This window comes from Streptomyces sp. NPDC102283 (assembly GCF_044766265.1).
Classification (GTDB): domain Bacteria; phylum Actinomycetota; class Actinomycetes; order Streptomycetales; family Streptomycetaceae; genus Streptomyces.
On sequence record NZ_JBIWLQ010000034.1, the window covers coordinates 1 to 50,320 of the forward strand.

Annotated in this window: 44 protein-coding genes, 1 rRNA gene and 1 pseudogene; 28 read left to right on the top strand and 18 right to left on the bottom strand. The window is 70.6% G+C overall.

The features are described from left to right. Both ACIRJT_RS37605 and ACIRJT_RS37610 read left to right on the top strand, forming a co-directional pair. Nucleotides 1-706, top strand: a pseudogene (locus tag ACIRJT_RS37605) (hypothetical protein); the annotation flags it as partial. Nucleotides 707-964: 258 nt separating this feature from the next. Then, the gene (locus tag ACIRJT_RS37610) at nt 965-2,272 is read left to right on the top strand and encodes an LAETG motif-containing sortase-dependent surface protein (protein ID WP_403918787.1); all 1,308 of its coding nucleotides are present in this window, start codon (nt 965-967) and stop codon (nt 2,270-2,272) included. 72 nt (nt 2,273-2,344) lie between these two features. Here ACIRJT_RS37610 and ACIRJT_RS37615 read toward each other — a convergent pair whose 3' ends face one another. After that, nucleotides 2,345-3,340, bottom strand: coding sequence for a GlxA family transcriptional regulator (locus ACIRJT_RS37615; RefSeq protein ID WP_403918892.1), 996 nt, complete (start codon nt 3,338-3,340; stop codon nt 2,345-2,347). A gap of 201 nt (nt 3,341-3,541) precedes the next feature. Here ACIRJT_RS37615 and ACIRJT_RS37620 point away from each other — a divergent pair, with 201 nt between their 5' ends. Both ACIRJT_RS37620 and ACIRJT_RS37625 read left to right on the top strand, forming a co-directional pair. After that, entirely contained in the window at nt 3,542-4,126 is a 585-nt protein-coding gene (locus ACIRJT_RS37620; protein WP_403918790.1) for an isochorismatase family protein, read from the top strand. Between the two features lie 96 nt (nt 4,127-4,222). Further along, nucleotides 4,223-4,726 (top strand): GNAT family N-acetyltransferase, encoded by a 504-nt coding sequence (locus ACIRJT_RS37625; protein WP_403918894.1) that lies wholly within the window; start codon nt 4,223-4,225, stop codon nt 4,724-4,726. A 121-nt stretch (nt 4,727-4,847) separates the two neighbouring features. Here ACIRJT_RS37625 and ACIRJT_RS37630 read toward each other — a convergent pair whose 3' ends face one another. From ACIRJT_RS37630 to ACIRJT_RS37645, 4 genes are all read right to left on the bottom strand, one after another. After that, the gene (locus ACIRJT_RS37630) at nt 4,848-6,266 is read right to left on the bottom strand and encodes a S41 family peptidase (protein WP_403918793.1); all 1,419 of its coding nucleotides are present in this window, start codon (nt 6,264-6,266) and stop codon (nt 4,848-4,850) included. A gap of 217 nt (nt 6,267-6,483) precedes the next feature. Next, the gene (locus ACIRJT_RS37635; RefSeq protein WP_403918796.1) at nt 6,484-7,131 is read right to left on the bottom strand and encodes a TetR/AcrR family transcriptional regulator; all 648 of its coding nucleotides are present in this window, start codon (nt 7,129-7,131) and stop codon (nt 6,484-6,486) included. Between the two features lie 58 nt (nt 7,132-7,189). Then, complete coding sequence (locus ACIRJT_RS37640; RefSeq protein ID WP_403918799.1) at nt 7,190-8,869, bottom strand: ATP-binding cassette domain-containing protein; 1,680 nt, start codon at nt 8,867-8,869, stop codon at nt 7,190-7,192. A 173-nt stretch (nt 8,870-9,042) separates the two neighbouring features. Next, nucleotides 9,043-10,857, bottom strand: a complete 1,815-nt coding sequence (locus ACIRJT_RS37645) for a bifunctional metallophosphatase/5'-nucleotidase (protein ID WP_403918802.1) — start codon at nt 10,855-10,857, stop codon at nt 9,043-9,045. Between the two features lie 264 nt (nt 10,858-11,121). Here ACIRJT_RS37645 and ACIRJT_RS37650 point away from each other — a divergent pair, with 264 nt between their 5' ends. The 12 genes from ACIRJT_RS37650 (at nt 11,122) to pstB (ending at nt 24,426) form a co-directional block, all read left to right on the top strand. Next, nucleotides 11,122-12,219: a YhcG family protein gene (locus ACIRJT_RS37650; RefSeq protein ID WP_403918805.1), complete on the top strand. Its 1,098-nt coding sequence runs from the start codon at nt 11,122-11,124 to the stop codon at nt 12,217-12,219. 110 nt (nt 12,220-12,329) lie between these two features. Beyond that, nucleotides 12,330-13,253, top strand: a complete 924-nt coding sequence (gene mshD, locus ACIRJT_RS37655; protein WP_403918808.1) for a mycothiol synthase — start codon at nt 12,330-12,332, stop codon at nt 13,251-13,253. Between the two features lie 124 nt (nt 13,254-13,377). After that, complete coding sequence (locus ACIRJT_RS37660; protein ID WP_403918810.1) at nt 13,378-13,815, top strand: GntR family transcriptional regulator; 438 nt, start codon at nt 13,378-13,380, stop codon at nt 13,813-13,815. Then, entirely contained in the window at nt 13,812-14,729 is a 918-nt protein-coding gene (locus tag ACIRJT_RS37665) for an ABC transporter ATP-binding protein (protein ID WP_403918813.1), read from the top strand. Before ACIRJT_RS37660 ends, ACIRJT_RS37665 begins: the two co-directional genes overlap by 4 nt. Continuing rightward, nucleotides 14,726-15,736, top strand: a complete 1,011-nt coding sequence (locus ACIRJT_RS37670) for an ABC transporter permease (protein ID WP_403918816.1) — start codon at nt 14,726-14,728, stop codon at nt 15,734-15,736. The genes ACIRJT_RS37665 and ACIRJT_RS37670 overlap by 4 nt, the downstream gene beginning before the upstream one ends. Before the next feature lie 409 nt (nt 15,737-16,145). Then, complete coding sequence (locus ACIRJT_RS37675; protein ID WP_403918819.1) at nt 16,146-18,395, top strand: RNA degradosome polyphosphate kinase; 2,250 nt, start codon at nt 16,146-16,148, stop codon at nt 18,393-18,395. Continuing rightward, the gene (locus ACIRJT_RS37680; RefSeq protein ID WP_403918822.1) at nt 18,382-19,518 is read left to right on the top strand and encodes a CHAD domain-containing protein; all 1,137 of its coding nucleotides are present in this window, start codon (nt 18,382-18,384) and stop codon (nt 19,516-19,518) included. Before ACIRJT_RS37675 ends, ACIRJT_RS37680 begins: the two co-directional genes overlap by 14 nt. Then, entirely contained in the window at nt 19,515-19,970 is a 456-nt protein-coding gene (locus tag ACIRJT_RS37685) for an NUDIX hydrolase (protein ID WP_403918825.1), read from the top strand. The genes ACIRJT_RS37680 and ACIRJT_RS37685 overlap by 4 nt, the downstream gene beginning before the upstream one ends. Nucleotides 19,971-20,203: 233 nt before the next feature. Further along, complete coding sequence (pstS, locus tag ACIRJT_RS37690; protein ID WP_403918828.1) at nt 20,204-21,340, top strand: phosphate ABC transporter substrate-binding protein PstS; 1,137 nt, start codon at nt 20,204-20,206, stop codon at nt 21,338-21,340. A 198-nt stretch (nt 21,341-21,538) separates the two neighbouring features. Next, nucleotides 21,539-22,531 carry a phosphate ABC transporter permease subunit PstC gene (gene pstC / locus ACIRJT_RS37695; RefSeq protein ID WP_403918831.1) on the top strand — a complete coding sequence of 331 codons (993 nt, stop codon included), beginning with the start codon at nt 21,539-21,541 and terminating at the stop codon, nt 22,529-22,531. Continuing rightward, on the top strand, nt 22,528-23,610 hold the full coding sequence (pstA, locus tag ACIRJT_RS37700) for a phosphate ABC transporter permease PstA (protein ID WP_403918834.1): 1,083 nt from the start codon (nt 22,528-22,530) through the stop codon (nt 23,608-23,610). Before pstC ends, pstA begins: the two co-directional genes overlap by 4 nt. A 39-nt stretch (nt 23,611-23,649) precedes the next feature. Then, on the top strand, nt 23,650-24,426 hold the full coding sequence (pstB, locus tag ACIRJT_RS37705) for a phosphate ABC transporter ATP-binding protein PstB (protein ID WP_403918837.1): 777 nt from the start codon (nt 23,650-23,652) through the stop codon (nt 24,424-24,426). 147 nt (nt 24,427-24,573) lie between these two features. Here pstB and ACIRJT_RS37710 read toward each other — a convergent pair whose 3' ends face one another. Beyond that, nucleotides 24,574-25,572 (bottom strand): inorganic phosphate transporter, encoded by a 999-nt coding sequence (locus tag ACIRJT_RS37710; RefSeq protein ID WP_007449360.1) that lies wholly within the window; start codon nt 25,570-25,572, stop codon nt 24,574-24,576. A 5-nt stretch (nt 25,573-25,577) separates the two neighbouring features. Next, nucleotides 25,578-26,198, bottom strand: coding sequence for a DUF47 domain-containing protein (locus ACIRJT_RS37715; RefSeq protein WP_007449359.1), 621 nt, complete (start codon nt 26,196-26,198; stop codon nt 25,578-25,580). Nucleotides 26,199-26,502: 304 nt separating this feature from the next. Here ACIRJT_RS37715 and ACIRJT_RS37720 point away from each other — a divergent pair, with 304 nt between their 5' ends. Next, nucleotides 26,503-26,886 (top strand): metal-sensitive transcriptional regulator, encoded by a 384-nt coding sequence (locus ACIRJT_RS37720; protein WP_403918841.1) that lies wholly within the window; start codon nt 26,503-26,505, stop codon nt 26,884-26,886. Between the two features lie 42 nt (nt 26,887-26,928). Here the strand turns inward: ACIRJT_RS37720 and ACIRJT_RS37725 are convergent, their stop codons facing one another. Both ACIRJT_RS37725 and ACIRJT_RS37730 read right to left on the bottom strand, forming a co-directional pair. Beyond that, complete coding sequence (locus ACIRJT_RS37725) at nt 26,929-27,132, bottom strand: hypothetical protein (RefSeq protein WP_403918843.1); 204 nt, start codon at nt 27,130-27,132, stop codon at nt 26,929-26,931. Nucleotides 27,133-27,348: 216 nt separating this feature from the next. Further along, the gene (locus tag ACIRJT_RS37730) at nt 27,349-28,209 is read right to left on the bottom strand and encodes a hypothetical protein (RefSeq protein ID WP_403918845.1); all 861 of its coding nucleotides are present in this window, start codon (nt 28,207-28,209) and stop codon (nt 27,349-27,351) included. 201 nt (nt 28,210-28,410) lie between these two features. On the opposite strand from ACIRJT_RS37730, the gene ACIRJT_RS37735 reads away from it, so the two are divergent. Further along, on the top strand, nt 28,411-28,713 hold the full coding sequence (locus ACIRJT_RS37735) for a hypothetical protein (RefSeq protein ID WP_403918848.1): 303 nt from the start codon (nt 28,411-28,413) through the stop codon (nt 28,711-28,713). Nucleotides 28,714-28,891: 178 nt separating this feature from the next. Here the strand turns inward: ACIRJT_RS37735 and ACIRJT_RS37740 are convergent, their stop codons facing one another. From ACIRJT_RS37740 to ACIRJT_RS37770, 7 genes are all read right to left on the bottom strand, one after another. Then, on the bottom strand, nt 28,892-29,623 hold the full coding sequence (locus ACIRJT_RS37740; protein WP_403918851.1) for a phosphatase PAP2 family protein: 732 nt from the start codon (nt 29,621-29,623) through the stop codon (nt 28,892-28,894). Between the two features lie 413 nt (nt 29,624-30,036). Next, on the bottom strand, nt 30,037-31,032 hold the full coding sequence (locus ACIRJT_RS37745) for an NlpC/P60 family protein (RefSeq protein ID WP_403918897.1): 996 nt from the start codon (nt 31,030-31,032) through the stop codon (nt 30,037-30,039). A 151-nt stretch (nt 31,033-31,183) separates the two neighbouring features. After that, on the bottom strand, nt 31,184-31,768 hold the full coding sequence (locus tag ACIRJT_RS37750) for a hypothetical protein (protein WP_403918853.1): 585 nt from the start codon (nt 31,766-31,768) through the stop codon (nt 31,184-31,186). Beyond that, nucleotides 31,765-34,206: an alpha/beta hydrolase gene (locus ACIRJT_RS37755; protein WP_403918856.1), complete on the bottom strand. Its 2,442-nt coding sequence runs from the start codon at nt 34,204-34,206 to the stop codon at nt 31,765-31,767. Before ACIRJT_RS37755 ends, ACIRJT_RS37750 begins: the two co-directional genes overlap by 4 nt. Nucleotides 34,207-34,436: 230 nt before the next feature. Continuing rightward, nucleotides 34,437-34,913 carry a hypothetical protein gene (locus ACIRJT_RS37760; RefSeq protein WP_403918858.1) on the bottom strand — a complete coding sequence of 159 codons (477 nt, stop codon included), beginning with the start codon at nt 34,911-34,913 and terminating at the stop codon, nt 34,437-34,439. 80 nt (nt 34,914-34,993) lie between these two features. Then, complete coding sequence (locus tag ACIRJT_RS37765) at nt 34,994-36,814, bottom strand: alpha/beta hydrolase (protein ID WP_403918900.1); 1,821 nt, start codon at nt 36,812-36,814, stop codon at nt 34,994-34,996. Beyond that, a complete protein-coding gene (locus ACIRJT_RS37770; RefSeq protein WP_403918861.1) occupies nt 36,811-37,218 on the bottom strand; it encodes a hypothetical protein in 408 nt (135 codons plus the stop codon). Before ACIRJT_RS37770 ends, ACIRJT_RS37765 begins: the two co-directional genes overlap by 4 nt. A 723-nt stretch (nt 37,219-37,941) precedes the next feature. On the opposite strand from ACIRJT_RS37770, the gene ACIRJT_RS37775 reads away from it, so the two are divergent. The 6 genes from ACIRJT_RS37775 to ACIRJT_RS37800 all read left to right on the top strand — a co-directional run bounded on the left by ACIRJT_RS37775 (nt 37,942) and on the right by ACIRJT_RS37800 (nt 45,443). Further along, on the top strand, nt 37,942-38,250 hold the full coding sequence (locus tag ACIRJT_RS37775) for a hypothetical protein (protein ID WP_003968086.1): 309 nt from the start codon (nt 37,942-37,944) through the stop codon (nt 38,248-38,250). 181 nt (nt 38,251-38,431) lie between these two features. Beyond that, complete coding sequence (locus ACIRJT_RS37780; RefSeq protein ID WP_403918864.1) at nt 38,432-39,301, top strand: hypothetical protein; 870 nt, start codon at nt 38,432-38,434, stop codon at nt 39,299-39,301. Beyond that, entirely contained in the window at nt 39,291-40,637 is a 1,347-nt protein-coding gene (locus ACIRJT_RS37785; protein ID WP_403918867.1) for a hypothetical protein, read from the top strand. The genes ACIRJT_RS37780 and ACIRJT_RS37785 overlap by 11 nt, the downstream gene beginning before the upstream one ends. Next, nucleotides 40,634-42,184: an SCO6880 family protein gene (locus ACIRJT_RS37790; protein ID WP_403918869.1), complete on the top strand. Its 1,551-nt coding sequence runs from the start codon at nt 40,634-40,636 to the stop codon at nt 42,182-42,184. Before ACIRJT_RS37785 ends, ACIRJT_RS37790 begins: the two co-directional genes overlap by 4 nt. 207 nt (nt 42,185-42,391) lie before the next feature. Next, nucleotides 42,392-43,810 (top strand): ATP-binding protein, encoded by a 1,419-nt coding sequence (locus ACIRJT_RS37795; RefSeq protein WP_403918872.1) that lies wholly within the window; start codon nt 42,392-42,394, stop codon nt 43,808-43,810. 1 nt (nt 43,811) lies between these two features. Next, on the top strand, nt 43,812-45,443 hold the full coding sequence (locus ACIRJT_RS37800; RefSeq protein ID WP_403918874.1) for a type IV secretory system conjugative DNA transfer family protein: 1,632 nt from the start codon (nt 43,812-43,814) through the stop codon (nt 45,441-45,443). A 57-nt stretch (nt 45,444-45,500) separates the two neighbouring features. Here ACIRJT_RS37800 and ACIRJT_RS37805 read toward each other — a convergent pair whose 3' ends face one another. Continuing rightward, nucleotides 45,501-46,061, bottom strand: coding sequence for a GNAT family N-acetyltransferase (locus ACIRJT_RS37805; RefSeq protein ID WP_403918877.1), 561 nt, complete (start codon nt 46,059-46,061; stop codon nt 45,501-45,503). 253 nt (nt 46,062-46,314) lie between these two features. Here ACIRJT_RS37805 and ACIRJT_RS37810 point away from each other — a divergent pair, with 253 nt between their 5' ends. From ACIRJT_RS37810 to ACIRJT_RS37825, 4 genes are read left to right on the top strand one after another with little or no spacing between them, the layout of a single operon-like run. Continuing rightward, nucleotides 46,315-47,292 carry an ABC transporter ATP-binding protein gene (locus ACIRJT_RS37810; protein WP_403918879.1) on the top strand — a complete coding sequence of 326 codons (978 nt, stop codon included), beginning with the start codon at nt 46,315-46,317 and terminating at the stop codon, nt 47,290-47,292. Continuing rightward, the gene (locus ACIRJT_RS37815; RefSeq protein ID WP_403918882.1) at nt 47,289-48,152 is read left to right on the top strand and encodes an ABC transporter permease; all 864 of its coding nucleotides are present in this window, start codon (nt 47,289-47,291) and stop codon (nt 48,150-48,152) included. Before ACIRJT_RS37810 ends, ACIRJT_RS37815 begins: the two co-directional genes overlap by 4 nt. An 18-nt stretch (nt 48,153-48,170) precedes the next feature. Next, nucleotides 48,171-49,487 carry a sensor histidine kinase gene (locus tag ACIRJT_RS37820; RefSeq protein WP_403918886.1) on the top strand — a complete coding sequence of 439 codons (1,317 nt, stop codon included), beginning with the start codon at nt 48,171-48,173 and terminating at the stop codon, nt 49,485-49,487. Next, nucleotides 49,484-50,149, top strand: coding sequence for a response regulator (locus ACIRJT_RS37825; RefSeq protein ID WP_403918889.1), 666 nt, complete (start codon nt 49,484-49,486; stop codon nt 50,147-50,149). Before ACIRJT_RS37820 ends, ACIRJT_RS37825 begins: the two co-directional genes overlap by 4 nt. Before the next feature lie 97 nt (nt 50,150-50,246). On the opposite strand, the gene rrf is transcribed toward ACIRJT_RS37825, so the two are convergent. Beyond that, nucleotides 50,247-50,320, bottom strand: a 5S ribosomal RNA gene (gene rrf / locus ACIRJT_RS37830); the annotation flags it as partial.

Consider the following 50,320-nt stretch of genomic DNA (forward strand, 5'->3'; position numbering starts at 1 on the left):
ACCACCCGCCGTAACAGCCACACCCCAGGCAGAGGAACCGACAGCGGCACCGCCAGCGACACCGGCCGAAGTGCCCGCCTCCCCTCCGACCACGGGCCCCGGGCCGCGTATGCCCGAAGCGGAACTGCCCGAGCCGGACATGCCTGAGCCCCCGCCCGTACCGCCGCCGCCCTCCCTCGCAACGCCCCCGCCCCCGTCCCCGCCACCCCCACTCTTCGTACCGCTGGTCCCGCCCCCGACCGCGCCCAAGCCCCCACCCCCGCCTCTCCCCCAGCCCGACGAACTGACCCCGGAACTCGACCGCGCCGCCACCGCGCTCCTCAGCGACCTACGCCGTAACACTCCGGAGTTGACCCTCTCCGAAGCCGACATCCGTCAACTGGCCCCCGGCGTCGCGGCCTGGCTCGAACGCGCCGCCCACCCCGACGCCATCCGCCGCACCCTCACCACCGACCTGCCCCACCCCCTCAGACGCCCCGCCCTGCTCCTCAAACACCGCCTCACCGCCCTCCTGCCCCCACCCCTCCCCAGCGCCCACGACCTCACCACCCCCACCCGCCCCCGCATCGCCATCACGCCCTTCCAGACCTGCGACGCCTGCGAACGCGCCTTCCGCTCCCCCACCCCCGGCCACTGCCGAGACTGCCGCGAGGACCGGGCACACCGCACGCACCGGAGGGAAGGCACCCGAACTGCCGCCGTCTGAACTGGCGAGCGCTGCCGCACGGACAGCACGACCGCATGGCTTTCGTCACAGCGAAGAGAGGGAATCCGAGAGCAACTGCGCGCTTTCGTGACGTCTGTCCGCTCCGGGTGACGCCTCCCCTCCCCCGGGCCCGGAATAATGCCCCGCCCCCCCTCACAGGATCCCCATACGATCGGCACAGGTCGCCCGCGTGATCGTTCCGCCGTGGCAGCCGCCCCACAACGTTTTCCGCCGTTCGGACCCGACCCAAGGGATCATGTGAAGATTCGCCGCGCTCTCGCCACCGCCGTCGCCGCCGCCGTGACCGCTCCCGCCGTGCTGCTCTCCGTCACCCCCGCGTTCGCCGACACCAAGCCGGTGACGCAGACGCAGAACAAGTCGAGCAAGCCGACCATCAAGGAACTGGAGGCGGCCGCCGCCGAGGCGCAGAAGGCGTACGACAAGGCCGTCGAGGCGAAGGCGGACGCCCTGCTGGTGCTGAAGGAGACGCTCGACGCCCTCGACACCACCCACCCCCTGGCGGTCGCCGCCGCGGCGGCCGAGCAGGCCGCCAAGGACGCCGCCACCGCGAAGACCGACGCCGACGAGGCCGTGATCGTCGCGAAGGCCGCCCTCGAAGCCCTGCCCAAGGACGCCACGGAGAAGGAGAAGGCCGACGCGGCGACCGCGGTCTCCGAGGCCGAGGCGATCGCGGCGACGGCTGCCACCGCCAAGACCGCCGCCGACACCAAGGCCGCCGAGACCGATGAGGCACGCGACGACGCCCGGGTCGCGGCGGCCCGCGCCTACGGCGTGTTCGGCAAGGCCGTGGACGACGCGCTCGCCGCGAAGATCGCCGCCGACGCGGCGCTGGCCCAGGCCAAGAAGGAGGCGGAGGAGGAGGGCGAGGACTGCGAGCCCGAGCAGGACCTCACCGCCGAGGTGACCGGCCTGCCGACCAAGCTCGTCGCCGGGACGACCACCGCCTTCTCCATCCGGGTGACCAACGGCTCCGACCGGCACATGGACGAGATCATCGCCTACACCGGAATCCACGCGACCGACAAGACCGGTCTCAAGGACACGGGCAAGTTCTTCAGCCTCCAGTGGTCCTCCGAGTCGTCCCCGAAGTGGAAGAACGTCAAGGACGACTACATCGACGCCGTCGGCGCGCTGAAGCCCGGCGCCCGGACCGACCTGAAGATGCGCCTCACCCTCGACAAGGCCACCCCGGCCGGCAACGGTGTCGCCTTCATCGCGGCCGACTTCTACAACGAGGACGGCTCCTGCGGCGGGACGCCCGGCGCGGACATGTACGAGTTCGACGTGAAGGCCGCCGGCAGCAAGCCCGGCAAGACCGAGGACGCCAAGCCCAAGCCCTCCACGACCACGGGGTCCGGCGGCAACGGCTCCGGCCACCAGCCGCAGGGCTCGACGTCGGGCACCCCGGCGGGCAACGGCAGCCTCGCCGCCACGGGTTCGTCCTCCGCCACCACCTCGATCGCCCTCGCGGGCGGCGCGGCCGTGCTGCTCGGCGCGGCGGCGGTGTTCGTCGTCCGTCGCCGGAAGACCGGTTCCGACGCCTGACGGTAGCTCAAAGAACTAACGCCTAGGGGGCGGTGGGCCGATGTGGCCCGCCGCCCCCTTCGCGCTGCGCTCTCAGCTCGTACGGGAGGTCCGGAACCTGCGCCGGTACTCCGTCGGCGTCGCGTTCAGCCGCCGCCGGAACGCCCGAACCAGGGTGTCCACCGTGCCGAACCCGCAGACGGACGCGATGCGTTCGAGAGTGGCGTCGGAGGACTCCAGTTCGTTGCGCGCCTTCTCCACCCGGACGGACTCGATGTAGGCGTACGGGGTGGTGTTCAGCTCGGTCCTGAAGATCCGGGTGAGGTGGCGGTCGCTGACGTGCGCGTACGCCGCGAGGTCGACGACGGTGAGCCGGCTGCCGAGGTTGCGCAGGATGTGGTGGCGCAGGTCCTCGATGCGCCGCGTCGCCGAGATCTGCTCCAGCGGAACGCTGAACTGGCTCTGGCCGCTCGGCCGCTTCAGATACATCACGAGCTGGCGGGCGACCCGCAGGGCGACGGCCTCGCCGAGGTCGTCGGCGACCAGGGCGAGCGACAGGTCGAGGCAGGCGCTGATCCCGGCCCCGGTCCAGATGTCGCCCTCGCGGATGAAGATCGGATCGGCGTCGACCTCGATCTCCGGGTGTGCGGCGGCGAGTTGTCCTGCGGTCGACCAGTGGGTGGTGGCGCGTATGCCGTCGAGCAGCCCGGCGGCGGCCAGCAGATGCGCCCCGACGCAGACGGAGGCGACCCGCCGGCTCCGCCCGGCGAGTTCCTTGACCCGCTCCACCACCACGGGGTCGACGAGCGCGTGCACCCGCCGCTCGCTGTCGACCTCCACCGAGCCGGGCACGATGAGGGTGTCGATGCCCCGCCCGGCAGCCTCCCGGAAGGTGAGGTCCGGAAGGACGCGGACCCCGGCGCCGGTGGTGACGGGGTCCATGGACTCGGCGGCCAGGACGACCTCGTATCCGTCCGCGTCGTCGGCTTCGCGCCGGGCGAGCGAGAACACCTCCGGCGGTCCGGTGACGTCGAGCAGGTCGACGCCCTCGAAGAGGACGATGACGACGAGGCGTCCGACCGGGCCCATGCCCATGCCCTCCATGCCGTCCATGCCTGACCTCCCTGATCAGCCGTACGTCCGGGGAGGGCGGCCGCCCTCGAAGGCGTATGTCGGTATCTGCATGTTAGACGTCATTGCAGACATCCCTGCCCGGGCCCTAGCGTCGGGAGCGGCTCGCCACCCGAGCGCATCCCTCCCCGACGTACGACACCCCGAGGCGGTACACCCGTGTCCCGAACCACCCTGCGCGAACTCAACGGCTTCGACGCGACCCCGGCCGCGCTCGCCGGCTCCACGCTGATCCTGGTCGACTACCAGAACACCTACACCCGCGGCGTGATGGAACTCGACGGCTGGCAGGACGCGCTGGACGCCGCCGCGCGCCTGCTGGCCCGGGCCCGGGAGGCGGGGACCCGGGTCGTCCACGTCATCAACGACGGCGGCGAGGGCACTCCGTACGACATCCGGGCCGAGATCGGGCGGATACACCCGGCCCTCGCCCCGGCCGACGGCGAGACCGTCGTCGTCAAGAAGGCTCCGGACTCCTTCCACGGCACCGACCTGGGCGAGCACGTCCCGGAGGGCGAGGACGTGATCATCGCGGGGTGGATGACCCATATGTGCGTGGCGTTCACCGCCCAGGGCGCGTTCCTGCGCGGCAACCGCCCCACGGTCGTCGCCGACGCCTGCGCGACCCGGTCGCTGCCGGTCGCCGGGACCGACCTCGACGCCCGCCAGGTGCACCGCGCCGCGCTGGCCACCATCGGCGACCTGTACGGGGTGGTCGTCCCGACGCAGGAGTCCCTGCGGTAGCCCGGGAGAGGTGGCCACGGGCCGGAAAATCCGCGCGCGCGCCCTCCGTACCGCGTGATACACCTCCCTGCCATGACCACCCGACCTGGTGACGCCATGCCCGACCTGGTGACGGAGCGGCTCGTCCTGCACCCGATATCCGTGGCCGAGGCCGAACGGATGGTGGCGGGCGAGCCGGCCGCCGACGCGGACTGGGAGCCGGGATTCCCGACCGAGGACGATGTGTCCGTGGCCCGGCGCTTCCTGGAGCGCTGCTCGACCACGGGCGATCCCCGGCCGTTCGGCCCGTACGCGATCCGCCGCCGCTCGGACCACCGGGTGATCGGCGGCGTGGATTTCCACACCCCTCCCGACGAACACGGCCACGTCACGATCGGCTACGGCGTCATCCCCTCCGCCCAGGGCAGGGGCTACGCCTCCGAAGCCCTCCGCGCGCTGCTGTCGTTCGCCCGGGCGGGCGGCGTCGTCGCGGTGAAGGGCGACGCCGACCACGACAACGTCGCGTCCCAGCACGTGATGACGGCGGCGGGAATGCTTCCGGTCGGGGAGGACGAACGCGTGAAGTACTTCGCCGTCACGTGGACCGATACGGCGAAGTGAACCCGGCCCGGCGAGGCCAGGCCCGGCCCCGAGGCTCAGCCGTTCCGAAGCTCCGGCGCTCGGCCGATCCGCCGCCCCGCCGCTCCATCGTTCCGTCGTTCCGTCGTTCCGTCGTTGCGCGTCAGCCAGTGGTACCGCCGTGGCGCCGCAGCACGTGCACGGCCCGGTCGAAGGCCGAGTCCCTCTTCTTCTCGAACTCCTCCTTCGTGAAGACCGGTTCGGTGAAGTGCGGCGGAATGCCCGTGCCGTCGAAGGTCCTGCCCGAACGGGTCAGGAACTCCTCGTTCGGCAGCCAGGCGGTCATGCCGCCCGGCAGCTTGCGCATCATGACGTCCGAGAAGACCCCCTGGGTGGGCTGCCCGATCCGGACCGTCCTGCCGGGCCGGTCCATGAGGGCCTGGACGAAGGTCTCCCCCGCGCTGAAGGTCGAGCCGCCGGTCAGCACGGCGACCGGCCCGGTGTGACGGGGGCCCTGGGCGGGAGTGACGTGCACGGCCTGGGGGCGCGTGTGCGCGGTGGGGTCCGCGGGGTCGTTGCGGGCGCGCTTGGAGTAGGCGACGTAGGGGGAGTCGGTGAGGCGCTCGGCGATGCGGATCCCCAGGGCGTCGGAGCCTCCGCCGTTGATGCGCAGGTCGATGATCAGGCCGTTCGGGCTCCGGGGGCGTTCCCGGCCGAGGGCCGCGTCCATCGCCCGGTCGAGCTCGGCCAGTTGGGCGGCATGGGAGGTGTCGGCGCCCGCGTAGCCGCCGAAGCCGGAGATACGCAGATAGCCCTGCCCGCCGGGAAGGTCGGCGTAGGTGATCCGGCCGGCGGCGAAGTCCTGAAGATTCCGGGCCTTCGCCAGGTCGCGCTCCAGGATGAACTTCTTGGTGTCGGCGTCCAGCTTCCCGTTGGGCACGACGGTGCCGGGGCGGGGCTCGGCGAAGATCCGGTCGCCGTCCTGGACGGCGACATGGGCGTCGTGGAGCGGCTCGACCATCTCGCTGAAGACGGCGAACAGCTCGTCCCGGGGCGTCCCGGCGTGCACCGCGGGCCGGTACCGGTCGCGTTGGGCGTGCCAGTCGACGCCCTTGGCGGAGAAGAAGGGGTAGTTCTCCTCGAAGGACTGCCAGAAGACGTCGAAGGCGGCGAGCGGCCCCTCGGGGGCCGTACGCGTGCAGGCGGCGGGCAACTCCGGGATCCGGCTCAGCTTCCGGTCGCCGACGGAGCCGTCCGCCCGCACGGACGCGCGGTCGCGTCCTCCGCCGACGTGCACGGTGAGGACCGTGCCGTCGGGCAGGGTGTAGGCGCCGGGTCCGGTGCGCTGCGCGGAGTCGCCCTGGATACAACTGACGGCGGTGGTCTGGTACTCCTGGAAGGTTCCGCCCTGGATGGAGACCACGGTGCCGTAGCCGTCCATGCGCCAGGTTCCGTCGGTGGCCGACCGGTGGGCGGTGGCGGTCGGCTGGTGAGTGGTGGCGGTCGACTGGTGGGCGGTGGCGGTCGGCGCGGCTCCACCGGCGAGGGCCAACGCGACAGCGGCGGCCGTGACCATCTGCACGATGTTGCCTTCTCTGTAGGCGACTTACTGCGACAGCCCCACGTTCCCCGACAAGGCGCTCTCCCGACCATCCGGCTGTCCGGATGATCGATGCTGGGGCCAGCACCACCCGCTACCGGGGGCACCCCCAGGAAGGCCGGCCGGCGTGCCGGACCGCCGGTGGTCGTTCACGGCCGGCCTCATCGCGTACGCGGCCGGCGCCCGGCGGCGCGTGACGTCAGGTCATCTCACCAGGCGTCCGTCGCGGCGCGTCCCGGTGCGTCCCGGTGCGTCCGGTCACCAGCACCGAGCGCAGATGAGCCCGCAGCGTCCTCCGGACACGTTCGTTGCCGAGTGATCCGTGCGGTGTGACCGCGTCGAGGATCAGACCGCCCAGGATCGCGATGAGCCGCTCCGCCTCCTCGGCGGGCTCGGGCACCCCGAGAACGTCCAGGGCCTGCGTGATCACCTGCCGCATGTCGGCGGCCATCCGCTCGGTCACCGGACGGAAGACCGGATTCACCCGCGCCGCGACGATGAACTCCATCAGCACGATCGACTCGACGCGCCGTTCGTCGTCGAGCGGCAGCAACTCCTCGACGAGAGCCTGCAACGCGTCCACGGCAGGTTCGCCGTCGAGTCCGACCAGGGTGTCGGTCGGACGGCGGGTGAGCCTCTTCCCCATACGGTCGCCGACTTCGTCCGCGGCCGCGACGAGAAGATTGCGGTGATCGTCGAAATAGTGACGCACCGACCCGATGTTCAGCCCCGACTCAACAGCTACCTTCCGCAGTGAGAGACCGGTTATGCCTTCGGCGACCAAGAGGCGAAAGGCCGCCTCGACGACATCTTTGCGGCGCTTTTCGAGATCGATCCGAGCTGGCATTCTTCAAAAATATCACAGCCGTGATAACAGGGTGTGGAGCTTGAGCGGAGCCCCTCACTCAGCCGCGCCGGCGCACGACGCGCTTCTCGTCCCACACCGGAGCGGGCGACTCGTAGACGGCGCCATCGGCACCGAAGACCAGGAACCGGTCGAAGTCCCGGGCGAACCACCGGTCGTGCGTCACCGCGAGCACGGTCCCTTCGAAGCCGTGGAGCGCGTGCTGCAACGCCTCGGCGGAGACGAGGTCGAGGTTGTCGGTGGGTTCGTCCAGCAGGAGCAGCGTCGTACCGCCGAGTTCGAGCAGGAGGATCTGGAAGCGCGCCTGCTGCCCGCCGGACAGCGAGCCGAACTCCTGCTCCGCCGCACCCGCCAGTTCGTAGCGCGCCAGCACCCGTGAGGCCTCCTCGCGCGGCAGCCCCTCCCGGCGCTCGTCCCCGCGGTGCAGGATGGACAGGAGCGTGCGGCCGGCGAGATCGGGCCGCCCGTGGACCTGGGCGAACCAGCCGGGACGCACCCGCGCGCCCAGCCGCGCCACGCCCCGGTGCGACACGGGCTCGACCGGAAGATCGCCCACCGGCTCGTGCTCGGGCTCGGGGGCGCTGCCTCCGGCGGCGAGCAGGCGCAGGAAGTGCGACTTGCCCGAACCGTTGGAGCCGAGCACGGCGACCCGGTCGCCGAACCGGACCTCCAGGTCGAACGGCCTCATCAGCCCGGTGAGCTCCAGGCCGGCACAGATCACGGCCCGCTTTCCCGTACGCCCGCCGCGCAGCCGCATCGCCAGCTGCTGCTCGCGCGGGCGCGCGGGCGGCGGGCCCGCGCTCTCGAACCGGTCGAGACGGGTCTGCGCGGAACGGTAGCGGGAGGCCATGTCCGAGTTGTAGGAGGCCTTCTGCCGGTACATCCGCACGAGCGCCTTCAGCTTGGCGCGCTCCTCGTCCCAGCGGGTGCGCATCTCGTCGAACCGCTCGAACCGGTCGGTCCGCGCCCGGTGGTAGCTGTCGAAACCGCCGGGATGGACCCAGGCGGTGTTCCCCGCCGCGCCGAGCTCGACCGTGATGATGCTCTGCGCCGTGCGTGCCAGCAGTTCGCGGTCGTGGCTGATGTACAGGACGGTCTTGGGTGTCTCCAGGAGGCGCTCCTCCAGCCAGCGCTTGCCGGGAACGTCCAGGTAGTTGTCGGGCTCGTCGAGCATCAGCACCTGGTCGGGGCCGCGCAGCAGCGCCTCCAGGACGAGCCGCTTCTGCTCACCGCCCGACAGCGAGTCCACCGAGCGCAGCCCGCACCGGTCGAACGGCATACCGAGGGCCTCGGTGGTGCAGACGTCCCACAGCACTTCGACGTCGTAGCCGCCGGCGTCGCCCCAGTCCGCCAGCGCTGCCGCGTAGGCCATCTGCGCCTTGGTGTCCCCGCTCGCATCCAGGGCCGCTTCCGCCGCGTCCACGGCGGCGGCGGCCCGGCGGATCCGGGGGTCCGCCACCGACACCAGCAGATCGCGTACCTGGTCACCCTCGCGGGCGATGAACTGCCGCATGACTCCCAGGCTTCCGCCCCGGCTCACCGCACCACTGTGCGCCGCGAGGTCCCCGGCGATGATCCGCAGCAGCGTGGTCTTGCCGGACCCGTTGGCGCCGATCAGCGCGGCCTTGGTCCCCTCCCCGACCCGGAACGCGATCTCGTCCAGTAATACCCGGCCGTCCGGCAGCCCGTAAGAGACAGAGTTGACATCGATATATCCCACAGTCGTGACATTATCACGGGTGTGATAAATGAAACCCGGGATTTGCGGCCGCCGCTGCGACCATGGTGCGAACGAACCTCCCCGCCGCTTTCCGCCGCTCTCCGCCGCACGGTCGATGGGACGCGAAAGGGGCGGCGGGCGCTCAGGCCCACCGCCCCCTCACCCAACGGGAGTTACTGGATGACCGTGATCCGGTCCGTCGCCGGCGGGGCCAGCGGGTCGGTGGCCGTGGAGTGGGCGGCCAGATAGGCGTTGAACAGGTCCAGGTCGGAGGCGCCGACCAGCTTGTTCGTGCCCTGGCCGAGGGCCGCGAAGCCGTCGCCGCCGCCCGCGAGGAACTCGTTCATCGCGACGCGGTAGCTCTTGGCCGGGTCGATCGCCGCACCGTTCAGCTTGATGGTGTCGGTGACCACGCGGGCCGCGCCCGTCTTCGTCAGGTCGAGGGTGTACGTCAGGCCCCTGGAGACCTGGAGGATCTTCGGGCTCGCCTCGTTCGCGCCGCTGACCTGCTGCTGGAGCGCGGTGACCAACTGCGCGCCGGTCAGGTCGACGACGTTCATCATGTTGGTGAACGGCTGCACGGTGAACGCCTCGCCGTAGGTGACGACCCCGTCGCCCTCACCGCCCGACGCCTTGTGCACCAGGTCCGCGCGGATGCCGCCCGGGTTCATGAACGCCACCTCCGCGCCGCCCTTGTCGGCAGGGGCCAGGCCTTCGAGCTGGGCGTCGGCGATGACGTTGCCGAGCGGCTTCTCGGGGGCCGTGGAACCGCGGCCGTCGATGTCGGCGCTGATCCAGCCCTGCGGCTTGCTCGCGATGGGCGCCGCGAGGGCATTCCAGCGGGTGATCAGGTCCGTCATGTCCTGGGCCCTGCGGTCCGGGTGACGGGTGACGATGTGGTTCGCGGACTTCACCGACGTACGGACGATGTCCTTGGTGCGGCGGTCGTAGGTGAGCGTGGTGTCCGTGTACAGCTTGCCGAACGACGAGGCCGAGGTGACCATGCGCGGCTTGCCCGCCGGGTCCGGGACGGTGCACACGTACGCCTGGTGGGTGTGGCCCGTGACCAGGGCGTCCACCTTCGGCGTGATGCCCTTCGCGATGTCGACGATCGGGCCGGAGATGCCGTCGCCCGCGCCGGGGCTGTCGCAGTCGTAGTTGTACGAGGTGGAGGCCGGGGCCCCGCCCTCGTGGATCAGCGCGACGATGGACTTGACGCCCTTGCGGTCCAGCTCGCGGGCGTACTTGTTGATCGTCTCGACCTCGTCGTGGAACTTGAGGCCCTTGACGCCGTTCGCGGTGACGATGTCCGGGGTGCCCTCCAGCGTCACACCGATGAAGCCGATCTTGACGCCGTTCTTCTTCCAGACGGTGTACGGCTTCAGCAGCGGCCTGCCGGTCTTCTCCTTGGTCACGTTGGCCGCGAGGTAGGGGAAGTCCGCTCCCTTGAACTTCCTGCCCTTCTCGTAACAGCCCTCGACCGGGTGGCAGCCGCCGTTCTGGAGGCGGGCCAGCTCGGCCGCGCCCTCGTCGAACTCGTGGTTGCCGACCGCCGAGACGTCCAGGTCGAGGCCGTTCAGCGCCTCGATCGTCGGCTCGTCGTGGAAGAGGCCCGACAGCAGCGGGCTCGCGCCGACCATGTCGCCGCCGGCCGCCGTGACGGAGTACGGGTTGCCCTTGCGCGCGGTGCGCAGCGAGGCCGCCAGGTACTCGACGCCACCGGCCGGGATCGCCTTCACCGTGCCGTCGGGCTGCGTCTCGGAGACGTTGCCCGCGGAACCGGCCGGCGGCTCCAGGTTGCCGTGCAGGTCGTTGAACGACAGCAACTGCACGTCGACGGTACGGGGCTTGTGCCCATGGCCGTGCCCGTGGCCCCGGTCCTGGGCGTCGGCCGGCATCGCGGCGACGAGCGCGCCCATGGTGGCCAGACCGGCCGCGGCGGCGAGCACCCGCCGTGTCGCACGGTTCTTCTGCGGAGTCGCTGACATCGGTCCCCTTGTGTGTCAGTGCTGTCGGTGGTGTCGGTGGTATCGGTGGGATCAGTCGTGTCGCTGGTGTCACGTCTGGGATCCTGCGTGCCGCAGCCTAGAGTCAACGCGCGTAGCGCAACAGGTGTTCGGGGTTACGGACTGGTTGCCATCCGGCCAAATGGCTCGTCAGGAACGCTTCCACCAGCACGCTCATCACCCGTATGGATCACATATCCGAGCAGAAACGTCACCTCACGCATCACCACCGGAAACCTGTACGCCATGGAGAACGAACTCACGGCCACGGCGAAGGTGCCGGGCCAGCAGCGACAACCGTCGGCAGAACACGCCGCCGGGCTTCCCGACGGCTTCCTCGACATGGTCGACGACCTCAAGACGATCGTCCGCGGCGCCCATGTCCGCGCACAGCTCACGGTCAACACCGAGATGCTCCGGATGTACTGGGAGATCGGACGGACCATCCTGGAGCGCCAGCGCGGGGAGAAGTGGGGCACGAAGGTCATCGAGCGGATCGCCACGGAGCTGCGGACGGAGTTCCCGCAGCAGCGGGGATTCGGCACGCGCAACCTTCAGTACATGCAGCAGATGGCCAGGATCTGGCCCGACTCAATTGCGCAACAGACTGTTGCGCAATTGCCCTGGGGTCACGTCGTCCTCATCATGGGCAAGTGCGCGACCCGCTTCGAGCGTGACTTCTACGCCCAGCACGCCGTCCACCACGGCTGGTCGCGTACGCATCTGGAATCGGTCATCCACCGGCAGCTGCACCTCGCCGAAGGAGCGGCCGCGAACAACTTCGACGTCAGCCTGCCCGGGAAGTCCGACGCCGTACGGCAGATCCTCAAGGACCCCTACCGCCTCGACTTCACCGAACTCACGGGCCGGCCGGCTGAGCGCGATCTGGAGGACGCGCTCGTCGACAACCTCGTGCGGTTCCTGACCGAACTGGGCGTCGGGTTCGCCTTCGTCGGACGCCAGTACCCGATCGTGGTCGGTGACTCCGAGTACCGCATCGATCTTCTCTTCTACCACTGCAAGCTGCACTGCTACGTCGTGCTGGAGCTGAAGACCCGTAAGGCACGGGCCGAGCACTTCGGGCAGCTCGGGTTCTACGTCTCGGTGGTGGACGACCTGGTCAGGGACAAGGAGCGGGACGAGCCCACGCTCGGCATCCTGATCGCCGAGAGCAGGGACCGGGCCATGGTGGAGTACGCCCTGCGCGGCTACAACACCCCGCTCGCCGTCAGCACGTACGCCGGGCTCCCCGAAGGGGTCCGGGAGCTGCTGCCCAGCGCGGAGGACCTCTCGCGCATCGCGGACCACGTCCTCAACGCCACGCCACCGCCCGAGGACGCCTGACCGCCCCTCCGTCCGGGGCAGTGCAGTGGCCCGGGCTCCCCCACCGTCACGCGGCACCGCCACCCCGCCGCGCCCCCGCCGAACGCGCCCGTCGCCGTACGCTCGGAGGCATGACGACTGACGCACCCCTCCCCGCTCCCGGACGCGAGGTCCACACCCTCGACGCACTCGACTCCGCGCAGGCCGACGCCGTCCTCGCGCTGCTCGCCGAGGCCGCCCGGTCGGACGGCCGGCAGGCGGTCTCCGAGCAGGGCAGGCTCCGGATCCGGGGCGGACACCGCGACGGCGTACGGCACTTCCTCCTCATCGTCGACGGCACGCTCGCCGGGTACGCCCAGCTGGAGGACACCGACCCGGTCGAGGCCCCGGCCGCCGAGCTGGTCGTGCACCCCGACCGGCGCGGCCACGGGCACGGCCGGGCGCTCGGCGCGGCCCTCCTCGCCGCGACCGGCAAGCGGCTGCGGGTCTGGGCACACGGCGGCAGCTCCGCCGCCCGCCACCTGGCCCAGGTCCTCGGCCTCTCCCTCTTCCGCGAGCTGCGCCAGCTCCGGCGGAGCCTGGTCCCGCTCGACCTCGCGGAGCCGGCACTGCCCGAGGGCGTCACCGTACGGACCTTCGAGCCGGGCCGGGACGACGCCGCCTGGCTCGCGGTGAACCGGGCCGCGTTCGCCCACCACCCCGAGCAGGGGTCCCTGACCCAGCAGGACCTGGACGACCGCAAGGCGGAGCCCTGGTTCGACCCGAAGGGCTTCTTCCTGGCCGAGCGGGACGGGGAGCTCGTCGGCTTCCACTGGACGAAGGTGCACGCCGAGGAACGGCTCGGCGAGGTGTACGTGGTCGGCGTCCTGCCCGAGGCCCAGGGCGGCGGCCTCGGCAAGGCGCTGACCTCGATCGGGCTGCACCACCTGGCCGCCGAGGCGCTGCCCACCGCGATGCTCTACGTGGACGCGGACAACACGGCGGCCGTGACGGTGTACGAGCGCATCGGCTTCACCACGCACGAGGTGGACCTGATGTACCGCACGGAGTCCTGACGCCCGCGTCCTGACACCCACGTTCTGACCCCCCGCCAGGACGACCAGGGGCGGCGTCACTTGACGCCGCCCCTTCTTTGCACCACCCTTTCACTACTCAATTAGTGAAAGGGTGGTGCAGCGCATGACAGCCGAATCCGCAGCGGTCGAGTTCCGCATCGACCGGCGCAGCGGCGTCGCCACCTACCTCCAGATCGTCCAGCAGACGAAGCAGGCCCTGCGCCTGGGCGTGCTCGAACCGGGCGACCGGCTGCCGACCGCCCGCGAGGTCGTGGAAGCCACGGCGATCAACCCGAACACGGTCCTCAAGGCCTATCGCGAGCTGGAGCGCGAGGGGCTCGTCGAGGCCCGCCGCGGGCTCGGCACCTTCGTCCGCAGGACGTTGGGCACATTGGGCACGCTGGGCGGCGCGGCCGCCGCGACCGCCGCCGACGCACCACTGCGCACCGAACTCGCCGACTGGGCCCGCCGGGCCCGGGCGGCCGGCCTGGAGAAGGACGACGTCGGCGCGCTCTTCACCGCCGTACTGGACAGCACGTACAAGGGGGACGAGGAACGATGACCGGCGTCGCGATCGAGGCACACGGCCTCGGAAGGACCTACGGGCGCGGTGGCGGCCGCCACCGCGCCCTGCACGACTGCTCGTTCCGGCTGCCCGCCGGCCGCGTCTGCGCCCTCGTCGGGCCCAACGGCGCGGGCAAGTCGACCCTGCTGAACCTGGCGGCCGGGCTGGACCGCCCCAGCGCCGGGTCCCTCACCGTCCTCGGCTCCACGGTCCCCGGCGACGTACGCGACCGCATCGCCTTCGTCTCCCAGGACAAGCCCCTGTACCCGCAGCTCACCGTCGCCGACACGCTGTGGGCCGGGGCCGAGCTGAACCCCGGGCGCTGGGACCGCGCCACCGCCGAACGGATCGCGGGACCGCTGCCGCGCAAGGCCCGCGTCCGCACTCTCTCCGGCGGGCAGCGGACCCGGCTCGCGCTGGCCCTCGCCCTCGGCAAGCGGCCCGAACTGATGCTGCTGGACGAACCGATGGCCGACCTGGATCCGCTCGCCCGGCACGAGCTGATGGGCGTCCTGATGGCGGAGACCGCCGAGCACGGCACCACGATCGTGATGTCCTCGCACATCCTCACCGAGCTGGAGGGCGCCTGCGACTTCCTCCTGTTCGTCGACGGCGGGCGCGTACGGCTCGGCGGCGAGAGCGACGACATCGTCGGCGCGCACGCCCTGCTCACCGGCCGGGCCCGCGACCTGGCCCCGCACACCGTCGTCGAAGCCCGCACGACGGGCCGTCAGCTCACCGCGCTCGTCAGGAAGGAGGGCCCCGTGGACACCACCGCCTGGGCCGTCACCGAACCGTCCCTGGAGGAGCTGCTGCTCGCCCACCTCCGCTCGCCGGACGCCCCGCCGCTGCTGACGCCGAGCGCGAGCGTCGTCGCGGGCGCGGCCCGTACGGAGGTGGCGGCCGCATGAGCACCCTCACGCCGCCGAAGCCTGAAGCGGCCACGACCGCTCCCGCCCGCGTCACCCTGCGGGGGCCCGTGCGGGTGCTGCTGCGCGTGCACCGCAAGGCACTCTGGGCGGGAGCCGCCCTGCTGGTCATCGGCATCGGCATCGTCGTCGCGCTCCGCGTCTGGATGGCCTCATCGAAGGTGCTGTGCGCCGACGGGGACACCACCCCGTGCGGCGACGACATCTACGTCTCCAGCTACGCCCACACGTCCACCGAGACCTTCCTGACCGACGGTGGTGGGGTACTGCTCCTGCTGGCCGGGCTCATCGGCGTCTTCGTCGCGGGCCCGCTGATCGCCCGCGAACTGGAGAGCGGCACGTTCCGGTTGGCCTGGGCACAGGCCGTCTCCCCCGCCCGCTGGCTCACCGCGCGGCTGGCCGTACCCGCCGCACTCACGGTCACCGGCCTGATGATCCTGGTCATCGTCTACCGCTGGGGGCTCTGGGCGCTCCGGGCGGGCCCGAACAACCCGGGGCTCAGGTGGTACGCCAGTGGGGTGTTCCCCGGCACCGGGCCCGCGATCCTCGGTTACGCGCTGCTGGCCGTGGCGGTCGGGGCCCTGTGCGCGGTGCTCGTCCGCCGCACCGTCCTGTCCATGTCCCTGAGCGCGCTCGTGCTCGCGGCCGTGGGCATCGGCCTCAGCACACGGCGGTACCTGCTGTGGCCCGCCGTCCTCCGTCAGGGCCAGGAAGGCCCCGCGCTGCTGCGTGACAGCGACTGGCACCTGGAGGGCGGCATGCTCACAGCGTCGGGCAGCAAGGTGTACTGGCAGGACTGCTACCACGCCGGCTCGGTGGACGGCTACGAAGCCTGTATGAGCGACCGGGGCGGGGTGACCCCGTTCGCCGAGGTGCACCCCGCCTCCCACTACTGGCCCCTCCAGCTCGTCGAGACCGGCATCCTGCTCGCCCTCGCCGCCCTCGCCGTGTTCGCCGCCTTCCGGGTCCTGCGCCGCCTGCACGGCTGAGCGGACCCGTCCGGCAGAAGACCGCCGTCCGGGCCCCGCGAGGGGTGGGCCCGGACGGCGGGCTGCTCCTCGGGCGCGTACGGCCCGCCCCCGAGGGGCAGCCCGGCGCACCGGACAAGCACGCCCGCCCCCGCTCGGCAACCCGGCGCCCCGAACACGTACAGTGACGGCGAGGCCCACCCGCAGGCACACCGCTTCCTGTACGTCATGTCGCCGTTACCGGCCATTCAGACGCCCTTGCGACCCTCACGGGATGCAGCCAGCTGTGCCCGCCCCCCGCCGCAACGGGAGAGCCCGGGGAAACGCCACTCAGGGCTCCCCCGGCCGTGACCCGGGGTTTCCCGGGCCTTCCGCGATCTTTCCGGGCTCCGACGCGCCTGAGGAGCGCTCAGCGCGGAACAATAGGTCCATGAGCCAGCAGCCCAGCTCCGAGGTCCCGGTCCAGCCCACCGCCCAGCCGTCCGTCGGTTCACTCGCCGCGCACCGGCCGCACGCCACCCCGGCGTCCAACGGGGTCGGCTTCTCCACCGCCGCCGATCTGGACCCCGATCTGGACGCCGACGCGGACGCCTACGAGCCCGACCGGGACGGCGACGAGCTGCCCCAGGGCCGCTTCCTGGACCGCGAACGCAGCTGGCTCGCGTTCAACGAACGCGTCCTGGAACTGGCCGAGGACCCGGCCACGCCCATCCTGGAGCGGGCCAACTTCCTCGCGATCTTCGCGTCCAACCTGGACGAGTTCTTCATGGTCCGGGTGGCCGGCCTCAAGCGCCGCATCGCCACCGGCGTCGCCACCCGCTCCGCCTCCGGCCTCCAGCCCCGCGAGGTCCTGGACCTCATCTGGACCCGCTCGCGCGAGCTCATGGCCCGGCACGCCGCCTGCTACCAGCAGGACATCGCCCCCGACCTGTCCGACGAGGGCATCCAGCTGATCCGCTGGCCGGACCTGACCGAGAAGGAACAGGCCCGCCTGTTCACCTTCTTCCGGCAGCGCGTCTTCCCGGTCCTGACCCCGCTGGCCGTCGACCCCGCGCACCCCTTCCCGTACATCTCCGGGCTCTCCCTCAACCTCGCCGTCGTCGTCCGCAACCCGGTCAGCGGCCACCGCCACTTCGCCCGGGTCAAGGTCCCGCCGCTGCTGACCCGCTTCCTGGAGGCCTCGCCCCAGCGGTACGTCCCCATCGAGGACATCATCGCGGCCCACCTGGAAGAGCTGTTCCCGGGCATGGAGGTGCTGGCGCACCACATGTTCCGGGTCACCAGGAACGAGGACCTGGAGGTCGAGGAGGACGACGCGGAGAATCTCCTCCAGGCCCTGGAGAAGGAGCTCATGCGCCGCCGGTTCGGCCCGCCGGTGCGCCTGGAGGTCGAGGAGTCCATCGACCCGTACGTCCTGGACCTGCTGGTCCGCGAGCTGAAGGTGTCCGACGCGGAGGTCTACCCGCTGCCCGGACCGCTCGACCTGACCGGGCTGTTCGCCATCGCCTCGCTGGACCGGCCGGAGCTGAAGTTCCCCAAGTTCATCGCGGGCACCCACCGGGACCTGGCCGAGGTGGAGTCCGCCTCGGCGCCCGACATCTTCGCCGCCCTGCGCGAACGCGACGTCCTGCTCCACCACCCGTACGACTCGTTCTCCACCTCCGTCCAGGCGTTCCTGGAACAGGCGGCGGGCGACCCGGACGTGCTGGCCATCAAGCAGACGCTCTACCGCACCTCCGGCGACTCCCCGATAGTGGACGCCCTCATCGACGCCGCCGAGTCCGGCAAGCAGGTCCTCGTCCTCGTCGAGATCAAGGCCCGCTTCGACGAGCAGGCCAACATCAAGTGGGCCCGCAAGCTGGAGGAGTCCGGCTGCCACGTCGTGTACGGACTCGTCGGGCTGAAGACCCACTGCAAGCTCTCCCTGGTCGTCCGCCAGGAGGGCGACACGCTGCGCCGCTACTCCCACGTCGGCACCGGCAACTACCACCCGAAGACGGCCCGGCTGTACGAGGACCTCGGCCTGCTCACGGCCGACCCGCAGGTCGGGGCGGACCTCTCCGACCTGTTCAACCGGCTCTCCGGCTACTCCCGTCGCGAGACCTACCGGCGTCTCCTGGTCGCCCCGAAGTCCCTGCGCGACGGGCTGATCGCCCGGATCAACAAGGAGATCGCCCACCACCGCGCGGGCCGCCCCGCCTACGTCCGGATCAAGGTCAACTCGATGGTCGACGAAGCGATCATCGACGCCTGCTACCGGGCCGCCCAGGCGGGCGTCCCCGTCGACGTCTGGGTGCGCGGGATCTGCGCGATCCGCCCCGGCGTCGCCGGGCTCTCCGAGAACATCCGGGTCCGCTCCATACTCGGCCGCTTCCTCGAACACTCCCGGGTCTTCTCCTTCGGCAACGGCGGCGAGCCCGAGGTGTGGTTCGGCAGCGCCGACATGATGCACCGCAACCTCGACCGCCGGATCGAAGCCCTGGTCCGGGTCACCGACCCCGCCCACCGCGCCGCACTCAGCCGACTCCTGGAGACCGGTATGGCCGACACCACCGCCTCCTGGCACCTGGGCCCCGACGGGAACTGGACCCGGCACGCCACGGACGCGGACGGCCAGCCGCTGCGGCACGTCCAGGAAATGCTCATCGACGCCCGGAGGCGCAGGCGTGCGACGCCCTGACCAGCAGACGACGACCCGGCCGACGCCGGACGCGGCCCCCGGCACCTCACCGGACGCGCCGCCCACCGAGGCCACGGGACCGGGGACACCGGGCCGGACCGACGCCACCGGAGCGGCCCGCCCCGCGGCCCCCACCGGAGCCCGTCCCACCGGGGACCTGAGCACGGAGGCGGCCCTCGCGCCCTACCTCCGGGGGCAGGCAGCCGACTTCCTGCGGAGCCTGCGCCTGCACCACGAGCACAGCGCCCCCGCGGACTCCGGCGGCCACGACGCCGCGGCCGCCACCCGCGCCCTGCGCCGCTCGGCCCGCCGGATCAGCGGCTGCCTGCACACCTTCCGGGCCGCGCTCGACCCGCTCTGGGCCGATCAGCTCCGCGCCGAGCTGGCCTGGCTCTCCGGCATCCTCGCCCGCGAACACGCCTACGCCGGCCGCCTCACCCGGCTCGTCGAGGCCCTGCACCAACTCTCGGGCCCGGCCCTCCCCGCCGCCCGGGGCATCCGCGCCGCCGGGGAGAGCGCCACCTCCGACGCCCAGGGCCGCGCCGCCCTCGGGGTCGGGACCGCTCGGGCCGGCGCGCTCCTGGAACGCCGCCTCACCCTCGCCCGGACCCGGTCCCACTCCGCGGCCCTCCAGGCGCTCGGCTCCTCCCGCTTCCACGCGGTCGCCGACGCCGTGGCGCTCCTGGCCTCCGACGTCCCGCTCGCCCCCGGCCCCGCCGGCCGGACCGCCGAGGCCCTCCTGGAACCCGCCGAACGCGCCGAGCAGCGCCTCCTCGCCGCCGTGGCCGCCCTGCCGCCCGAGGACACGGAGCCGTACAACGAGGCGCAGGACGCGGCGTGGCACCAGGCCCGCCTGCTGCTGCGGCTGCACCGCTACGCCCACGAGGTCGTCCTCGGCGCCGCCGACCCGGCCCTGACCGGCGCGGGCCACGCCCTCGACCTGCACCGGGACGCCGTGGAGGCGGCCGGGGCGGCGGCAGCGGCGGCCCGCACCCCCCGGATCGCCCCGGCCACGGCGTACGCGCTGGGCGTGCTCCACGCGGACCAGCGCCACGAGGTGGAGGCGGCACGGGCCGTCTTCCGGGAGACCTGGCCGTACGCCGCGGCCCTGAGCGCCCGATGAGCGGGGACCTGGGGGCCACCGGGCCCACGAAGAACCGCACCGGCACCGTCCTGGCCGCGGGCTGCGTGCTGTGGCGCCGCGCCCCGGGCGAGGACGGGGCCGGGGTGGAGGTCTGCCTGGTCCACCGGCCCCGCTACGACGACTGGTCCTTCCCCAAGGGCAAGCTGAAGCGCGGCGAGGACCCGCTGGCCGCCGCCGTACGGGAGGTCCTGGAGGAGACCGGCCATCATTGCGCCCCGGGGGACCGGCTGCCGACCTCCCGCTATCAGGTGGACGGCCGGCCCAAGGAGGTCGCCTACTGGGCGGCCGAGGCGACGGGCGGCTCCTTCGCCGCCAACGACGAGGTGGACCGCATCCTGTGGCTGGCCCCCGACGCCGCCCGCGTCCGGCTCACCCGGCCCCGCGACGTCCAGCAGCTGATCGCCCTGCTGGACGCCCTCGCCGCGCCCTGACGGCTCCCTCACCGGTCCGTGCCCCGAAGGCCCTGACCACCGCTCCGGTGCGGCCCGCACCCGCCTGCCCGACACGGTTCACCTGCCGTTCACTCTCTCCCGTTGGCGGCTTCACCTGTTCTGCCTAATTTCGGACGTACACGGTGCGCGGCGGCAAGCCACAGCACCGCTCCTCATCGCACGCCGTCGTAGAACGAACTGACCACGGCGGCTCCTGGAAGGAACACCCGAAAGTGAAGCTTCAGCGCAAGAACCGGCTTCGTGCCACCGCGCTCGGTGCCCTCGCCGTCTCCGGCGCCCTGGTCCTCACGGCGTGCGGTTCGGACGACAACACCGGTGGCGGTACGGCCGGCGCGGGCGAGAAGACGACCGCCGCGTCGAACGTCGACTGCGGCAAGGCCAAGGGCCAGCTGCGTGCCTCCGGCTCCAGCGCCCAGAAGAACGCCATGGACCTCTGGGTCAAGAACTACATGGCCGCCTGTTCCGGCGTGGAGATCAACTACAACTCCTCCTCCTCCGGCGAGGGCATCGTCGCCTTCAACCAGGGCACCGTCGGCTTCGCCGGCTCCGACTCGGCGCTGAAGCCCGAGGAGGTCGCCGACTCGAAGAAGATGTGCAAGACCGGCCAGGGCATCAACCTCCCGATGGTCGGCGGCCCGGTCGCGATCGGCTTCAAGCTGGAGGGCGTCGACAGCCTCACGCTCGACGCCTCGACCCTCGCCAAGATCTTCGACACGAAGATCAAGAAGTGGAACGACCCGGCGATCGCCAAGCTGAACGAGGGCGTCGAGCTGCCCGACAAGGCGATCCAGGCCTTCCACCGCTCCGAGGACTCCGGCACCACGCAGAACCTCGGCAAGTACCTCGGCGCCGCGGCCCCGAGCGACTGGAAGTACGAGGCCGAGAAGAAGTGGCCGGCCCCCGGTGGCCAGGCCGCCTCCGGCTCCTCCGGCGTCGCTGCCCAGGTCAAGCAGGTCGACGGCTCGATCGGCTACTTCGAGCTCTCCTACGCCAAGTCCCAGTCCATCCCGACCGTGGACATCAACACCGGCGGCGCCACCCCGGTGAAGGCCACCTCGGAGAACGCTTCCAAGGCCATCGCCGCCGCCAAGGTCAAGGGCACCGGCAAGGACCTGGCGCTCGACCTCGACTACACGACCAAGGCCGAGGGCGCCTACCCGCTGGTCCTGGTGACGTACGAGGTCGTCTGCGACAGCGGCAACAAGCCCGAGACGCTCGACACCGTCAAGTCCTTCCTCTCCTACGCCGCCTCCGACGACGGCCAGAAGATCCTGACCGACGCCGGCTACGCCCCGATCCCGGCCGAGATCAACGCCAAGGTCCGCGAGACCATCGGCTCCCTCTCGTAACACCCGGGGCGGCCGGGCCCACCCGGCCCGGCCGCCCACCGGCGTAACCGTCAGCGGCGCCCCGCGCCACCGACGCGACACGTCACCGGCAGGCCGGCCCGGCGCACCCCTCCGGACCGGCCCGCCTCCCGCCCACTCTCCATCCGGTGCACCGCCGCCAGGGGAGCACACCGCTCCCCCACACAGACCGGAAAGACCATGGCTTCCACCACACCGATAGACACGCCACCGGCGCCGCCGGTCCCGCGGCCCAGCCCCCGGAGCACCGGGCGCATGGGCGACAAGATCTTCCTGGGCCTCTCCCGCGGCTCGGGCATCCTGCTGCTCGTGATCATGGCGTCTATCGCCGTGTTCCTCACCTACCGCTCCGTCATCGCCATCTCGAAGAACGAGGGCAACTTCCTCACCACCTTCGACTGGAACCCGGCCGGCGACCCGCCGGTCTTCGGCATCGCGGTCCTGCTCTTCGGCACCGTCGTCAGCTCGATCATCGCGATGCTCATCGCGGTTCCGATCGCTGTCGGCATCGCCCTGTTCATCTCGCACTACGCGCCGCGCAAGCTGGCCGCCCCCATCGCGTACGTGGTCGACCTGCTGGCCGCCGTGCCGAGCATCGTCTACGGCATCTGGGGCGCGCTCGTCCTGGTGCCGTACCTGGAGGGCCTGAACCTCTGGCTCGACCAGTTCTTCGGCTGGACGTACATCTTCGAGAAGACCGAGGTCGGCGTCGCCCGCTCGCTCTTCACCGTCGGCATCCTGCTCGCGATCATGATCCTGCCGATCGTGACCAGCGTCAGCCGCGAGGTCTTCCTCCAGGTCCCGAAGATGAACGAGGAGGCCGCGCTCGCGCTCGGCGCCACCCGCTGGGAGGTCATCCGCCTCTCGGTGCTGCCCTTCGGCCGCTCCGGCGTCATCTCCGCCTCGATGCTCGGCCTCGGCCGCGCGCTCGGCGAGACGATGGCCGTCGCCACGGTCCTCTCCCCGAGCTTCCTCATCTCGATGCACGTGCTCAACCCGGGCGGCGGGACGTTCGCCCAGAACATCGCGGCCAAGTTCGGCGAGGCCGACGCGTTCGGGCGGGACGCCCTGATCGCCTCCGGCCTCGTCCTCTTCGTCCTCACCCTGCTGGTCAACGGCGCGGCCCGGCTCATCATCGCCCGCCGCAAGGAGTACTCGGGGGCCAACGCATGAGCCACGCACCCACCGGCGTCATCGAGCGCCCGACGCCCGCATCACCCGGTCCCCAGGGCAGCCTCGGCAGCCGCTCCCTGCCCCGCCTCGCCCCGCTCGGCTTCGCCGTCGTCTCGGTCGCGCTCGGCGTCGGCGTCTCGCTGGCCGCCGGCTGGGAGAGCCGCATCCAGTGGGGCATGATCTCGGCCCTGCTCTTCCTGGCCATCTCCTACGTCGCCACGACGGTCGTCGAGAACCAGCGCCAGGCCAAGGACCGCCTCGCCACCAGCGTGATGTGGGTCTGCTTCCTGATCGCCGTCGTCCCGCTGGCCTCGCTCCTGTGGACGACGATCGTCCGCGGCTCGGAGCGCCTGGACGGCTACTTCCTCACCCACTCGATGGCCGGTGTGCTCGGTTCCGAGGCCAGCGGCGGCGTGTACCACGCGCTGGTCGGCACCCTGGAGCAGGTCGGCATCGCCACGGTGATCTCCGCCCCGCTCGGCCTGCTGACCGCCGTGTACCTCGTCGAGTACGGCAAGGGCTCGCTGGCCAAGGCCGTCACGTTCTTCGTCGACGTGATGACGGGCATCCCGTCCATCGTGGCCGGTCTCTTCATCCTGTCGATCATGCTGATCGCCAACCTGGAGCCCTCCGGCCTGATGGGGGCGCTGGCCCTGACGATCCTGATGATCCCCGTCGTGGTCCGCTCCACCGAGGAGATGCTCAAGCTCGTCCCCAACGAGCTGCGCGAGGCCTCCCTCGCCCTCGGCATCCCGAAGTGGCGCACCATCCTGAAGGTGGTCCTGCCCACCGCGATCGGCGGCATCACCACGGGCGTCATGCTCGCCATCGCCCGTATCGCCGGTGAGACCGCGCCGATCATCCTGCTGGTCTTCGGCAGCCAGCTGATCAACACGAACCCCTTCGAAGGCGCCCAGTCCTCACTGCCCTTCTACATCTACGAGCAGTACAAGATCGGCGAGGCCGCGTCCTACGACCGCGCCTGGGCCGCCGCCCTGGTGCTGATCGCCTTCGTCATGATCCTGAATCTGGTGGCCCGCGGCATAGCCCGCTGGAAGGCCCCGAAGACCGGTCGCTGACGCGGCCACAGCGACCCCCGAAAGAAGCAGTGATTTTCCATGGCCAAGCGCATCGACATCAGCGGCCTCAACGCCTTCTACGGCAGCCACAAGGCCATCGAGGACATCTCGATGACCGTGGAGCCCCGCTCCGTGACCGCCTTCATCGGCCCCTCCGGCTGCGGCAAGTCCACCTTCCTGCGCACCCTGAACCGGATGCACGAGGTGACCCCCGGCGGCCGCGTCGAGGGCAAGGTGCTCCTGGACGACGAGAACCTCTACGACTCCAACGTCGACCCGGTCACCGTGCGCCGCACGGTCGGCATGGTCTTCCAGCGCCCGAACCCCTTCCCCACCATGTCGATCTTCGACAACGTGGCGGCGGGGCTGCGGCTGAACGGCAGCTACCGCAAGAGCGAGCTCAGCGACGTCGTGGAGAGGTCCCTGCGCGGCGCGAACCTCTGGAACGAGGTCAAGGACCGCCTCAACAAGCCCGGCTCCGGACTCTCCGGCGGCCAGCAGCAGCGCCTGTGCATCGCCCGTGCCATCGCGGTCGAGCCGCAGGTCCTGCTGATGGACGAGCCGTGCTCGGCGCTGGACCCGATCTCGACGCTCGCCATCGAGGACCTGATCGGCGAGCTGAAGGAGCGCTTCACGATCGTCATCGTGACGCACAACATGCAGCAGGCGGCCCGTGTCTCGGACCGCACCGCGTTCTTCAACCTCTCGGCGGTCGGCAAGCCCGGCCGGCTCATCGAGATAGACGAGACGGAGCGGATCTTCTCCAACCCGTCGGTCCAGGCCACGGAGGACTACATCTCCGGCCGCTTCGGCTGAGCCACCCCGGCCCACCCCACAGACAGCCTTGTGGTGCTGCATGGCGGTGCCACCGCAGGGCGAAAGGGTCCGCCCCCGTTCTCGCACGAGAACGGGGGCGGACCCACACGTGTAACCGACCCGGTCGCATCATCGCGACGCTGCGGCTCAGCCGAAGAGCAGGAGAACCGCTCCGTAGCTGAGCGCGGCGACCAGCGCCGCGGCCGGCATGGTGATGAACCAGCCCAGGATGATGTTCTTCGCGACGCCCCAGCGCACCGCGTTCACCCGCTTGGTGGCCCCGACGCCCATGATCGCTGAGGTGATGACGTGCGTCGTCGAGATCGGCGCGTGGAACAGGAACGCCGAACCGAACATGATCGAGGCGCCGGTCGTCTCCGCCGCGAAGCCCTGCGGCGGGTCCAGCTCGATGATCTTGCGGCCGAGGGTCCGCATGATGCGCCAGCCGCCCGCGTACGTGCCCAGCGAGAGCATCAGCGCACAGGCGATCTTGACCCAGACGGGGATCTCGTCGTTGGGGCCCTCGACGTCCGCGATGACCAGGGCCATCACGACGATGCCCATGGTCTTCTGCGCGTCCTGGAGGCCGTGGCCGAGCGCCATGCCCGCCGCCGAGACCGTCTGCGCGATCCGGAAGCCGCGCTTGGCCTTGTGCGGGTTGGACTTCCGGAATATCCACATGATGCCGACCATCACCAGATAGCCGGCGATCAGGCCGACGAACGGGGAGATGAACATCGGGATGACGACCTTCTCCAGCACCCCGGACCAGATGACGTCCGTGCCGCCGGCCAGCGCCGCCCCGACCATGCCGCCGAACAGGGCGTGCGAGGACGAGGAGGGGAGGCCGTAGTACCAGGTGATGAGGTTCCAGATGATCGCGCCGACCAGCGCCGCGAACAGGATCCCCATCCCCTTCTGCCCCACGGGCGTTGCGATCAGGCCCTCGCTGACGGTCTTGGCGACCCCCTGGCCCAGGAAGGCTCCGGCGAGGTTCATCACCGCCGCCATCGCCAGAGCCGCACGCGGGGTCAGCGCCCGGGTGGAGACCGAGGTGGCGATGGCGTTCGCCGAGTCGTGGAAGCCGTTCGTATACGTGAAGCCGAGCGCGACACCGATGGTCACGATCAGCGCAAAGGTGTCCACGAGGTTCAGGACTCCTTGACCGCGATGGTCTCCACGGTGTTCGCGACGTGCTCGAACGCGTCAGCCGCCTCTTCCAGCACATCCACGATCTGCTTGAGCTTCAGCACCTCCATGGCGTCGTACTTGCCGTTGAAGAGCTGGGCCAGCAGCTTGCGGTGGATCTGGTCGGCCTGGTTCTCCAGACGGTTGACCTCGATCCAGTACTCGGTGAGGTTGTCCATGGTCCGCAGCCCCGGCATGGCCTCGGCGGTCAGCTCCGCCGCCCGGGCCAGCACCTCGATCTGCTGCTCGACGCCCTTGGGGAGCTCCTGGACCTGGTAGAGGACGACCAGGTCGACGGCCTCCTCCATGAAGTCCATGATGTCGTCGAGCGAGGACGCCAGCTTGTAGATGTCCTCACGGTCGAACGGCGTGATGAAGGAGGAGTTCAGCTGGTGGAAGATCGCGTGGGTGGCATCGTCCCCCGCGTGCTCCGCTGCCCGCATACGCTCCGCGATCTCGACTCGGGAGGCAGAATCCGCCCCGAGCAGTTCCATCAGGAGTTTCGAGCCCGTGACAATGTTGTCCGCGGACGCGGAAAACATGTCGTAGAAGCTCGTCTCCCTGGGGGTCAGACGAAAGCGCACGTGGGGTCCTCGGGATGCTTTGGATTCGGTCAGGCTGATGCTAGGCGCATCATCCGGCCACGGCTAACCGGCGTTCTTCAGTGTCGCCCATCGGACACGACGATCAGCACGGACCCCCGGTCACGTTTCGGCAGGATTCGTTACGATATACCCGGCAGGGGTATAAGGACGGCAGGGTGCGACGGGTCGGGGCAGGGCGGCGAACCCGCCCGGCCCCGGCCCCGACGACATAGCAGCGGACCCGCGATTCCGCATTTCCGCGTTCCGACAGGGACACTTAGAGGACAACAACGGGAGGACGCAGATGACCACGACCGGGACCACAGGGACGGAATCAACGGGCGTGGCGGCCCCGGACGCGGGGGCGACCGCGCCTGTGGACATCGTCACCGACCACGACCGCGGCATTCACGGCTACCACCACCAGAAGGACGAGCACCTCAAGCGGCTCCGTCGCATCGAGGGCCAGATCCGCGGCCTCCAGCGCATGGTCGACGAGGACGTCTACTGCATCGACATACTCACCCAGGTGTCGGCGTCCACCAAGGCGCTCCAGTCCTTCGCCCTCCAGCTGCTGGAGGAGCACCTGCGCCACTGTGTCGCCGACGCGGCCGTCAAGGGCGGCGGGGAGGTCGACGCGAAGGTCGAGGAGGCCACGAAGGCCATCGCCCGCCTGCTCCGTACCTGAGGCGCGACCCCGTGCGCGGTGGCGGTGCGGAGGGAGCGGGCGTCACCCCCGGCGAGCGGCCTGCCGGGGGACCGTCGCCCAGCACTCCGCACCGCGTACGTCGAGGACTTCGTCGATCCGGTCGCGGCTGAGGCGTTCCTCGCCCGCCGCCGACGCGGCGATCATCAACTCGCCGCACAGCTCGATCTCGTCGAGGGCCACACAGTCCTGAGCGTTCGGAGCGCTGAGCGTCACCACCTGCGTCACCTCTCTCTGCCGTCTCCCGGCCGTCACCGGCCCCTGGCACACCGGCTTCCCAGCCTAGGGAGCGGGACAGGCGCCGCGCATGGCACGGACGGACCATTTTGCGCCCCCTCACAACCGGCCCCACCACCCGGCCCGTTCCGGCCTGTTGGCCGGTTGGTCAGCCGGTTGACCGCTTGACCGCTTGACGATCGATCGGCCGATCGGCCGGTCCTGGGCTCACCCCTGCCGGATCTCGCCGGTGTAGATGGCGTCCTCGTCCGGCAACGTGACCGTGACCGGCAGCCCGAACCCGTACAGCAGCAGCGTCGAGACCACCGACACCTCCGGGCCCTCGGCGGAGAAGGTGAACCGGAGCCGGACCTTCCGCAGGCGGCCGTCCTCGTCCAGATAGGCGTCGAACGGGACGGCGTCCTTGCTGAACCCTTTCGCCGCCGCGCGCAGGGCCCCGCGCGACTGCGGCGACGCGGCCCGGGCAGCCCGGCCCAGATCCGCGACCCCCCGGTAGTGATGCACCGTCACCCCGGCCAGCTCGGAACTCCCCGCGTAGGTCACATCGGCCGCGCCGCGCAGCAGTTCGGCCGCCGCCATCGGGTCGGTGACCCCACCGGTGAGGAGGTTGCCGTCCTTCAACGTGGTCGTGTCGATCCTGACCCACTTGTCGTCGGGCACCCCGGCGCCGCGGTTCTTCATGTACAGCGTCCCGGGGGCCAGCAGCTCGGTGATCGGCCGGTGGCCGTCCGCACCCGCGGCCTCCTCGGGCAGCACCACCTTGAGCCGCCCCAACTGCCGGCGGAAGTCGTAGGAGCCCTGCCCCCGGATCGTCACCCGCGTCCCGCCGGCCGCCGTCTCCATCGACGTACGGGTCTCCGCGCCGCCCGCCTCGACGAGGACGTCCGCCGCCCGGCCTAGCAGATCGAGCGGACGATCGGCGGCCACGGAGCGCTGCCCGGAACCGTCGCTCGCGCCGCTCCCCCCGTCCCCGCCGAGGCACCCCGCGCTGACCGCGATCGCCCCGGCCACGGCGAGGGCGCGAACAGCACGGGCCCCGCCTCCGTCCCTGTACTGCTGCACCACCATCGCCTGCCAACCCCCAACGACTACCGCCCGGCCGAGCCCTCACCCGCCCCGCATAACGACGGCCGCCGCCCCCCGTCACGCGCCCCCGGCGCGTTGCGGCCCGGCGGGGGAGCGTGGGCTCCGTCTCCGGTTCGGCGCCCTGCGGGCGGAGGCCCCGGGCGCGGCCCCCCGTTCGCCGGCTGTGGCCAGTACCGTGGTCGGGTGCATGAGGATCCCCCCGCCCCGGCCCGCACCACCACCCTCCGAGCCCGCGTCCGGGCAGCCCCGGCTCCCGTTCCGTCGGTGGCCCGCGTCGTGGCCCCGGCGGGCACCGCCGCGGGTCCGCCGCCCGCCTCCGCCCCGGCTTCCCCTCCCCCTCCAGGCCCGCCGCCCGGGCACAGCGCCACGACGATCGAACGCGGCTCGTTCTGCCTGGCCCGCTGCACCTGCGGCTGGTCGGGACCGGCACGCAGGTCCCGGGACCTGGCCCGTACCGACGCCGCGAATCACCTCGCCACCCCCTGACCCACACGCCGCGGGACCTGCTCGAAGCACGATCCCCCCGGACGCTCACAGGCGTCCGGGGGGATCGGGAGAACCGTTCGATCAGCTGAGGAGAAGGGCGAGGGAGAGCGGCCGGAGTACGGAGGCGGGACCGAGGTCGACCGAGATCGACGGGGGCTGCCGGGGCTGACGGAGACCGTCAGGCGGCCAGGTCCTTCTCCCCCGGGTCGCCCCGTCCGGAACCGGGCCTGGGCTCGGGGATGCCCCTCGACTCACCGTGCTCGTCCGCGTACGCGACGGCAGCGCTCTTCGACCGGACGAACCAGCCCACACGCGGCGAGCGGGCGACCGCCGCCATCAGCGGGGTCAGCAGGGCCATGGCGAGCGGGGCCAGGAGCAGGGTGACAGCCGTACCGAGGGCGAACCCGCCGATCACGTCGGTCGGGTAGTGGACGCCCATGTAGACCCGGCTGAAACCGGCGAAGAGCGCGAGGCCGATCGCGACGAAGCCGAACTTCCGGTTCGCCACGAAGATGCCGACCGCGATGCCCATCGCCAGCGTGGAGTGGTCGCTGACGAACGAGAAGTCCGTCTTGCCGTGGATCAGGACCTCAAGGCCGTCGTGGTCGAAGAACGGCCGCGGCCGTTCGACGAAACCGCGGATCGGGACGTTGATGAGGATCGCGATGGCGGCGGAGAGCGGCGCCCAGACGATGGCGGCGGCAGCCGTCACCGAGTCCTCGGCCGTCCCGCGCTTGCGCATGCTCCACCAGCACCACAGGCCCAGCAGAACCAGGCCGAACATGATCCCGTACTCGCCGACGAACTCCATGACCCGGTCGAACCAGGTCGGAGCGGCCTTCGCGAGACCGTTGATGTCGTAGAGCAGACTGACGTCCGGGTTCGACCCGTCGAGTTCGAGTCCAGCCATCTGCTGCGGCCCCTTGCCTTGTCTGCTTCTTCTGCTGCGACGCGCGTCCTTGCACGCCGCCGTGGTCGAACCCCCGTGTCCGGTGCTGTCCGCTACCGCACTGCACAGCATCGCTGTACTGCATCACCGCGGCGCATGGTCAGTGCGCATGCCGTTCCCGTCCCCCGTCCAGGGAACGGCCCGGCCGCCGTGTGCGTTCCGCTCTCCACCGAATGATCACCATGACGTTATCGAAGAGTGACTCGTCATCGCAGCTCAGGGCCCAGGCTTCACAGAGAGTTCCGGCCACGGCCGACTGCCCGTCAGCACCCTTGGCCGCTCCGGAAGCTCCGGACGGTACACCCGTACGGCAGCGCCGGGAGAGACCGGGGGACGCCGAGGGGCGTGCGGGAAGGACATCCGGGAGACATCCGTCACCCTGTGGGCAGATCCGTCGGAAGGGCGGCGGCACCGTCCTTGGTGACCCGTGTAGCACCGAAGTAGTCCGGAGTATCGATCTTGTCGAACCGGATGACCGATCCGGTGAACGGCGCGTTGATCATATAGCCGCCTCCGACGTACAACCCGACGTGGCGGATCGCACGGGAGTTGGTGAGGTCGTCGGAGAAGAACACCAGATCTCCTGGGAGCAGCTCGTCCCGCGAGGGATGCGGGCCCGCGTTGTACTGGTCGTTGGCGACGCGCGGCAGCTCGATGCCGACGGTCCGGTACGCCGCCTGGGTCAGCCCCGAACAGTCGAACCGGCCCTGCTGCTCCGGCGTCCCGTTGCCGCCCCACAGATACGGCGTGCCGAGCCTCTTCTGTGCGAAGTAGATGGCCCCGGCGGCCTGCCGGGAGGGCGCGACACGGCCGACGGGCCGGGCGAAGCTCTTCTCCAGCGAGCGGATGATCTTGACGTAGTTCTGCGTCTCCCTGTACGGCGGGACACCGCCGTACTTGATCACCGCGTAGGCGCCGGCGTTGTACGCGGCGAGCATGTTGCTCGTCGGGTCGCCCGGCACCTTCTTCACGTACCCGGCGAGCTCGCAGTCGTACGAGGCGGCCGAGGGGATCGCGTCGGCGGGGTCCCACACGTCCCGCCTGCCGTCGCCGTTGCCGTCGATCCCGTGCGTGGCCCACGTACCGGGGATGAACTGGGCGATGCCCTGCGCGGCGGCGTGGCTCTGCGCCTGCGGGTTCCAGCCGCTCTCCTGGTACAACTGCGCGGCCAGAAGAGCCGGGTTGATGGCGGGGCAGAGATTGCCCCACTTCTGCACCAGCGGCTGGAACCGCGCCGGGACCGCCCCTTTGGCCAGCGCGACGGCACCACCGCCCCCCGACCCGGCGAGACCGGCGGCGGCCGAGTACGTACCGACGACGAGCAGCGCCAGGAAGCACATGACCATGCCGACGCCGATGCCACCGAACACCCAGAATTTCCGCACCCCTCAACCATCCCCCATCGGGGCGCGCTTCAGAGCCGTTTTCGACGGTGTGTACGAGTCATCCGCGGCACACCACCGGCGCACCCGAAGCACACGGGGGCGCCGGCGGCTCACCGGCACCAGAGGTGACGCGGCCTCAGCCGCCCGTCCCCGACCAGAAGTCCGAGCGGACGTTGGGCCGGGGCAGCGGATAGACGTCCTTGTACGCCGGACCGTTCGGCTCGGCGGTGGGAGCGGCGACCTTCGACTCCTTCACGCACGGGCTGTCGGCCTCCAGGAAGGCCTGCCCCTTCCCCCGGAAGGAGACGCTGACACCGAACCCGCTCTTCGTGACCGCGTAGACCGCGGGGAACTTATCGTCCTTGTTGACCGCCTTGATCCGGTAGTCGTGCTTCCGCCAGAACGTCTCCGCACGGTCCAGGAACGTCTGACGGAGTTCAGGGGAGACGACGGTCATGACGGCCCGCCGACGGGTCACACCGCAGGCGCGGGTGGTGGTCGGCCCGTGCGCCCACCGCACATCGGGGTCGATGCCCTTCAGGACCGCGTCCAGCATCGCGTCGGACTGCTCGGCAGCCTCCTGCATGTCCATCCCGCGCTCCTTTCCGGTGCTCACGCCGCCGTCGCGCGCGCTTGCGTCCTCACGCCCGCACCCCGACAGCGCGACCCCCAGGGCAAGGACCACCGCGCCGAGGGGCAGAGCCCGCTTCGCTCGACTCACTTCGGTTCCTCCATCTTGAGCCGGTCGGCGTTGCCCGACACGATCAGGGCGATGCTGTCCGCGGACACGGCGTCGCGTTCCGGGCTGAAGTAGTTCGAGTGCGAGTCCAGACTGATGCCGCTCCCGCTGACGAGCGGCGGACCGTCGGCCACCGGGAAGCGCCGCGCCCCGAACGCCTTGCTCGCCGGATCCTTCCCGAACCACAGGTCGTCATCACCCGGATCGGCCAGATCGCCGGCCAGATAGGCCCCACCGGGGCCACCCAGGGCCAGCCCGATGCCGCCCACCACCACCTGGGTCTTCGACGGCAGCTTGGTCACCGGGTCGTTGGCGGCTGCCCCCACGAAGACGTGCTCGCTGCCGACGCCGAGGTCCACGGCGTGGTCGACGCCCACCCCCGGACTGCCGACCAGGATGATGTCGTCGACCCCGGGAATCCCGCCGGGCCGGGCCGCCGCGGCGCCCACGGTCCGGGACCCGTAGGAGTGCCCGATGGCCGTCATGTGCGGGTCCTTGTTCTGGTTGGTCACGGAGATCCCGCCCATGAAGTCGCGGTAGGCCGCCCCGCCCTTCTCCGCGCGTCCCGTGCCCATGACGGCGAAGTAGCCCGCCGCCCCGTCCTTGTCCGGCAGCTGCGGCGCGTCGTACCCGAGCCAGACGATGGACGCCGTGGAGTCGTCGTACCCCTGCGCCCCGATCGCGGTGTCCCGGGCCCGCCCGAGGTCGTTCTTGGCGAACTCCTCGTCGAGCGAGGTGTTGAGCCCCGGTACGTACGCCGACACGTGCTGGGAGGCATCGGGGTTGCCGAACGAGACGATGGCCCGCCCGTTGCCCTCGTCACCGATCCCGATGAGATACATGGGCGGCTTGCCGTTCTCCTTGAGCTGCCGGTCGATCTCCCGCAACCCGGCCAGCTGGTCGCGGGCCTTGTCGGTGTCGACCCCCTCCAGCTTGTCGATCAGCGCGGGGAGATTCCTGCGGTTGGCGGCGTCGCGCGCGAGGACCGGGATGCCGTCGAGATTGCCGATCCGCTCCGGGACCAGCTCGATGTACCGTTCGCGCTCCTCCGGCGAGAGCCCGTCCCACCAGGCCTTGTTCCCGGCGGGCGTGGCGTTCTGCGGGATCCGCCCGCTCAGGTGCGCGCGTTCGGCGTCCCGCACCTCGGCGTCGACCCGCGCACCCGAGCCGGGTATCGCGAGCCCTGCGCCGGCCCCGCCGACCGCCTTGTTCCAGTCCCAGACGGCGCCGACGTAGTCGCCCCGATCCCACTTCTCACCCGCGCCCTGGGTGTCACGCCCCCACTGGTCGACGATGCGCCGACCGCTCTCGCCCGGCCGCAGGACCGCGTCGACGACCCCTTGCACGTCGCCGCCCAGCCCGTCCCCGAGGAACCCGTCGAGGAACCCGCCGCCGTTGGGGCCCGCGGGTCTACCCGCGTCGACCGGCACGATGGCGTCGCTCGGGGGGAAGAGGTCGCCGCCCTGGTCATCACCTTGTTCGCCACCCTGGTCGCCGCCCTGGGGGGACGAGGCATTGCCCTGGGGACCGCCGCCACCGCTGCCGCTGCTGCTGCCACTACTGCCGCCAGTGCCTCCGGTGCCTCCGGTGGTCGCGGCCTCTCCGGTGGCGCCGCTGGTACCGGTGCTGCCGGTACCACCGGTGAGGCTGGACCCGTCACCGCCGACGTCACCGCCGCCACCAGCACCGCCATCCGCACCGGCGCCCGAAGAATCACCGGTACCGGCATCGCTGCCGCTATCGCCACCGGTATCACTGCCACTGCCGGTATCGCTGCCGCTGCCGGTATCGCTGCCGCTCGCGCTGCCGTCGGCGCTTCCGCCACCGGCCACGACGTCATGCCCCGGCGCCGGGCACGAGCCACCGGTGAGTTCGCAGATCGCACTACGGATCTCCGCGGTGAGCTGTCTGCCTGTTCCGGTGGCCATCAGCCCGCCGACGAGCGCGACGACCACGAGGACGAGGCCCAGATACTCCAGCGCGGTCTGCCCACCGTCGCGACGAAGCTTCATCATCCGGGCGAAGCTGAACAGCCGTTGCTCGGCCCGCTGCTCCAGACCGCTCCGGAACCAACGACGACTCCCCTGCCGGCACAGCAGCACGATGGCGGCCACCGGTATCACCAGCCGGGCGACACCTCCCGCCCCGGCCCCACCGCTCAACTCCGCGAGGGCGCCGAGGACGATCCACGCCTGAACGGCGAGAAGCCCGTACCAGACCCGGACGCCGCCCTTACGGACGTACAGCGACAGCACGAAGGCACCGATGCCGGGTAACGACGCGTACAGCAACAACCCGAGAAGGTACCCGTCGACCGCGTCCACCGAGGACGCCGTCGACAGGGCCCTGATCGCGCCCACCAGGGTGGCCACGAAGAGAACGTGAAGAAGGATCAGCACCGCCTGCAACGGCCGGGGCATCAACCGCCCCGAATCCGCTACGGCAGCGCTTACATCGACGCCGACAGGGACCGCGCTTCTTCGTATGCCGGACAAGAGCAGTCCCCTACCTCGTGAGTGGGCGGAACGGGCGACAGTTCAGTCACTCCGCGTATGCGACCACACGGGCAGGGGACACGACATGGGCCCCAGGACCCAATGCAGGGCTCAAAGCCCGCACACACCGGCCCAGTTGGGCCAACTTGCCCCGATCAGGACCCGCTCGCCGCACCCTCGGGGGCACCTGCCGACCAGAAGTCGGAGTGGATGTTGGGGCGGGGGATGAGCCGCGCTTCCGGATCGAGGAACGCGGTGGGAGGACTGGTGGAGTCGGCAACCTCGGAACGGCGAACGCAGGGGCTGTCCACGGTGAAGTGCACTTGGCCCTTATCGGCAACCGTCAGACTCACTTGGAATCCGTCCTGCGTCTTCACGTAGATCGCGGGAGCGTCGACATGGCTGTTGATGGACGTCACTCGATAGCCGCTCTTTCGCCAGAACCGATCCACCACCCCCAGAAAGCTTCCTCTCCGCTGGGCAGAGACAACCGTCATGACCGTCCGTCTCCGAGTAACCGTGCAGTTCCCCGCAGTCGTCGGCCCGTGAACCCAGAGCACACTCGGCTCGACCTCATCAAGAACGCTGTCAAGCATCTCATCAGCACGCTCAGCCGCATCCTGCATATCCATATCTCCGCCCCGATCCTCTGAACATCCTGACAGCAACACCCCCGAGAGGATGACCAAGACAAACAATCGAGCCCTATCCATTAACGTGGCTCTTCTCTCTGAATCCTGTTCGGGTATCCCGCGGCGATCAATGCCATATTCTCGACCGACGTTCTATCTACCTCGGGGTCAAAGTATTCCGAGTGGGCATCGGTCGTGACTTTCCCTTCCCCGACCAGCGGCGACCCATTCCCTACCTCGAAACGCTGAGCTCCGAAAGCTTCGCTGGCCGGGTCCTTGCCGAACCAGACATCATCACCCCCTCGGTCTGCCAAACCGCCGAAGACATGGGCTGCAACTGGTCCGCCGACCAGCATCCCAGCCGTTCCTACTGCGAACTCGCCCTTCGTTGGAAGTTTGGTCACAACATCGTTGGCAGCAGCCCCGACGAACACGTGGTCACGCCCTACCCCCAGCTCATCAGCACTGTCGACTCCCACCCCCGGGCTTCCCACGAACACAATGTCGTCAACACCAGGAATTCCACCGTGTTGCTGCGTAGCCGCCCCTACGGTCCGCGAACCGTAGGAGTGACCAATAGCCGTCAAGTGCGGATCCTCGTTGTCATTGGCCACCTCAATTCCGCCCATGAATTCACGGAAGGCCTGGCCACCCTCATCTGCTCTGCCATCCGCAGCGACTGAAAGAGTGCTGAGACCGTCCGGCGACTGCGGCGCGTCATACCCGAGCCACGTGATGGCAGCGGCAGGCGCACCATGCTGATTCGCGGCGATGGACAGATCACGCGCCCGCTTCAAATCACCGCCAGCAAAGCCCACATCCAACGAGGTATTCAACCCCGGAACATAAGCCGCCACATTCCGCGCCGTATCAGGATTCCCGTACGAGACGATCGCCCGGCCATTCCCCTGATCCCCGATCCCGAGCAGGTACATCGGCGGCTCCCCCGCCCGCGGCACAGCCCGCAGCTGCCGGTCGATCTCCCGCAGCGCCGCGAGCTTGGTCGCCGAATCCCCGTCGTCCCGCCCTTCCAGCTTCCCCATCAGCAACTGAAGGTTGTCCCTGTTCGCCGCATCCCGTACGAGGGCCGGAAGCCCGTCCAGGTTGCCGATCCGATCCGGGTACACCGCGAGGTACTCCTCGCGCTGTTCGTCCGTCAGGCCGGCCCACCACGCCTTGCGCTCCGCCGGACTCGCATCGTGCGGGATCGCGTTCTCCAGGTAGCTGCCCGCCGCCTGCCGCACCGCCGCCGCATCGGACGCGGCGTCCTTCCACGTCGCGGCCGGGACGCCCAGGCCCTCATGCGCCCTCAGCGACCGCAGGATCCTGCTGTACCGCCAGTCCGCGTCAGCCGCCGTCCGCACAGCCTGCGCCACCCGGTCCGCGATGTCCTGGGCCTTGCCGGCGTTCGGGTTGGGCGCCACGAGCCCCGAAGGGGTGACCATGCCCGGGTTCGGAACCCCGGACGCCGTCCCGCCCGCCAACGGCTTCCCGTCGACCAGGCCCTCGCCCGCGGCCGGATACGTCACCGAACCGTCCGCGTGCACCGTGAACCCCAGCGCCGCCGCATCGTCCAGCGCCCCCTGCAACACACGCTGCTGGGCCTTGATCTCATGGGCCAGGCTGTTCAATGTGGTCCGCAGCAGCCCGCACTCGGTATAGACGTACTGGAAGTTCGTCCCCAGCCTGCGCAACCGCCCCACGGCCGCGTCCACCGCCTCCCCCTTCTGCGTGTCGTGCAGGCTCGGCAGGAGCTGGCCCTCGATGCGGTCCCGGGCCGCGTCGGCACGGTTGCTCACCCGCCCCCAGCCGTCCGCCGCCCCCTCCAGTTCGGCGCACTTCACCTCACGTAACGCGCTCCAGGTCAGGGCGGAACCCGCGCCTCCGCTCCGCCCACTCACCACGCGCCGACACCACCCGACGTCTTCACCCCGTCGAAGCCGCTTTTCACCGCCTCGTTGACTTGCGCCTGGCCCCCGACGACGGCCCGCAGTTTCCCGGCGAGGCTCCCGCACTCGCGGCGCGCCTCCTCGATCCGGCGCTCCCACGAGGCGCGCACGGCACCCAGTTCGGCCAGCGCGTCCAGCGCTCCGGCCCCGGCGATCACGCCCCGGTGTGCCGCCTCCAGCTCACCCTTCACCGGGCCGAGGTGTGTGACCAACTGGTCGGCCGCAGCGGCGGCCCGAAGCCACGGACCGCCGCTGTGCCTAAGATCCCCACCCTCGGCCGCCCCCGCCGATCCGGCCGACGCCCCCAGCCGCCCCCAGCCATCGTCCGGCTGGCCGACCACGGTTACTCCGCCCACACCGCTCACCCCGTTCCTCCTGATCGTGGAGCGGCACTGTGCCAAATCCGCGGTACGCGACATGCCGTACGCAAAGCAGCTGAGCCCCGGCGTCGTACGCCCCCGGTCCCATGAATCCCGGCCGGGCAGAGCACGGCACCCTTGCCTGTGGCGCCGCGCGGTTCACCCGAACGAAGGGGGGCCGAACGCAAGCCCCTCGCCGTCACTCAGCCCCTCGCCGTCACTCAGCCGCACGGCTGCACGGCTGCACGGCTGCACGGCTGCACGGCTGCACGGCGAACGTGCCGCGTCGGCTGCGGCTGCGGCTGCGGCTGCGGCTGTGTCAGCCCGCCCCACACCTCCTGTGTCTCCACTCACTCCCAGCGCGCGTTTTCCCAACCACACCTGACGAAGCATCGAACATGAGGCCGACCGGCGCACCGACGGCTCTCGAACGGCGCATACGAACACGCCGTGCCCCGCGAACGCTGCAACCGCGTCAGGAACCCATGGCCATCGTCGTTGCCCCTGGTCACACCCCGTGATACACAGAGTAACTGGGCACATGCATGAAGAACCAGGACGAGCCGCAGGTCAGGACGGCCACCCCGGTCAAACGTGCGAGATCCGGGTAAAGAGACCCGGGAAGGCGTCGTGCGAGCACGGTTTCATCAGCGAAGATAGAAGGCGACCCGTGGCCGTACGGCACGGGCAGCGAACTACCCAACAGGGGCGGTGACTTACATGATCCTGGCAGCAGAGAAGGGCGACATCACCACCATCATCGGCGGAATCGCTCCGGACTGGGGGCCGTTCGGGACGCTGGGCAACGAGGCGCGCATCATGATCGAGGTGGTGATGGCCATCGCCATTCTGCTCTGCCTCGGCATCGCGATCTGGGGCGCGGCAAAGCAGCGCATCGGAGCGACAGCACTCCGCGACACGTTCAGCGCGGAGCAGGGCAAGGGCCTGATCGTGGCAGGGCTGACAGGGGTCTTCATCATCGGCTCCCTGGGGACCCTGTTCACCATCGTGTACGGAATGGCTGTCTGACCAACCGCCGGCCACCCCCTCCGGGCCGTCCCAGCCCGCTCCCCACCATCCGCCCGTCGCGCCCACCCGGCTGAGGTTGCGTTTCCCTGATGTCGAGTCACCACACCGCGCTCAAGCGGCAACCAGCACAGCTACCGTCGTCCTGCGCGGATCTGCACACGACCGAGGGAGCGAACGCGGCATGAGTCCCGGCGACGAGCACGACTACCGCGGCAAGGACCAAGGGAGCCGCACGGACGACCCGTACAGCACCCTCGGCGGCACCCGTCAGACCCGCACCCGTCTCCCCGACGGCGACACGGGACTCCCTCACGCGCGCCGCCCGGTCCGCAACTCCCGCTCCCTCGTGACGATCACCGGTGTCGTGGTGCTCCTCGTCGCCGCCATCGCATTCGCCAACCGCGGCGGTGGCAGCGACGAGGACGCCGCCCCGGACGCCAAGAAGCCCGGAACCACAGGAAGCGCCCCCACTGCGGCCACCGGCACCAAGCCCGTCCAGGGCAAGAACGGCACGATCGCCTCCGGCTTCGCCCACGACGAGCAGGGGGCGCAGAGCGCAGCGGCGAACTATGCGGTGGCGCTGGGGTCCGCGGAGATGTTCTCGAAGGAGAGCCGCCGCAGCATCATTCAGGCAACGCATGATCCAGCGGTGGCTCCGGAGCTTCAGGACAACCTGGATCGCGCCTATTCTCAGGCTTTTCTAAAGAATGTCGGCCTCAATGCCGATGGCAGCACGCCCACCGGGCTGGCTTTCGTCTCACGGACCGTCCCGGTCGGCACGAAGGTCGTCAAGATGGAAGCCGATGCCGCCACGGTGGAAGTCTGGTCCACCGGCCTCGTAGGACTGGCCGGACAAGGCTCCACCAAGCCTGTGACCGAGACCTGGTTCACCATCTCGCAAGAACTCAAGTGGGTCGGGGGCGACTGGAAGATCTCGTCGTCGACCCAGACGGAGGGACCGACACCGGTCAACGGTGACAACCGTGCCTCCACGGCCGACGAGATGGCCGCAGCGGTTGACGCGTACGGAGGCTTCACCTATGCCCGATAGCCGCCGATTCCGTCTCCCAGCGCTGATCGGTGCTGCAGGACTGGTGCCTGCAGCACTGGTCGTCATGGCACCACGCGCCTCCGCGGCTCCCACACCGACGCCGTCTCCCGGCGAGAGCGAAAACCCCTGCGACCTCATTGTCGGGCTCGCCCGGGACTACTGCGAGGACGGCGACAACGCTCGCAGCGGGTCACGCGCCCCGAACGACATCGATAATCCCACTGACCCCCTCTCCTCCCTGGCCCGAGGATGCGCCGACGCCGCCTCCTGGATCGTCGGCAAGCTCAGCGAGGCCGTCGAGTCCACGGCCAACGTCGACTTCACCAACCCCAAGTTCCTCCAGCAGTACGCCGTCATCTTCGCGGCCTCCACCATCCTCACCCTCGTCCTCTGGCTCCTCGCCGTAGCCAAGCGGGCCATCCGCGGCGTCCCCCTCACCACCGCGATCTCCGAGGCCGTCGGCTTCCTCTGGCTCACCGTCCTCGCCTCGGCCTTCACCCCGCTGATCCTCTACACGATCGTCTCCGCCACCGACGGCGTCACCGAGGTCATCTCCTCCGCCACCGGCGGCCAGACCGACGTCTTCTTCGGCTCGTTCGCCGAAGCCCTCAAGAAGGGCGAGGACATCGGCGGCGGGCCGATCATGCTGATCGTCGTCTCGCTCGTCTCGATCCTCGCCGCCGGCATCCTGTGGCTGGAGCTCGTCATCCGCGCCGCCCTGCTCTACGTCGGCGCTCTCCTCGGGATCGTCGTCTACGCCGGCCTCGTCGACAAGAACATGTGGGGCCACGTCCGCCGCTGGGCCGGCATCATGATCGCGGTGATCATGGTCAAGCCGGTCATCGTCATCGTCCTCGGCCTCGCCGGAGCACTCTCCACGGGCGACGGCCCCGACGCCTTCTCCGCCGTCGTCTCCGGCCTCTCCATCATCCTGCTGGCCATCTTCGCCTCCGCCATGATCTACCGCTTCGTCCCCGGCTTCGGCGACGAGATCCAGGGCGCCCGCACCAACCGCAAGCAGGCCACCGACGGCGCCCAGGCCGCCGCCATGATCAGCTCCCCGGCCGCCCTCGTCTCCCAGGGCATCAAGACCCACAGCGGCCGCAACGACCAGAACAGCGGTGGAGGCGGAGGCGCCCGCCCCGCCAACCCGGCCAGCGGCGGCGTCGCCGCCCACAGCTCCCGCACCACCGGCGGAGGCGGCGGATCCGCCGCCCCCTCGCCCCGCAGCGGGTCGGCACCCACCTCCGGAACCCCCCACAGCAGCCGCTCCTCCCGAGGCGGAGGCGGCTTCGGCACCACAGGTAACTCGAACACAGGAGGTGGAGGGCGTTGACGACCCAGTCCCACACGATGACGCCCCGCCGCACGTATCTCATCGGCCGCGCCCGGCCGAACGCGATCGTCGGCAAGAACCGCGAGACAGGCGAGATCGCCCTCATCATCGCCGGCGCGTTCCTCGGCATGATGAGCGGACTCCTCGTCCCGGTCCTCTCCCTCCGCATCGTCTGCCTCGTGGGCTTCCCGATGCTGGCCCTCGCCATTGTGTACGTCCCGTACAAGGGCCGGACCTTCTACAAGTGGTTCGAGATCAACCGCAGCTTCAAACGCTCCCTGCGCCGCGGCACCGCCTACCGCTCCACCGCCATGGAAGCGGGCGTCAGCAGCGACGGCCGTGAGGTCGAGATCGGCCCGCCCCCCGGCATCGGCCGGATCAGCTGGCTCGCCGCCCCCTTCGGCCCCGACGAGATCGCGGTGCTCCTCCACGCCGACCGCCGCACCGTCACCGCCGCCATCGAGATCGAGGGCCCCGGCGTCGGCCTCCGCGACAGCGAGGACCAGGAAGCCCTCGTCGACCGCTTCGGCACCCTCCTCAAGCACGTGGCCAACGGCGACGGCTTCGTCACCCGCCTCCAGATGCTCGCCCGCACCCTCCCCGCCGACCCCGACGCCCACGCCAAGGACGTCGCCCAGCGCGGCGACAAGGCGTCCCCGGGCTGGCTCCAGGAGTCCTACGACCAACTCCAGTCCATGGTCTCCACCTCCAGCGAGCAGCACCGCGCCTACCTCGTCGCCTGCATGCACTACAGCCGCGAGCTGGCCGCCGAGGCCAACGCCATGGCCCGCGCCGCCCGCCCCCACGGCGGCCGCAAGCTCGACCGCGACGCCGGTCTCGCCGTCGTCATGGCCCGCGAGCTCACCGACATCTGCGCCCGCCTCGCCGAGGCCGACATCCGGGTACGCCAGCCGCTCGGCCAGAGCCGCCTGGCTTCCCTCGTGCACTCCATGTACGACCCCGACCACGCCATCGACCACATCCAGGCCATGACCAAGCGCAACGCCTGGCCCGCCGAGTTGGACGCGGTCGAGCCGACGTTCCTCCAGGCCAAGACCCGCGAGTCCACCACCCGCGCCCCCTGGTGCCACGCCACGGCCTGGGTGAAGGAATGGCCGATGACCCCCGTCGGCGTCAACTTCCTCGCCCCGCTCCTCGTCCACACGCCCGACGTCATCCGCACCGTCGCCGTCTGCATGGACCTCGAACCCACCGAGGTCGCCATCGAACGCATGCTGACCGAGAAGACCAACGACGACGCCGAGGCCAGCCGCCAGGCCAAGATGAACCGCACCGTCGACCCCCGCGACATCGCCGCACACGGCCGGCTCGACCAGCGGGGTGAAGATCTCGCCAGCGGTGCGGCCGGAGTGAACCTCGTGGGGTACATCACGGTGTCGTCGCGCTCACCCGAGGCCCTCGCCCGCGACAAGCGCACGATCCGCGCCTCGGCCGGCAAGTCGTATCTCAAGCTGGAGTGGTGCGACCGCGAGCACCACCGGGCCTTCGTGAACACGCTCCCGTTCGCCACCGGCATCCGCCGCTGACGCGCGGGTCCCGTCACGGCGCCGCTGACGCGCGGGGCCGCCGCGAAGCCCGATCACAACCGCCCCACCCCGAACGACACGTACCGAACGGCACCTACCGAAAGGCGCCTACCGAAACCGAAGTGCCGAAACCGAAGTACCGAACCGCACCTACCGAAGCGCACGTACCGAACCGCACACCCCGCAACAAGAGAGGGCACCCCCACCATGCGAGACCCCCTGTCCGCATTGTCGGATGCCTTCACCTCCTTCCTCTTCGGCAAGGTGGAGACGACCCGCCTCCCCGTCCGTACGTCGACGGGCCAGGCCCAGGCCGTCTACCTCCCCACCGCCGCCCCCGGCCTCGGCGACTCCGGCGTGATCATCGGCCGCGAGGTCTACAGCGGCAAGGGCTACATCTACGACCCCTTCCAGCTGTACGGCCAACAGCTCCCCGCCCCCCACTGGCTCGTCCTCGGCGAGTCCGGCAACGGCAAGTCGGCGCTGGAGAAGACCTACGTCCTGCGCCAGCTCCGCTTCCGCGACCGCCAGGTCGTCGTCCTCGACGCCCAGGGCGAGGACGGCGTCGGCGAATGGAACCTCATCGCCCAGGAGCTGGGCATAACCCCCATCCGGCTGGACCCGACCGCGGCCCTCAACGGCGGCATCCGGCTCAACCCCCTCGACCCCTCCATCACCACCACCGGCCAGCTCGCCCTGCTCCGCACGATCATCGAAGTCGCCATGGGTCACGGGCTCGACGAGCGTTCCGGCTTCGCCCTGAAGGTCGCCCACGCCTACGTGACCGCGACCAACACCGACCGCCAGCCGGTCCTGATGGACATCGTGGAGCAGCTGCGCCACCCGGAGCCCGAGTCCGCCGAGGCGATGAACGTCGACATAGACGATGTACGGGCCTGGGGCCTGGACGTCGCCCTCGTCCTGGACCGCCTGGTCGACGGCGACCTGCGCGGCATGTTCGACGGGCCCACGACCGTCGGCATCGACCTCGACGCGCCCCTCATCGTCTTCGACCTCTCGCACATCGACCGCAACTCGATCGCGATGCCGATCCTGATGGCGATCGTCGGCGTATGGCTGGAGCACACCTGGATCAGGCCCGACCGCAAGAAGCGCATCTTCCTCGTCGAGGAGGCGTGGCACATCATCAACTCCCCCTTCGTCGCGCAGCTCTTCCAGCGCCTCCTGAAGTTCGGACGTCGGCTCGGCCTCTCCTTCGTCGCCGTCGTCCACCACCTCAGCGACGTGGTGGACGGAGCCGCGGCGAAGGAAGCGGCGGCCATCCTCAAGATGGCCTCCACCCGCACGATCTACGCCCAGAAATCGGACGAGGCCCGAGCGACCGGTCGGGTCATCGGCCTGCCCCGCTGGGCCGTCGAGATCATCCCGACCCTCACCCCCGGCATCGCCGTCTGGGACGTCAACGGCAACGTCCAGGTCGTCAAACACCTGATCACCGAGGCCGAACGCCCCCTGGTCTTCACCGACCGCGCCATGACCGAGGGGTCGACGGACGACCTGCTCCCCGAGGACATCCGCGCCGCCGAGCTGGAGGCGGAACAACGGGCGGCCCGGATCGAGCACCAGCAACGGATGAACGAGTCGTCAGAGTCAACGGTGGCTTGACATGGCACGCCAGCCGGCACGCGGCCGGGGCCCGGCCCATCACGACGGACACGACCGGCCCCAGGGCGGCGGCATCCCGGACGGCCTGCTGATCGGCCTCCTGGGCCTCCTCTTCGCCGCCACCCTGGTCGCCTGGACGGCCACCGGCCTGGCCGGGCTCTTCGCCCACGGGTCCTGGCCGGACGGCGTGACGTTCACCCGGTCCCCGCTCGCCCTGCGGGAACTGGCCACCGCCCCCCAGGACCTAGCCGCCGCCTGGCCGGGGACACCCCCGGCGCAGCTCTCCGGGTACGGCTTGTTCTGGGGCCTGTTCATCGGCGAGCTGATGGTGCTGGTGGTCCTCGCGGTGTTCACGCTCGGAGTCGTGGCCCGTGGCCGTGCCGTACGGGAACGGCGCCGCGAGGAACGAGCCTTCGGAGCGCAGGAGAAGCAGCCGCCCGCACAGAGCCGGCCCCCGATCCAACCCCAAGCACCGGCTCCGGCACCGGACCCGACACCGACACCGACACCGACGAAGACTCACCCCACCGCATCCGCAAGCACTCCCGCGGCCACAAAGACACCCACCCCCTTCGAGCCCCCCGAGCCTCTCGAGACCCCCGAGACATCCAGGACCTCCGAGATGTCCCCGGAAGTCGCCCCCTCCGACCCCTCTCACCTCCTCCCTCCCGCCCTCTCCCTCCCCTCCCCCCGCACCCCCCTCCTCGTCTACGCCGCCGCTTCCGCCCGGCGCCCCACCGTCGTCCGGGCCGTCCAGGACGCCGAAGGCCCCGCCCTCGTCGTCACCTCGGACCCCACCGTCTGGGCCGAGACGAAAGACGCCCGCGCCAAGCTCGGCCCGGTCCTCGTCTACGACCCGGGCCACCTCTGCGACACCCCGGCCCGCCTCCACTGGTCGCCCACCGCGGGCTGCGAGCTCCCCGACGTCGCCGCCGCACGCGCCGCCGCCCTGCTCGCCCCGGTACGCCCGCAGGCCTGGATCGACGCGGCGGTGGCCGACACCGCGCAGACGCTCCTCCAGTGCTGGCTGCACGCCGCCGCGGTGGACGGCCGCCCCTTCCGCCAGGTCCTCCGCTGGGCCTCCGGCTCCGGCGCCCACGAACCGGTACGCCTCCTCCGTACGCACCCCAAGGCCGCGTCCGGAATCGCCGGGCTGCTGGAGTCCGCCCTCACCGCCTATCCCGAACGCCGCGAAGTGGCCCAGGAACTGACGGTACGGGCGTTCGCCGCACTGTCCACGGTGCACATCCGCGAGGCCTGCACGGCGAACCGAGCGGATTCCCTCGCGCTGGAATCTTTTGCGGGCGAAGGGGGAACGCTCTATCTGGTGGGCGAATCCATCGAGGATCCCCGCTCCCGCCCCGGCGCGATGCCCCTCCTCACCGCGCTCGCCGCAGACGTGGTCGAGCACGGCCGCCGCATGGCCGCACGGTCATCCGACGGTCGGCTCGACCCACCAATGACGCTCGTCCTCGACGACATCGCGGCCGTGGCGCCCCTTCCCCAGCTCCCGGAACTGCTGGCGACCGGCCAGAACCGAGGCATGCCCACCCTGGTGCTGCTCCGCTCCCTGGAGCAGGGACGGGCCCGCTGGCAGGAACGCCTGCACGCCCCCGCCCCGGGCCCCGACTAGACGAAAGCCAGACGAAAGACAGCGGAGCGCCCGCCGGACGAAGGCACCGGAGCGCCGCTACTCCTCGCGCCCGAGGACGTACTCCAGCTCCACCTCGCCCGGCCCGCCCGGGGCCGGAATCCGCTGCCCGGAGGGGGCGAATCCGAACCGCCGGTAGAAGGCGGCGGCCCGCGGGTTCTTCTCGTGCACATAGAGGCGCACCCGCTCCAGCCGCGGCGAGGTCAACGACCAGGCCCACGCGACGGCCTCCCGGAACAGCGCGTCCGTCACCCCGGTCCCCCGCACCTCGGGCCGGACGAACACACCGACCAGGTGCGCCTGGTCCACCCCAGGGGCCTCCCCGAAGCGCACATCGTCCTCCGCGCTCTCGACGAGCACGGTGACCGACCCCACCCACGCCCCCTCGGGTGACTCCGCGACGAACTGCCGGACACGATCGCCCCCGCCCTCGGCAGCGGCCGCGGCACGCTCCTGCCAGAAGGCGTCCGGTTTCGCCGCGGCCTCCTCGTACGACTCCAGGTACGCCACCGGGGCCGCAGGGTCCCGCAGAGCGTCCAGCCGCAACTGCCTGACCTGCTGCCATTCATCGGCCCGCACCGCACGCATCACGTAGTCCATCCCCCGATCCTCACCCCCGCCCGCCCGACGTTCAACCGACCAACCCCACCGCGACCGCCGCCACCACCGGGGATGCCCACGCCACCACCACCCACAAAGCGACCGACACCGACCCCACCTCACTCTCACGCCCCCACACCCCACACCCCACACCCACCCTCCCCACCCGTCGTACCCCGGTACTACGCCTCACGCCCCACATCCAGCCCCCGGTCGGACGACCGGGCCGGGCCGGCTCCGTAGCGTCGACCGCATGATCAAGGCACACGGACTCACCAAGCGGTACGGCGACAGAACCGTCGTCCAGGACCTCGACTTCACCGTCCACCCCGGCACGGTCACCGGCTTCCTCGGCCCCAACGGCGCCGGGAAATCCACGACGATGCGCATGCTCCTCGGCCTCGACGCCCCGACGCACGGCCGCTCCACCGTCAACGGGCGCTCCTACGCCACCCACCCCGCGCCCCTCACCCAGGTAGGCGCCCTGCTGGAGGCCCGGTCCGTCCACCCGGGCCGGTCCGCTCTCAACCACCTGATGGCGCTCGCCCACACCCACGGCATCCCGCGCCGCCGCGTCGAAGAGGTCATCGACCTCGCCGGGCTGACCGACGCCGCCCACCGGAGGGTCAAGGGCTTCTCCCTCGGCATGGGCCAGCGGCTCGGCATCGCCGCCGCACTCCTCGGCGACCCCGCCACCGTCATCCTGGACGAACCGGTCAACGGGCTGGACCCCGAGGGCGTCCTATGGATCCGCACCCTCCTCACCTCCCTCGCCGCCGAAGGCCGCACGGTCCTCGTCTCCTCCCACCTGATGAGCGAGATGGCCCTCACAGCCGACCACCTGATCGTCATCGGCCGCGGCAGGCTCCTCGCCGACACCACGGTGGCCGAGCTGATCCGGTCGGCGGGCGGGGCATCCGTCAAGGTCGTCACCCCGCAGCCGGACGAACTGAGCGCACATCTGAAGGGCCCGGGCGTGACCATCACCGCCGCCCGCGTCCCCACCGCCGAAGCCCCGGCGGCCCACGAACTCCGGATCCGAGGAGTGGACGCGGCGCACATCGGAGGCGTGGCCACAGCCCACACGATCACGCTGCACGAACTGACCCCGCAGACCGTGTCGCTGGAGCAGGCGTTCATGGACCTCACCCAGGAATCGGTGGACCACCGGCCGCAGCAGCGTTCACCGGCGACTCCCGCCTCTTCCCCACTCACCGGAGCAGCCGCATGACCACGACCCGGCCCACCCTTCAGTCTCATGGCCCGACCACACCGCCGTCACCACCGTCACTGTCACTGTCACCACGGTCACTGTCACCATCACCGCAGTACCGCATCACCGCGCCCCGGATCCTGCGCTCGGAATGGCACAAACTCCACTCGCTGCGCTCCACCTGGATCAGCGTCGCCGCGGCGGTCGTGATGGTCCTGGGCGTCGGACTGATCATGGGCGGGACCTACACCTCCGGCGGCGGGGACTCCGACGTCGACACGATCGTCCTGACCCTGTACGGCAGCCTGCTCGGCCAGCTGTGCCTGATCGTCCTGGGCATCCTGATGACCGCCGGCGAGTACGCGACCGGCATGATCCGCTCCTCGCTCACCGCCGTACCCGCCCGGCTCCCCGTCCTGTGGGCGAAGGCCGCGGTGTTCGCCGCCACGGTCTTCACGGTCATGTTCGCGACGGCTCTGGTCACGTTCGCGGCGGCGCAGGCCTTCCTCCACGACACCGACCAGGCCGCCTCGCTCACCGACCCGGGCATCCTGCGCGCCCTGGCGGGGAACGCGGCCGCGCTCACCCTGCTGGGCCTGCTCGCTCTCGGTCTCGGCGCACTGCTGCGCTCGGTGCCCGGCGCGATCGGCGCGTTCATCGGCGGGGTGATGATCCTGCCGGAGATCCTCGGGATGCTCCCGTACGACGCCGTCGAGCGCGCCATCATGTACTTTCCCACCCAGGCCGCCGGTGCCCTGGGCTCCGCCACCCCCATCCCCGGCACCGTCTCCCCCGGCCCCGCCCTGCTCGCCCTGTCCCTGTGGGCGGGCACGACACTGGCCGCGGCAGCGCTGGTGCTCAAGCGCCGCGACGTCTGACCCACGAGGAGCGACCAGGTGACGGACCACCCCCGGACCGCCGGCACACCCTCGGCGCCCGACGCCGCCCCAGCACCACCCCCGCCCCCTGCCACCGACGGCACGGCCCCTCTCACCCGGATCATCCGCGACGCCCTGGACCGCCTCCGCGCCTTCGACCGACGCCGGCCACGGGTCTGGGACGCGGCGGTGACCGGGTTCTGGGTCGTGGCTGCGGTGCTCGACTACACCTCCGGCGGCTGGCGGAACGTCGCACGCGACGACGTGACGGCGTCAGAACCGCTGGTGCTCCTGATGAGCCTCTGCTTCTCGCTACCGCTGCTGTGGCGCCGGACGCACCCCATGGCCGTACTGGTGCTCATGGCCCCGGCGTCCCTGGTGAACATCTGGACGGGCGCCGTGGTCCAGGCCGCGCTCCTCCAGCTGATCCCGGTGTTCCGGACCGTCCTGCGCTCCTCCTTCCGTACGGTCGGGGCCGCGGCTGCGCTGTTCCTCGCCCCGGTCGTGGCCGTCGGCGTCCGCATCCCCTCCGTCTGGGGCCAGCAAGTGGTCTCGTACGTCTGGGGCCTGCTCTTCGTCGTCCTGCTGGGGATCGCGGTACGCACCCGTCGCGAATACACCGAGGCCCTGGTCGAGCGCGCCCACCGGCTGGAACACGAACGCGACCAGCAGGCCCGGCTCGCCGCCGCTGCCGAACGCACCCGCATCGCACGGGAGATGCACGACATCATCGGCCACAACCTGTCCGTCATCACGGGCCTGGCCGACGGCGGCGCGTACGCGGCACGGAAGAACCCGGAGCGCGCGGGCCAGGCCCTGGAAGCCATCGGCTCCACCAGCAGGCAGGCCCTGTCCGAACTCCGCCGCCTCCTGGGCGTCCTGCGCGACGACCGCCCCGAGGCAGAGCGCGCCCCGCAGCCGACGCTCGACGAACTGGCCCCCCTCATCGAACGCGTACGCCGGGCAGGCCTGCCCGTCCACCTGGAGCTCCACGGCGAACCCCAACCGCAGTCGCTCACCCCGGGCCGCCAACTCACCGTGTACCGCGTGGTGCAGGAAGCCCTGACCAACACCCTCAAGCACGCCACCCGGCCCACGTCCGCGACGGTCACGCTCACCTACGCACGCACCCACCTGGATGCCCGCATCACCGATACCGGCACCGGAACCGGCACGACCGCGGACGCGGAGGGAGCCGCTCTGCCGGCCCAGGGCATCATGGGCATGCGGGAACGCGCCGCGCTGTACGACGGCACCGTCGAGGCCGGCCCGCTGCCGAACCACGGCGGATGGCAGATACGACTCCGCCTTCCCCTGGAGGACACGCACTCGTGACGACCGTACTCATCGCGGATGACCAGCCGATGCAGCGCTTCGGCTTCCGCATGCTGCTGGAGAGCCAGGACGACATGACGGTCGTCGGCGAGGCGGGCAACGGCACCGAAGCCGCCGGCCTGGTCGCCCGCCACCACCCGGACGTCGTCCTGATGGACATCCGCATGCCGGGCCTGGACGGCATCGAGGCGACCCGGCGCATCACCACGTCGGGAGCCAGGACCCGCATCCTGATCGTCACGACGTTCGACCTGGACGAGTACGCGTACGAAGGTCTGCGCGCCGGAGCCAGTGGCTTCCTGGTCAAGGACGCCCTGCCCGAAGAACTCCTCGCCGGTATCCGCGCGGTGGCCGCCGGTGACGCGGTGGTCGCCCCGACCCTGACGCGCCGCCTCCTCGACGCCTACGTCCACCACCTCCCGGCCACACCCGGCGCACCGGCCGCAGCCGACCCGCGCATCACCGCGCTGACGGAACGGGAACGGGAGATCCTCACCGTGATCGGCCAGGGCTGGTCCAACACGGAGATCGCCGCCCGCCTCCACCTCGCCGAGTCCACGGTGAAGACGCACGTGACCCGCATCCTCGCCAAAACAGGCGCGAGGGACCGTGTCCAGGCGGTCATCCTGGCCTACGACACCCGCCTGGTCGCCCCGATGTGAGCGCTGTATGGACGGGACGGATCTCCTGGCCCGCTGATCCGTCCCGGAACGCAGAAAAACCCCGCACCAAAAGGTGCGGGGCTTTCCCGGAAAAATTGTTCGGCGGCGTCCTACTCTCCCACAGGGTCCCCCCTGCAGTACCATCGGCGCTGAAAGGCTTAGCTTCCGGGT

What these genes read in the sequence shown, in the direction of transcription:
- ACIRJT_RS37615 (WP_403918892.1), bottom strand. Translation starts at nt 3,340, where the DNA reads ATGGGCCCGGTCGGACGCCTCGTCGTCATCGTCCTCTTCGAGGGCGTC.
- ACIRJT_RS37625 (WP_403918894.1), top strand. Translation starts at nt 4,223, where the DNA reads ATGCCCGACCTGGTGACGGAGCGGCTCGTCCTGCACCCGATATCCGTG.
- ACIRJT_RS37635 (WP_403918796.1), bottom strand. Translation starts at nt 7,131, where the DNA reads ATGCCAGCTCGGATCGATCTCGAAAAGCGCCGCAAAGATGTCGTCGAG.
- ACIRJT_RS37645 (WP_403918802.1), bottom strand. Translation starts at nt 10,857, where the DNA reads ATGTCAGCGACTCCGCAGAAGAACCGTGCGACACGGCGGGTGCTCGCC.
- ACIRJT_RS37650 (WP_403918805.1), top strand. Translation starts at nt 11,122, where the DNA reads ATGGAGAACGAACTCACGGCCACGGCGAAGGTGCCGGGCCAGCAGCGA.
- mshD (WP_403918808.1), top strand. Translation starts at nt 12,330, where the DNA reads ATGACGACTGACGCACCCCTCCCCGCTCCCGGACGCGAGGTCCACACC.
- ACIRJT_RS37660 (WP_403918810.1), top strand. Translation starts at nt 13,378, where the DNA reads ATGACAGCCGAATCCGCAGCGGTCGAGTTCCGCATCGACCGGCGCAGC.
- ACIRJT_RS37665 (WP_403918813.1), top strand. Translation starts at nt 13,812, where the DNA reads ATGACCGGCGTCGCGATCGAGGCACACGGCCTCGGAAGGACCTACGGG.
- ACIRJT_RS37670 (WP_403918816.1), top strand. Translation starts at nt 14,726, where the DNA reads ATGAGCACCCTCACGCCGCCGAAGCCTGAAGCGGCCACGACCGCTCCC.
- ACIRJT_RS37675 (WP_403918819.1), top strand. Translation starts at nt 16,146, where the DNA reads ATGAGCCAGCAGCCCAGCTCCGAGGTCCCGGTCCAGCCCACCGCCCAG.
- ACIRJT_RS37685 (WP_403918825.1), top strand. Translation starts at nt 19,515, where the DNA reads ATGAGCGGGGACCTGGGGGCCACCGGGCCCACGAAGAACCGCACCGGC.
- pstC (WP_403918831.1), top strand. Translation starts at nt 21,539, where the DNA reads ATGGCTTCCACCACACCGATAGACACGCCACCGGCGCCGCCGGTCCCG.
- pstA (WP_403918834.1), top strand. Translation starts at nt 22,528, where the DNA reads ATGAGCCACGCACCCACCGGCGTCATCGAGCGCCCGACGCCCGCATCA.
- pstB (WP_403918837.1), top strand. Translation starts at nt 23,650, where the DNA reads ATGGCCAAGCGCATCGACATCAGCGGCCTCAACGCCTTCTACGGCAGC.
- ACIRJT_RS37720 (WP_403918841.1), top strand. Translation starts at nt 26,503, where the DNA reads ATGACCACGACCGGGACCACAGGGACGGAATCAACGGGCGTGGCGGCC.
- ACIRJT_RS37730 (WP_403918845.1), bottom strand. Translation starts at nt 28,209, where the DNA reads ATGGTGGTGCAGCAGTACAGGGACGGAGGCGGGGCCCGTGCTGTTCGC.
- ACIRJT_RS37740 (WP_403918851.1), bottom strand. Translation starts at nt 29,623, where the DNA reads ATGGCTGGACTCGAACTCGACGGGTCGAACCCGGACGTCAGTCTGCTC.
- ACIRJT_RS37755 (WP_403918856.1), bottom strand. Translation starts at nt 34,206, where the DNA reads ATGCCCCGGCCGTTGCAGGCGGTGCTGATCCTTCTTCACGTTCTCTTC.
- ACIRJT_RS37760 (WP_403918858.1), bottom strand. Translation starts at nt 34,913, where the DNA reads ATGGATATGCAGGATGCGGCTGAGCGTGCTGATGAGATGCTTGACAGC.
- ACIRJT_RS37775 (WP_003968086.1), top strand. Translation starts at nt 37,942, where the DNA reads ATGATCCTGGCAGCAGAGAAGGGCGACATCACCACCATCATCGGCGGA.
- ACIRJT_RS37780 (WP_403918864.1), top strand. Translation starts at nt 38,432, where the DNA reads ATGAGTCCCGGCGACGAGCACGACTACCGCGGCAAGGACCAAGGGAGC.
- ACIRJT_RS37785 (WP_403918867.1), top strand. Translation starts at nt 39,291, where the DNA reads ATGCCCGATAGCCGCCGATTCCGTCTCCCAGCGCTGATCGGTGCTGCA.
- ACIRJT_RS37795 (WP_403918872.1), top strand. Translation starts at nt 42,392, where the DNA reads ATGCGAGACCCCCTGTCCGCATTGTCGGATGCCTTCACCTCCTTCCTC.
- ACIRJT_RS37800 (WP_403918874.1), top strand. Translation starts at nt 43,812, where the DNA reads ATGGCACGCCAGCCGGCACGCGGCCGGGGCCCGGCCCATCACGACGGA.
- ACIRJT_RS37805 (WP_403918877.1), bottom strand. Translation starts at nt 46,061, where the DNA reads ATGGACTACGTGATGCGTGCGGTGCGGGCCGATGAATGGCAGCAGGTC.
- ACIRJT_RS37810 (WP_403918879.1), top strand. Translation starts at nt 46,315, where the DNA reads ATGATCAAGGCACACGGACTCACCAAGCGGTACGGCGACAGAACCGTC.
- ACIRJT_RS37815 (WP_403918882.1), top strand. Translation starts at nt 47,289, where the DNA reads ATGACCACGACCCGGCCCACCCTTCAGTCTCATGGCCCGACCACACCG.